Origin of the sequence: Streptomyces sp. NPDC101165, assembly GCF_044768135.1 — a bacterium.
Classification (GTDB): domain Bacteria; phylum Actinomycetota; class Actinomycetes; order Streptomycetales; family Streptomycetaceae; genus Streptomyces.
This window is the reverse complement of record NZ_JBIWPG010000011.1, coordinates 219,512-275,866: the sequence shown is the minus strand read 5'-3', so window position 1 is coordinate 275,866 and position 56,355 is coordinate 219,512. Positions and strand designations below refer to the sequence as shown.

Here is a 56,355-nt window from a genome sequence, read left to right as displayed (position 1 = left end):
ACGAGCCGCCCGCGCCGCGTCACCTGAACAAGATGATCGACCTCGCGGCGCGGATGCTGCCGGTGGCCCTGGCCGAGCGGCGCCGGGCGGGGTTGTCCGCGCCCGGCCAGACCCCGCATCTCGTTCCCGCGGGGGCGCCGGGGCGGAGCCTGCGGCTGGAGATCGAGGGGGCGGCCGGCGGCGAGTGGCTGATCCCGCTGGACTCGCCCGGGGCGGTGGGCTCCGCGGAGTTCGAGGTGGCCCATGTCGCCCTGGACGGCGTGGAGTTCTGCCGGCTGGCCGCGGGGCACGTGCCTCCGGAGGAGGCTGCGGCGGGGCAGGTCGGCGACCGGGAGGCGATCAGGGATGTGCTGTTCGCTGCGGCGGGGTTGAGCCGGATGTGAACGTGGCTGTGCAGCTTGCCGGTGCGAGGGCTGGGCGGGCGTGGGCTTCGCTTGCCCGCCCGCAGCCACGCACGGCAACTATGCGGCCAACGGGGCTCCAACTCGTCAGGGGCGCGGGGAACTGCGCGACCAGCCCCCACGCACCCGCAGCCGACCGAACTGCCGAACTGCCAGCGGCTCAGTGCACCGAGAACCCACCGTCCACGAAGATCGACTGCCCGGTGACATAAGCAGACGCACCGCTCGCCAGAAACACCACCGCCCCCGCAAAGTCCTCCGCCACCCCGTTCCGCCCGACCATCGTGCGCGCGGCCAGTGCCGCCACCCGCTCCGGGTCGGACGACAGCCGCGTGTTCAACGGGGTCATCACGAAGCCCGGCACGAGGGTGTTGGCGGTGACGCCGTGCGGGGACCACGCCTCGGCCTGGGAGCGGGCCAGTGACTCCAGCGCGCCCTTGGAGACGCCGTAGGCACCGCTCTGCACGAAGGCCCGGTGCGCCTGCTGGGAGGTGATGTGGATGATCCGGCCGTGGCCCCGCTCGGCCATGCCGGGTCCGAACCGCTGCCCCAGCAGGTAGGGCGCCTCCAGGTTCACGGCCATGGTGGTGTCCCACACCTCCTCGCCCAGCTCCCCCATCGGCGGCCGCAGGTTGATCCCGGCACAGTTGACGAGGATGTCGGGCTCCCCGAACTTCCCGGCCGCCTCCTCGGCCGCCGCGCGCACGCCCTCGCGGGTGCTCAGGTCGGCGCTGACCCAGGCGGCCCGGCACCCGTCGGCGGTCAGCTCGTCGACCGTGGCGGCCAGCTGTGCCTCCTTGCGCGCCACGACCACCACGCTCGCCCCGGCCCGCGCCAGTGCCCCGCTGATGGCCCGGCCGATGCCGGAGCTGCCGCCGGTGACCACGGCGACGCGGCCGTCCAGCGAGAACAGTTCGGAGAGGTACGCCTGTGAGGTCATGCCCGAAGCGTAGAGGGCACGGCTCAGGCGAAGATCACCGTGCGGCGCCCGTTGAGCAGGATCCTGCGCTCGGCGTGCCACTTCACCGCACGCGCCAGCGCCTGGCACTCCACGTCCCGCCCGACGGCGACCAGTTGGTCCGGCGTCACGCCGTGGCCCACCCGCTCGACCTCCTGCTCGATGATCGGGCCCTCGTCGAGGTCGGCGGTCACGTAGTGGGCGGTGGCGCCGATCAGCTTGACGCCCCGCGCGTGCGCCTGGTGGTACGGCTTGGCGCCCTTGAAGCTCGGCAGGAACGAGTGGTGGATGTTGATGATCCGGCCGCTGAGCTGCTTGCACAGGTCGTCCGAGAGGACCTGCATGTAGCGGGCGAGGACGACCAGTTCGACGTTCTGCTCGCGCACAATCTCCAGCAGCTGCGCCTCGGCCTGCGCCTTGTTCTCCTTCGTCACCGGGATGTGGCGGAAGGGGATGTTGTACGAGCCCACCAGCTCCTGGAAATCGGTGTGGTTGGAGACCACGGCCGCGATCTCCACCGGCAGGGCGCCGATACTGGCGCGGAAGAGCAGGTCGTTGAGGCAGTGGCCGAACTTGCTGACCATCAGGACGATGCGCATCTTCTCGTCGGCCCGGTTGAGCTGCCAGTCCATGTGGAAGGTGTCACCGATCGCCGCGAAGCTCGCCCGCAGCTTGTCCACGGTCAGCGGCGCGTCCGCGGAGAAGTGGACGCGCATGAAGAACAGTCCCGTGTCGTGGTCGCCGAACTGCTGGCTGTCCTCGATGTTGCAGCCGGTCATGAACAGGTAGCTCGACACGGCGTGCACGATGCCCTGCTTGTCCGGGCAGGAGAGGGTGAGGACGTACTGGTCGGCCGGGGCGGCGGCCGGGGCGGACTGCTCGTTCATGCACCACAGGGTCCCATACGGCCACGCGCCGTGGGCAATCGTCCCGCGGGTCGGGACGGGCCGGGACGGCCTGCCGCGCGCGGGCGCCGCCCCGGGAGGTTCCGGCCCCTGCCTACGCGACCCTCGTCATGATCCGCAGTACCTCCAGGGTCCGCGGAGGCGCGTCGGGATCGTCGCCGTCACTCGTCGCGAGGCGCATGTGCGCGTCCCGGGCCGCCCGCACCGCCTCCGGCCACCCGTGGTGGTCGACGTAGGCGGAGACCGGCGCGTCCGGGCCGACCTGGTGCACGATCCGCAGCACCCGCAGGACGGCGGTGTCGACGAGCGCCGCTTCCTGCGAGTCCCGGAATATCGTGCCGACGTACTTCTCGGCGGACCAGTTGTCCAGCCAGGTGTCCTCCACCAGGCGGTACACGGCGTCGGTGACGTCGCCGTACCCGTCGACGCCGGCCAGCCAGACGTCGCGTTGGAACTCCTGGTCGGAAAGCATGTGCAGCGCGGAGCGCACATTGCTGCGCCAGCGCCACCACGGCATGTCGTTCAGTGGCATGCCGCCCATGGTGGAGGAGCGACGGCCGCGACGGGAAGAGTTCTCCGAACCTTGCACGGTCATCGATCGTACGTTCCTCGCCACACAAGTCTCACCGGCCCCTGTAATTCACCTCAGTGTCACCTTTCGTTGACCATGGGTCACTCCCCGGTTAGTGATGTGACGGAATCGTGCTTGTCCATGACCGGCAGGCCACGTATCCGCAGCACCTTCCTCCCCTTCCTCTCCCGGCCCGTCAGAGCCACCGCCCTGTCGGCGGGCGCACTGGCCGCGTGTGCGTCGCTCACCGCCGGGTGCGGGGCCATCCCCGGTGCCACGGGGGGCTCCGGGGACGGCCCGATCAAGGTCATGACCTGGGCGCCGCAGAAGACCGACTCCACCAACAAGCCCGGCATGCCCGCGATGGCCCACGCCTACGGCAAGTGGATCAACGCCCACGGCGGCATCAACGGCCGCAAGCTCGAGGTCCTGACCTGCAACGACCACAACGACAGCGTGGGCGCGGCGAAGTGCGCCCGGCGCGCGGCGGCCGAGGACGTGGTCGCGGTGGTCGGCTCCTACAGCCAGTTCGGCGACTCCTTCCTCGCCCCGCTGGAGAGCGCCGGCATCCCCTACATAGGCGGCTACGGCGTCACCAGCGAGGAGTTCACCGGCCCCATGGTGTACCCGGTCAACGGGGGCCAGCCGGCCCTCCTGGCCGGTCTCGGCAGGGCGCTCGCCGCCTCCTGCGGCCCGGTCTCCCTGGTCCGCCCCGACAGCATCGCCGGCGACCAGCTGCCCGCGCTGCTCAACTCGGGCCTGAAGGCGGGCGGGCACACCCCGGCCGGCGACCAGCTCGCCGCCGAGAACGCCACCGAGTACGACGGCCAGGTCGACCAGGCGCTGCGCTACGCGACCAAGGACACGTTCAAGAAGGGGTGCGTGGTGCCCGCGCTCGGGGAGCGCACCGACATCTTCATGGACTCCTTCCGGCGGGCCCGCGCGGGCTACCCCGCGGTGCGGACGGCGAACGTGCTGGGCAGCGTCGACCAGACGGTGATCAACTCGACGGGCGGGGCGTCGGGGCCCTACGAGGGGTCGTACATCACCGGCTGGTACCCGGTGTCGTCCGACCCGCGCTGGGACCGGATGAAGAAGGTGATCAACGAGGAGGCCTTCGGCGACAACCGCATCGACCCCGCGGACGCCGGAGTGCAGACCACCTGGATCGCCTACACCGTGCTGAAGGCCGTCCTGGAGAAGATCGGCGGCGGCGAGGTGAGCTCCGACACCGTGCGGCGCACCCTCGACGACGGCCTGAAGGTGTCCACGGGCGGCCTCACCCCGACCCTGCACTGGCCCTACGAGAGCAAGCTCGCCGGGGTCGGCTTCCCACGGCTCGTCAACGCCGACGTGACCCTCCAGGTCGTCAAGGACGGCCGGCTCGTCGCGGCGAAGAAGACCGCGAGCTCGGGCTTCGACGGGATCACCGACATGACGGGCACGCTGGAGAACGCCGACCTCGGCTGACCCGGCCGCCGGGGTCCTGCCCCGGCGGCCGCCCGGCTCACAGCTGGGTCGGCTGGCGCTGGGTCAGGCCGTACTTCTGCGCGATGGTGTTCCACAGCGCCGCGGCCTTCACCTTCTCCGCGCTGGCGATACCGCTCTCCCGGTTGCCGGCCTGAGTCTGGGCGTTGCCGCGGGCCTGGCCCTTGTGGCAGCCCTTCCGGCCGCCGCCCACCTGGTCGGCCCAGGCCGCGTAGTGGTTGTCGGCGGCCGCGGACGCCTGCCAGGCCTTGGTGAGGGCGGCGGTCAGCTCGGTGTTGTTCGGCAGCTTGTCGACGGACAGCTTGCCGAGCCGGGTGACCAGGTCGGTGCGCTGCTTGGCCGCGTCGCGCAGATTGGAGGCGGACTGGCCGAGGTTGTTGCACTGCCTGACGTTCGCCACCGCCTGGATCACCGAGGCGCGGCTGCTGCCGCTGTCGGCGAGCAGCTTGTCCAGGGCGGCCGCCTGCTGCTGGGCGGGGTCGGCTCCGGCCGACGCGGAGTCCTGGGTGGCCGGGGAGGCGGCGGCGACGGTCTTCTTGTCGTTGCCCTTGTCCCCGCCGCCACCGCTGAACATCGCGCCGACACCGAAGCCGACGATGACGATGACGATGCCGATGGCGGCGATCAGCGGCACCCGCGAGCCGGTACCGCCGCCCTGGTGCCTGCCGTCGTCCTCGTTCAGGTCGATGGGCTGGATGTACGACGGCTGCGCCGGGCCCGGGTAGCCGTTCGGCTGGATCCGCGGCATCTGCTGCGTGGCGCCGGCCGGGCTCTCCCCGCCCCCCGGCCCACTGCGGAAGAGGTTGTCGAACTCGGCGGGCGGCTGCCGCTCCCCGCCCGGCGCCTGGCCGGTGAACGGCGGGATGTACTGGGTGGCATCGGCGTCGGAGGGGGCGGCCACCTGGGGCACGCGTCCCAGGAACCGCGTCTCCTCACCGGTGGACTCGGGCGGCAGCGCGCCGGACGCCACCGGCGGTATGTACTGCGTGGCGCCCTCGTCGACCGCGGCCGCCGGGACCGGCGGAATGTACTGGGTCGCGCCGTCGGCCGCCGGAGGCAGGGACGCGGCCGGGTACGCCTCCGGCACGGCGGGCGGCAGGGTCGCGCCCTGGGCGGCGGCACCGTGTGCCGCGTACCCGTCCGCGTCGGCGGGCGGCAGGGGCGCCGAGGCCTGGAACTGCTGCTGGTACGGGTCCTGGGCGCCGTAGGCGGCCGGCCGGCCCGCATCGTCCTGAGACGGCCGGCCGCCGCCGTACTGGGGCTGCAGGCCGGCGCCGTACTGCTGCTGACCGCCGCCGTACTGGGGCTGCTGATCACCGCCGTACGCCTGCGCCTGACCCGCGGAGCCGTAGGCCGGGTCCTGGCCGGCGGAGCCGTGGGCCTGGTCGCCGTACGCCGGAGCCGGTGCGCCCTCGGGAGGCAGCGGGCCGGGGCCGTTGCCCGCGGGCTGCTGCTGGTCCGGGGTGCCCCACTGCTGCGCGGCCGCAGGGGGCCAGCCCTGGTCCGGCTGGGGTGGCTGCTGTGCGCCGGGGCCCCACGAGCCGCCCCAGGCCTGGCCGCCGGTCGGGGCCGCGGGGGCGGGGGTGGGGGCGCTTGCCATCCCCGGCAGCAGGGGCTCGCCTCCGTCGGAGGGCAGCACGATGCCTTCGTGCGCGGCTCGCGCCGAGGGCTCCTCGCCCTGTCCACTCTGCGTCACCGGGACTCCTACGAATGGGGGACCTTCGGAATCGTCGGCTCACGCTACCGGGTCCCCCGAGCCGGGTGCCACGCAGCTCAGGGCGCGATCTTCTTCCTTGTGACACCAGTAACAAAACAGCCCCTCGATTCGCTGCATATGGCAACCATCCTGGGTCCTGGTGCCGTTTCCCGTGTGTTCACGCAACCGCGGAGCCGCTGTTCAGGCGGCCTGCTGGAGGTCGAGACGGGCCCCGAACTCCCGCACGACCGCCTCGTCCCGGAACGGCTCCAGGCGCTGCTGGAGGTCCTCCAGATAATCGGCGCCCCGGTTGGAACGGAGCGTCTCCAGCAGCTCCACCGCCTTCGTCCCGGTGCTGCAGGCCTGCTCGATCTCGCGCTGCTGCACCTGGGCCGTGGCGAGCAGCACATAACCGATGGCGCGGCGCCGGGCCCGGGTCTCGGGGTGTCCGGCCAGCGACTGCTCGGCGTACCGCGCCGCCGCCTCGGCCTGTCCCAGGTCGCGGTGGCAGTGCGCCAGCTCGTCCGCCAGATAGGCCTCGTCGAAGTGCGCGATCCACACCGGGTCGTCCCCGGAGGCCGCGTCCGCCTGGTCCATCGCCGAGACCGCCCGCCCGGAGGCGTCCTGCGCGGCCCGGACGTCACCGAGCAGGGCGTGCCCGCGGGCCTCGGCCGCGTGGAACATCGCCTCCGCGCGCGGGGTGACCCGCCCGCGCGCCCCTTCCTGCGCGGCCCGCGCCAGCTGGGCGATCTCGCGCGGGTTGCCGAGCTGCGCGGCGAGGTGGCTCATGGAGGCGGCCAGGATGTAACCGCCGTAGCCGCGGTCGCCGGCCGCCTGCGCCAGGCGCAGCGACTGGATGTAGTACCGCTGGGCCAGGCCCGGCTGCCCGGTGTCCACCGCCATGTAACCCGCCAGCTCGGTCAGCCGGGCCACGGTCGCGAAGAGGTCGCGGCCGACCGCCTCGCGGTAGGACCCCGCGAGCAGCCCGGAGACGACGCTGTTGAGGTAGTGCACGACGACCGGGCGCACATGACCGCTGCCGTACTGGTGGTCGAGGTCCACCAGCGCCTGGGTCATGGAACGTACGGCGGCCACGTCGGACTGGCCCACGCGCGGGCCCGCCTGCCGGGACACCTGGGCGTCCGGGGCGGAGATCAGCCAGTCGCGGCTGGGCTCGACCAGCGCGGAGGCGGCGACGGAGGAGCCGGACAGGAAGTCCCGCCGCCCCACGTCGCTGCGCCACAGCTCGCAGACCTGCTCGATGGCCCCCAGTACCGTCGGCGAGAACTGGAGGCCGACCCCCGAGGCGAGGTTCTTGCCGTTGGCCATGCCGATCTCGTCGATCGTGACCGTACGGCCGAGCTTGCGCCCGAGCGCCTCCGCGATGATCGCCGGGGCCCGGCCCCGCGGCTGCTGGCCGCGCAGCCAGCGGGCCACGGACGTCTTGTCGTAGCGCAGGTCGAGACCGTGCTCGGCGCCGCACATGTTGACCCGCCGGGCCAGCCCGGCGTTCGAGCACCCCGCTTCCTGGATGAGTGCCTGCAGCCGTTCGTTCGGCTGCCTCGCAACGAGAGGCCTTGCGGCCATGAGCTACCCCCTGCGAACCCCTGGAGCGTGAAGATCCGGCCGGAAGGATCCGGTCGGGAAGATCACTGCCCAGCTGACATACCGTCAATGCGTGACATGTGCGGTTTGCCGGGGTAAAGGCTGACGCCACCCCCACACCTGGCTACCCATCCCACGCCCCGCTTCCTCCCGCGCGCCCCCATTCGTGCACCCGTGCGCCCCGGCCGAGGAGCCGATGCTCCTCCCCTGCCCGGACACCGGCCGTAACTCCAGGTGAGTGCGGGAGTTGAGTGAAACGTGGAAGAGACGATCGCAGGCACGCAAGCCGCTCAGATTCCGCAGCAGCGCGGGGAATCGCTGCTGGAAACCGCCGTACGCTACGCCGAGGAGCGCCACTGGGACGTGTTCCCGGGCGCCTGGCTGGAAGCCGTCGACGGGGTGCAGCGCTGCGCGTGCGGCGATGCCTCCTGCCCCGCGCCGGGTGCGCACCCCACGCGCCCCGACTGGGCGACGCAGGCGACCGGCAGTGCGACCGTCGCGCGCCGGATGTGGCAGAAACAGCCGACGGCGTCGATCCTGCTGCCCACGGGACGTACGTTCGACGCGTTGTCCGTGCCGGAGAGTGCGGGGTTCCTCGCACTGGCCCGCATGGAGCGGATGGAGTTGAGCCTGGGCCCGGTGACGCTCACTCCTGACCGCCGTATGCAGTTCTTCGTGCTGCCGGGGGGTTCGGTGAAGGTTCCCGACCTGGTGCGGAAGTTGGGGTGGTCGCTGGCTTCGCTGGACCTCATGCCGTTGGGCGAGGGAAGCTACGTGGCCGCTCCGCCGACTCGTTTCGGCTCGCGTGGCGCTGTGCAGTGGGCCTGTCGGCCCACGCCGGCGAACCGATGGCTGCCGGACGCGGAGGAGTTGATCTCGCCGCTGGCCTATGCGTGCGGTCGCGATCGCTGACGTGCGCCCACACGTCCGAGCCGCACAGCAGGCACGGTCCCGCGCCCCTGAAGGCTTTTCCCCGCCGTAGGGTTCGGGCATGACAGAGGCTGCGGTTCGCGTGCGAGGGCTCTGGAAGCGGTTCGGGCAGCAGGTTGCCGTGGGCGGGATCGATCTCGATCTCCCCGCCGGGAAGTTCATCGGGCTGGTCGGACCCAACGGGGCCGGGAAGACCACCACGTTGTCCATGGTGACCGGGCTGCTTCGGCCCGATCACGGGTCCGTCGAGGTCGTCGGGCACGACGTGTGGCGGGACCCGGTGGCCGTGAAGGCGCGGATCGGGGTGCTGCCCGAGGGACTGCGGTTGTTCGAGCGGCTGTCGGGGCGCGAGCTGCTGGGGTACTCGGGGCGGCTGCGGGGGCTGCCCGGCGCCGAGGTCGACAAGCGGGCCACCCAGTTGCTGGACGTGCTCGACCTGGCCGGGGCGCAGCACAAGCTCGTCGTGGACTACTCGACCGGCATGCGCAAGAAGATCGGGCTCGCGGCCGCGCTCCTCCACAATCCCGACGTGCTGTTCCTCGACGAACCCTTCGAGGGCGTCGACCCGGTGTCCGCGCAGACGATCCGGGGGGTGCTGGAGCGCTACACCGCCTCCGGCGCCACCGTCGTCTTCTCCTCGCACGTGATGGAGCTGGTCGAGTCGCTGTGCGACTGGGTGGCCGTCATGGCGGCGGGCCGCATCCGCGCGACCGGCACGGCGGCCGAGGTCCGCGGGGAGCACCCCACCCTGCAGGCGGCCTTCCTGGAGCTGGTGGGCGCGCACGGCCGGGACACCGCCTCCGACCTGGACTGGCTGGGCGGCGGGGCGGCCCGATGACGAGCCTGACCTCCACCGTCGTACGACTGAAGCTGTCGCTGCTGCGAGGCGGACTGAGGCAGTCGGCGGGCCGACGGGCCGCGTTCGTCGCCTCGGCCGTCGTCGCCCTGCTGTTCGCACTGCTGCAACTGCTCGGCCTGGTCGCGCTGCGCGGACACGCGCACGCCGAGGCCGTCGCCGTCCCCGGTACAGCCGTGCTGGCGCTCGGCTGGGCGGTGATGCCGCTGTTCTTCCCCAGCGGTGACGAGACGCTGGACCCCACCCGGCTGGTGATGCTGCCGCTGCGCCCCCGACCGCTGGTCCGGGCCCTGCTGGCCGCCTCGCTGGTCGGCATCGGGCCGCTGTTCACCCTGCTGGTGCTGGTGGGATGCGTGCTGTCGGTGGCGCACGGGGCAGCGGGGTACGCCGTCTCCGTCGTCGCCGTGGTCCTCGCGCTGCTGGTCTGCGTGGCGCTCGCGCGGGCCGTCGCCGCAGCCAACGTACGGCTGCTGACCAGCCGGAAAGGGCGCGATCTGGCCGTGCTGAGCGGTCTGGTGATCGCCGTCGGGGCACAGCTGGTCAACTTCGGCGCGCAGCGACTGGGTTCGGCGGGGCTCGGCCGGCTGCAGCCGGCGGCGGACGTGCTGTCCTGGGTGCCGCCCGCCTCGGCCGTCGGGGCGGTGCGATCGGCGAGCGAGGGGGCGTACGGCACGGCCCTCGCCCAACTCGCCCTGTCGTTCGCCGGGCTGGCCCTGCTGATCGCCGCCTGGGCGCGCACTCTGACACGGCTGATGACCTCGCCATGGGGGTCCCCCCTGCTTGAGCGAAGCCGAAAGCTTGGGGGAGGGTCCACCCTCCAGGCTCTCAACGCCGGGGCGCCGGACCGTACCTCCTCCGCCGGGCTGCGGCGGCTGCTGCCCGACGGGCGCACGGGGACGGTCATGGAACGCACCCTGCGCTACATCTGGCGCGACCCGAAGACCAAGGCCGCATGGGTGACCTCGCTGGCCATCGGGCTGATCGTGCCGGTGTTCAACGCGGTGCAGGGCACCGGGTCGATCTACTTCGCGTGCTTCGCCGCCGGGATGCTCGGCATCCAGATGTACAACCAGTTCGGGCAGGACACCTCCGCGTTCTGGATGGTGGCCCTGACCATCTCGTCGACGCGGGACGCGCACGCCGAGCTGCGCGGGCGGGCGCTGGCCCTGCTGGTGATCACCCTGCCGTACGCCACCCTCGTGACCGTCCTGACGACCGCGCTGCTGGACGCCTGGGACCGGCTCCCCGAGGCGCTGGGGCTCTCCCTCGCGCTCCTCGGCACGATGCTGGCCACCGGCGCCTGGACCTCGGCCCGCTTCCCGTACTCCATCCCCCAGGAGGGCCACAAGAACGTGGCCCCGGGCCAGGCCGGCCTGGCCTGGATCTCGATCTTCGGCGGCATGGTCGCAGCGGCCCTGCTCTGCTCCCCCGTGATCGCCCTGACGATCTGGCTGAACGTGACTGCGGACGGGGAGGCATGGAGCTGGGTACTGCTGCCGACGGGGGCGGGCTACGGCGCGATGCTGACCCTGCTGGGCCTGCGCCTGGCGGCCCCCCGAACGGCGACCCGCCTACCGGAGATCCTGACGGCGGTGAGCCGGGGCTGACGGCGCCTTTCCACCACAGGGCGCCGACAACCAACCCAGGGGCGCGGGGAACTGCGCGACCAGCCACAACGAACCCGCACCCGCCAACGCGAAGAAGCCACGCAGACGAGAACGCGAACGGCGCTCAACCCGCCGGCACAGCCTCAAGAAACGGCTCCACAGCCAACCGCCAAGCCACCGGCTGGTCATAGTGGACAAGGTGCCCGGCATCAGCCACCTCCGCATACTCCCCGCGCGGAAGAACCCGCACCATCTCCTGCGCCTCGGCCCGCCCCAACTCACCGTCGAGGCCACGAACGACCAGCGCGGGACACTCGACCTGGGCCAGCTCCTCCCAGTGCGCGTCGTACACCCAGCTCTCCCGGGTCGCGAGCATCTGCTCCGGCTCGAAGACGGGCCGCCAGCCGTCGGCGGACTCCTGCATGACCTCGGCGTAGAAGGCGCCGCGGGCGGGCTGGGGACGCTCCACCCAGGGATCGTCCTCGCCGAACCACTTACGGACGTCGGCGAGGGTGGCGAAGGGGACGGGCCAGGACCGGAACCAGTCGGCCCACTCGCGCTGCGAGGCCGAGCCGAGCGCGGAGGCCCGCATGTCGCAGATGATCAGGCCGCACACCAGGTCGGGGCGTTTCGCGGCGAGCTGCCAGGCGGTCAGGGCGCCCATGGCGTGGCCGATGAGGACGGCGGGGGCGAGACCGAGCTGTTCGAGGGCGGCCTCGGCGTCCTCGACGTAGGCATCCCGGGTGTACGCGGCCTGCGGGAGCTTGTCGCTCCGGCCGTGGCCGCGCTGGTCGAGCGCGACGGCGCGACGGCGCTCGGCGAGCCAGCGGGCGGTGGACGCCCAGTGCGAGGCGCGGCCCATCAGGCCGTGGAGTAACAGCACGCCGGGAGCCCCGGGCTCCGCCCCCGGTTTGGGCGGGTCCGCGAACTCCCACGCGGCCAGGCGCACCCCGCCCGTTCCCGCCACATCGATACGCCGTGCCATCGGCCTGGCACCCCCCAGCTCCGCCTGCCTCGTACCGGTGTACTGCCGTTGTCGCAGTCGTACTGTCGCTCGTACTGCCGCCGCAGACTATCGAATGCCTATTCGAAAATACTGCCTCTGCGGACAACACCCCTCATTCGAGTGACACCCCGGGGTGAATGATCGCCGCCGCCGAGGGGATCTTTCTGGCGGGAGGCGGACCGCTCGGGGAAAACCGGTCCGAGGGGATGACCCTGAGAGCTCGGGGCTCCGGGTCAGCACAGGGGAGGACAGGCCCCGGCGCCACAAGGCGCCGGGGCCCTCTCATGCTCAGCGCTTGGCCACGAACACATGCGAGGCGACGTCCGCCTCCAGCTCGGCCGCCTCACCGCCGCTGCCCACCAGCACGCCGCCGGCCGACTCCGTCACGCTCACCACCGAACCGGGCTGCACGCCCGCGCGGCGCAGCGTGTACATCAGCTGGGCGTCGGTCTGGATCGGCTCACCGATACGGCGCACGACGACCGTCTTGCCGTCGCTGCCCGGGTCCAGATCGGCCAGCGACACCATGCCCTCGTCCAGGAACGGGTCGGCCCCGTCCTTCTCGCCCAGCTCCTCCAGGCCCGGGATCGGGTTGCCGTACGGCGACTCGGTCGGATGCCGCAGCAGCTCCAGCACCCGACGCTCCACGGCCTCGCTCATCACGTGCTCCCAGCGACACGCCTCCGCGTGCACCTGCTCCCACTCCAGGCCGATGACGTCGACCAGCAGACACTCCGCGAGGCGGTGCTTGCGCATCACCCGCGTGGCCAGTCTGCGGCCCTCGTCGGTCAGCTCCAGATGCCGGTCGCTGGCCACCGACACCAGACCGTCGCGCTCCATGCGCGCCACCGTCTGGCTCACCGTCGGCCCGCTCTGGTCCAGCCGCTCCGCAATGCGGGCGCGCATGGGGACGACGCCTTCCTCTTCGAGTTCGAGGATGGTGCGGAGATACATCTCCGTGGTGTCGATCAGTCCGGACATACGTGCCCCTCGATTACCTCTGCCGGAAGCTCGCCGCTCTCCGGCGCGTGCGCTGGCCCTGGATTCAATTCTGCCGGATACCACTGACAACCGTGCCGCACCGCGGAAACCACCCGGTGAAGACTGCACCGGCGCATGGCCCGTCCGCGCACCCCCGTATTGACACCGCACTGGTCCAGACCGCACGGTGATCCGCGACACAGACGCTTGCGAAGGGGCACCGCATGAGCGACGGCACGCCTGCCGACCTGTTCTTCGACGCCGCCATCGGCCTGCTGCAACGGGTCCGGGAGGAGGAGGCCGAGGCGATCGCCGCGGCCGGCACCCTGCTCGCCGACACCGTCGCCGCCGGCGGCCGCCTGTTCGCCTTCGGCGCCGGACACTCCTCGCTGGCCGCCCAGGACGTCGTATACCGCGCCGGCGGACTCGCCCTGATGAACCTGCTCGCCGTCCCCGGAGTCGTCGGCGTCGATGTCACCCCGGCCACCCTCGGCTCCGCCCTGGAACGCGTCGACGGACTCGCGAGCGCCGTCCTGGACTCCTCCCCGCTCCGCGCCGGCGACGCCCTCGTGATCATCTCCCTGTCCGGCCGCAACGCCCTGCCCGTCGAAATGGCGCTCAGCGCCCGCACCCTCGGCGTGCGGGTCATCGGCGTCACCTCCGTGGCCTACGCCACGCAGACCGAGTCCCGGCACAGCTCCGGCACCTTCCTCAAGGACCACTGCGACATCGTCCTGGACTCGAAGATCGCCGTCGGCGACGCCGAACTCACCCTCGACACCATCCCGGCCCCCTTCGCCCCGGCCTCCACCGTGGTCACCGCCGCCCTCATGCAGGCCGTGGTGGCCACCGCGGCCGCCACCCTCGCCGACCGCGGCATCGAACCCCCGCTGCTGCGCTCCGGCAACGTCGACGGCGGCCACGACTGGAACGCACGCGTCATGACGGAGTACGCCGACCGGATCTTCTACCGGCACTGAGCACGGGCCACCGCCCGCTACCGGTGGCGGCACAGGCTACTGCTCCGCCGGCTTCTCCCGCACCGCCTCGGCCAGGTCCAGCGCCGCCGCGATCCGTACGGCCACGTCCTCCGCGTAGGCCGCGTCCGCACGCTCGAAACGACTGCGGCCGGCCCCGCGCAGGAACGTGACCACGCCCAGCGTCCGCCCCCGGCTGCGCAGCACCACGCACAGCGCGTGCACCGCGTCCTCGGGCCACTGCCGGGCCAGCGCCCACTCGCGCGCCTGCTCGGCCGGAATCGACCCGGCATCCGCACGCACGGTCCCGGCCCGCTCGACACACGTCAACGCCGGATGCCCCTCCTCGTACCGGAGCGGCAGCCCGGCCGCCCCCGACAGCAGACTCGGCCCCGGCGCACCCGCGGGCGTCGCCGCGAGCCGCACCAGCCGGACCGGAACCGCCTCGTCCCCCTCCACGCGCAGGGCACCCGCCACACGGTCCAGCAGGGCATGGTCGGCGAAACCGGCAAGCGCGAAATCGAGATGGACGGTGGCCGCCTCCGCCGGGTCCTCGCACTCGGCGGCGGCCCGGGCCGCCCGGTGCAGCTGATTGCTGCGGAACCGCAGCAGCGCCGCCTCCTGCTCGCCCTGCTTGGCCTCCGTGACGTCCTGGAACAGCCAGCCGACCCCGAGCGGCACGGGCTCCTCCGCGAGCGGCGAGGCCAACCGCACGAACCCACTGCGCCAACAGCGCCGCTTCTCGCCCTCGGGCACCCGCACGGTCACCCACATCTCGGCGGGCGCGGGCGGCGCGCCTTCGGCCAGGACATGGGTCAGCGCACTCTCCAGCTCCTCCACACCCTGCGCCAGCAACTCGCCGAGCGGCCGCCCCAGCGCGGACGTACGCCCGATACCGAGCGCGCGAGCCGCATGCGCGTTGACCACAGCTGGCCGCAGATCGGCGTCGACGAGCACGACACCCCAGGAGGCGTCCTCGAACAGCGCCTCGCTCAACGCGATGGACCGCTCCAGATCGATCTGCGCATGCACCTCGCTGAACGCGCAGTACAGACCCGCCGGCTTCCCGTCCGGACCCCGGACGGCAGCCGACTGAGTCCGCACGAGAACCCGCCCACCGTCCTTCGTGACCAGGGCGAACTCATGAACCTGCCGACCCGGCGCATGCATGGCCGACATCAGACGCTCCTGCACGTCCTCGGCGTCCGCACTGCGCACCGCCCACCCGGCGAACCCGTGCCGCCCGACCGCCTCCGCCGCGGTCCAGCCCAGAATCCGCTCGGCCTCCCGGTTCCAGTGCGTGACGACCCCGTCCGCATCGAAGGCACACAGCGCCGCGTCCATGCCGTCCAGCAGCGCGGCGAGCAGGTCGGAGCCCCCGGAATCGTCCGGGCCGTCGGGCCCGTCATGGCTCTGCGGACCACCCCGCTCGGGCTCGTCCGGCCCCAGCTCGTCGGTGGTCCCACTCCGCCGGGAAGCACTCACCTGGACCCCCTGGAGGCTGCGTCGGCGCACATGTCGCGCTCGGTTCGCTCACTGGCCTTCATTCAACTGGAACGTGACACAGCCCACATCCTGTTCCCGCAGATTGAAGGAATCAATGCCCGGCACCGGGCTCCGGATCCAGCCGCAGATCGACCCACTCGTCGGTCTCCCCGTCCAGCACATACCGGTCGATCTCCACGAACCCGCGCCGCTCGGCGAACCGCAGCCCGTCCTCGTTCACGGCCAGCACACACGTCTCGACCGCCCCCGCACCCAGCACACGCGCGCGGGCGAGCCCGTTCTCGTACAGCGCCGTACCGAAGCCACGCCGCCGGAACTCGGGCAGCACGCGCGCGATGACCGTCGCGACACCCTCCTCCCCGACCGGTGGCCGCACGGTGGAACACCCGACGAGCACATCACCCAGATACGCGTTCTCCAGCCGGTACCGTTCACGGCGCACCCGGGCGTCGTCCAGGGACATGGCGGCGGGCGGCACGATGACGTTGTGGACGTGGCGCCATTGTTCGAGCTCATGGTCGTCGACCACGGGCTCGATCCGAAGATCACTCATGCGTGGAACCGTAGGAGGAGAAACAGGGCACCGTCCATCGCGAAAGAGTCCGACGCGAAAAAAACAGTTGAGTCCCGCCCGGCCGCTTCTTAGTGTGTGCGGTACACGAGAAGGGAGGTGGTTCGGCAGATGTATGAGAACCGGACGCGTGAGGTGGCTGCGGGCTAGCGGCCCGTCACCACACCGAGTGCGGTGCCGGACCAGCACGTGACAGACGCGTGCAGCCGGCCCAATCCCAGCAGTCACCCGACCCGCGAGCTCGCCGGTACGTCCGGCCGGCCCCCGCCGACAGGCGGAGGACCAGAGCTCGCGGGTCGTCTGCGTTCGGCGGGTTCGGACCCGCCTCAGTGGGCGATGTCCGCGTACCCCTCGATCTCCTGCGGGCTGCGCGCCGCGGGGCCGACGTACCGAGCGGACGGCCGTACGAGCCGGCCGGTCCGCTTCTGCTCCAGGATGTGTGCCGACCAGCCCGCGGTCCGCGCGCACGTGAACATCGACGTGAACATGTGGGCCGGCACCTCCGCGAAGTCCAGCATGATCGCGGCCCAGAATTCGACGTTGGTGGCCAGCACCCGGTCCGGCCGGCGGTTGTGCAGCTCCTCCAGGGCCGCCTTCTCCAGCGCCTCCGCGATCTCGAAGCGCGGCGCGCCCAGTTCCTTGGCGGTACGGCGCAGCACGCGCGCACGGGGGTCCTCGGCCCGGTACACCCGGTGGCCGAAGCCCATCAGCCGCTCTCCGCGGTCCAGGGCCTGCTTCACGTACGCCTCGGCGTCACCCGTCCGCTCGATCTCCTCGATCATGCCGAGCACTCGGGAGGGGGCGCCGCCGTGCAGCGGTCCGGACATGGCGCCGACCGCCCCCGAGAGGGCCGCGGCGACGTCCGCGCCGGTCGATGCGATGACGCGCGCGGTGAAGGTGGAGGCGTTCATGCCGTGTTCGGCGGCGGACGTCCAGTAGGCGTCGACGGCCGCGACGTGCTTGGGATCCGGCTCACCGCGCCAGCGGATCATGAAGCGCTCGACGACCGAGTGCGCCTTGTCGATCTCTCGCTGCGGCACCATCGGCAGGCCCTGCCCGCGCGCGGACTGGGCGACGTACGACAGCGCCATGACGGCGGCGCGCGCGAGGTCGTCGCGGGCCTGGTCGGCGTCGATGTCGAGGAGGGGTTTCAGGCCCCAGACCGGGGCGAGCATGGCCAGCGCGGACTGTACGTCCACACGGATGTCACCGGAGTGGACCGGGATCGGGAACGGCTCGGCGGGCGGCAGCCCCGGGTTGAAGGCGCCGTCGACCAGCAGCCCCCACACGTTCCCGAAGGAGACGTGTCCGACCAGGTCCTCGATGTCGACGCCGCGGTAGCGCAGGGCGCCGCCCTCCTTGTCGGGTTCGGCGATCTCCGTCTCGAACGCGACGACTCCTTCGAGCCCGGGCACGAAATCGGACATCAGGCGGCTCCTTGTGAAAGTGTCGGCGGCGGTCACCCCGGTGATGCCCCGATCAACCGGTGGTCACCCAAACCGCAAGGGGAACAAGCACGATAACCCCGAGTGCCATAGTTGGGGAGCCCACACGACACTGAGTGCCACGCGCGTTCGATACGGCAGGATGACCGCGTGACCGACAGCGACTTCAGCCCCGACCCCCTCGTCGATCCGGCCGCCATGCGCAAGCAGTACCAGGCCGCCGGCCTCGACGAGAAGGATCTCGCCGCGCACCCCATGGACCAGTTCTCCCGCTGGTTCGAGGACGCCGCCCGGGCCGCCCTGCACGGGACGCTGTACGAGCCCAACGCGATGGTCGTCTCCACGGCGGACGCAGCGGGCCGGCCCAGTTCCCGCACGGTCCTGATGAAGCAGTACGACACCGACGGCTTCGTCTTCTACACGAACTACGACTCCCGCAAGGCCCGGGAGCTGGCCGACAACCCGTACATCTCGTTGCTCTTTCCGTGGCATGCGATCGCTCGCCAGGTGATCGTCACGGGAGTCGCGCGCCGTACGGGCCGGGACGAGACCGCGGAGTACTTCCACACCCGCCCGCACGGCTCTCAGCTCGGTGCCTGGGCCAGTGCGCAGTCCTCGGTGATCTCCTCCCGCGACGAGCTGGACGCCACGTACGAGGAGCTGGGCGCGCGCTACCCGGAGGAGGGGGAGCAGGTGCCGGTTCCGCCGCACTGGGGCGGGTTCCGGATCGCACCGGAGACGGTCGAGTTCTGGCAGGGGCGCGAGAGCAGGCTGCACGACCGGCTGCGGTATGTGGCCCGGCCGGACGGGGCGTGGGACGTGGAGCGGCTCAGTCCCTGACGCTCCGGCGTACGGCGCGCTCGGGCGTCAGGGGAGTCGATCACGCCGGGGTCAGCAGGCTCGCGTGATGCCGTTCCGCCACCAGCGGGTGTGCCCGTAGCTTGCCCTTCAGTTCGTTGTAGCCGTACTCGGCGAACAGGGGGTTGGCCGGGTCGGTGGTGATGCCGGGGGCCGTCGACGCGTGGGGGAAGGGCAGGGGCTCGACCCTGGCGTCGAGGCGGGGGTTGTAGAAGAAGGGGACCGAGAAGCGTTCCGTTGCTCCGGGCGGGCTGATCACTCGGTGGTTGGTGGCGATCAGGTAGCCGTTGGTGGCCACTTCGAGGAGTTCGCCGAGGTTGACGACGAAGGCGCCCTCGAGCGGGGGTACGTCGTGGAAGAGGCCGTCCTCGCGATGGACCTGGAGGCCGCCGACCGTGTCCTGGAGGAGCAGGGTGAGGAAGCCGTAGTCCTTGTGGGCGCCGACGCCCTGGTCGGTGCCGTCGCCCGCGCTGCCGGGGTAGCGGACGAGCTTGAGGTGCGGGTGGGCGTGGTCGCCGAAGATCGGGTCGTAGAAGTCGGCGGGGGCGCCGATGGCGGTGAGGAGCTCGTGCAGGAGGCGCTGGGCCACTGCGCTCAGCTTGTCGATCCAGTTCAGGGCCGCCGTGCGCAGTGCGGGGAGGGCGGTCGGCCACTGGTTGGGGCCCTGCAGCCACCAGTACGGGGGCTCGCCGGGGCCGGGGACGTGGGCGGGGCGTTCGGCGCCTATGTCGAGCTGGTCGCGCCAGTCGCGGGCGCCGCCGGTGCGCTCGTCGCCGGTGCGGGTGTAGCCGCGGAAGTGCGGGGAGTTGACGTTGTCGAGGGCGAGCCGGTCGGCCTCGGGGAGGTCGAAGAACGCGCGCATGGCGGTGAGCAGGGCGTCGGTCTCGGCCCGGGTCACGCCGTGTCCGACGAGCTGGAAGAAGCCGACGTCGTGGGCGGCGCTGTGCAGCTGGGCGTGGAGCAGGGCGCGGGCCTGGGGGCCGCGGTCGGCGGCGGACAGGTCGATGATCGGGAGCTGGTCGTACGACGGGGTCGTCGCGGAATGCGTCGTCATGGGAGCGTCCACAGGGTGTGTGGGCCACGGGCGGGCCGCCGAGGGTGGGGCGGCGCCCGGAATGCCGTAAAAGGAAGAAAAGGGGCTGGGTCAGGCGGAAGGCCGACAGCCCATGCTCGTGACGCGCACGTAGTCCACGTGGCGACGGCGAACGAGCATCGGAGGCATGGGCCCAAGGGTAACGCGCTCCCGCGGTAACCCCTCGGCCCGGTGCTTCCTCAGCCCAGGGTTTCCTCGAGCAGCAGAGCCCACTGGGCGAGCACGCGCTCGCGGCGGGCGGTGTCGTCGGTGAGGAGGTTGGCGAGGCCCAGGCCGCGGGCCATGTCGAGCAGGCCCTGGACGGTCTCCCGGACGCCGGGGCGGGATTCGTCGGCGCCGAGCAGGTCGACGGCGATGCGGTGGGTCTCGCGGCCCACGCGGGCCTCCAGCTCGGTCACGCGCGGGCGCAGCTGTTCCTCGTCGGAGGCGGCGACCCAGAGGTGGAGGGCGGCGCGGAAGAGGGGGCCGGTGTAGAGGTCGACGAGGGCGAAGACGACGGCGCGGCGGTCTGCGGGGCCGTCCGGGAAGAGCGCGCGCAGGGCGGTGGAGCGTTCTTCGGCCACGTATTCGACGGCGGCCGTGAAGAGGTCCTCGCGGGTCGGGAAGTGGTGCTGGGCGGCGCCGCGGGAGACGCCGGCGCGTTCGGCGACGACGGAGACGGTGGAGCCTGCCCAGCCGTGCTCGGCCAGGCAGGCCACGGCGGCCTCCAGGAGCCGCTGCCGGGTGGCCCGGCTGCGGTCCTGCTTGGGTACCCGGTCGCGTTCCGCCGTACTCACACCACCCATGCCGCATCCCGTCTTTCCAGGAAGGCCGTCATCCCCTCCCGGGCGTGGGCGGTGGAGAACAGCCGGGCCGAGAGCGCGGTCAGCTGGGCCGCGTCCCGGTCGAACGTCTCCAGCACCCTAGCCGTGAGCAGCTGTTTCGTCTCGGCCAGGGCCTGCGGGTCGGAGCGGCGCAGGCCGTCCAGGACGGGGGCGAGGGCTTCGTCGACGTCGTCGGCGGTGGTGGTGAGCAGGCCCAGGCGTACGGCCTCGGCGGGGGCGAAGCGTTCGCCGGTGAGGTAGTAGCGGGCGAGGGCGCGGGGGTCGGTGCGCGGGATCACCGGGAGGGAGATCACCGCGGGGGCGACGCCGATGCGGACCTCGGTGAAGGCGAAGGTGGCCGCGGTGGAGGCGGCGGTGATGTCGCAGGCGGCGAGGAGGCCGAGGCCGCCCGCGCGGACGTGTCCGGTGATCCGGGCGAGCACGGGCCTGGGCAGTTCCACGATCTGCCGGAGCAGGCCCACCAGTGCGTCCGGGTCGGGTGGGTCGCGCAGGTCGGCGCCGGCGCAGAAGGTGGTGCCGGTGTGGGTGAGGACGACCGCGCGGACGTCCGGGTCCTTGCCGCAGTCGGTCAGGGCCTCGGCGAGTTGGGCGACGAGGGTGGCCGAGAGGGCGTTGCGGGTGTCGGTGGAGTCCAGGCTGAGGGTTTCGACGCCGCGCGTGCGCGTGCGTCCGATGAGTGCGCTCACGTGTGCTCCCTGAGCTGTCGGCGCAGGATCTTCCCGCTGGCCGCGCGGGGGACGGTGTCGATGAAGGTGATCCGGCGGACGCGTTTGTAGGGGGCGACGCGTTCGGCGACGTAGAGCATGATCTCGTTCTCGCCGAGGTCGGCGGCGGTGGGCTGGCGGACGACGAAGGCGTGCGGGATCTCGTTGCCGTCCTCGTTGTAGGCGCCGACGACGGCGGCGTCGGCGATGCCGGGGTGGGTGAGCAGGAGGGCCTCCAGTTCGGCGGGGGCCACCTGGAAGCCCTTGTACTTGATGAGTTCCTTGACGCGGTCGACGACGAAGAGCCAGCCGTCGTCGTCGACGTGCCCGACGTCCCCGGTGTGCAGCCAGCCGTCGACGTCGATCATGTCGGCGGTGGCGTCGGGGCGGCCGAGGTAGCCCTTCATCACCTGCGGGCCGCGGATGAGGATCTCGCCGGGCTCGCCGGGGGCGAGGTCCTTGCCGGGGTCGTCCAGGGAGACGATCCGCATCCCGGTGCCGGCGATGAGCTTGCCGACGGTGCCGGGGGGCGCGTGGTGCAGGGCGTCGAGCGGGACGACGTGGGTGCCGGGCGACAGCTCGGTCATGCCGTAGGCCTGGCCGATCGGGGGCAGGCCGAGGCGTTCGGCACAGGCGGCGGCGAGAGCGGCGTCCAGGGGGGCGGCGGCGCTGATGACGTACTTCAGCGAGGAGAGGTCGTAGCGGGCGACCGCTGGGTGCTTGGCGAGGGCGAGGACGATCGGCGGGGCCACGTACAGGCCGGTGATGCGGTGGTTCTCGATGGCGGCGAGGAAGGTCTCGAGGTCGAAGCGGGGCAGGACGACGACCGTGGCGCCCTTGCGCAGGGGCGCGTTCATCAGGGCGGTGAGGCCGTAGATGTGGAAGAACGGCAGTACGGCGAGGATGCGGTCGCCGGGTCCGGTCGGGACGGGGGGGTCCAGCTGGGCGAGGTTGGTGGCGATCTGCCGGTGGGTGAGCATCACGCCCTTGGGGACGCCGGTGGTGCCGGAGGAGTACGGCAGTGCGGCGACGTCCTCGGCCGGGTCGAAGTCGATCTCCGGTTCGGGTGCGGCGGAGGCGAGCATGTCGATCAGCGAGCGGTGTCCGGGTGCGTTGTCGCACACGAATATCTCCCGTATGCCGCCGGCGAGTTCGGCGGCCCGGCGGGCGGACTCCAGCAGCGGGGATACGGTGACGATCCAGTGGGCGCCGCTGTCGTCGAGCTGCTTGGCGAATTCCTCGGGTGTGGCGAGCGGGTGCACGGTGGTGACGGAGGCGCCTGCGCGCGTGGCCGCGTAGAAGGCGGTCGGGAAGGCGATCGTGTTGGGGCTGTGCAGGGCGAGGACGTCGCCCTTGCGTACGCCGGCGTCGGCGAGCGCGGCGGCCAGCCGCCGGTGGAACCGGTCCACTTGCTCGTACGTGAGGGTGGTGCCGTCCGTGCCGTCGACGAGGGCCGGCTGGTCGCCGAAGTCGGCGGCGTGGCCCAGGACGGCCTCGTGGATGGGGAGTTCTACGGGCGGGACGTCTGCGTACTCGCTGCGGAACACGGTTCCTCCAAGCGGCTGCTGCGGCTGCTGCCTAGTACGACTTGGGCAGGCCCAGGCTCTGGTGGGAGACGTAGTTGAGAATCATCTCCCGGCTCACCGGAGCAATACGAGCCACGCGCGCGGCTGTTATCAACGAGGCGAGCCCGAACTCGCGCGTGAGGCCGTTGCCGCCGAGGGTGTGCACGGCCTGGTCGACGGCCCTCACGCAGGCCTCCCCGGCCGCGTACTTGGCCATGTTGGCGGCCTCGCCCGCGCCGATGTCGTCGCCGGCGTCGTACAGATGGGCCGCCTTCTGCATCATCAGCCGGGCCAGTTCCAGGTCGATGTGCGCCTGCGCCAGGGGGTGGGCGATCGCCTGGTGGGCGCCGATGGGGGCCTTCCAGACGGTACGGTCGCGGGCGTACTCGATCGCCTTGGAGAGCGCGTAGCGGCCCATGCCGATCGCGAAGGCGGCGGTCATGATGCGCTCGGGGTTGAGGCCGGCGAACAGCTGGAGCAGGCCGGCGTCCTCGTCGCCGACGAGCGCGTCGGCGGGAAGCCGTACGTCGTCCAGGACCAGCTCGAACTGCTTCTCGGCGGCGTTGAGTTCCATGTCGATGGGGTTCTTCCGGAAGCCCTCGGCGTCCGTCGGGACGATGAACAGGCAGGGCTTGAGGCTTCCGGTGCGGGCGTCCTCGGTGCGGCCGACGATGAGGACGGCGTCCGCCATGTCGACACCGGAGATGAAGACCTTCCGGCCGGTGAGGAGCCAGTCGGTGCCGTCCCGGCGGGCTGTGGTGGTGATGCGGTGGGAGTTCGAGCCGGCGTCCGGCTCGGTGATGCCGAAGGCCATGAGACGGGTGCCGTCCGCTAGCGCGGGCAGCCAACGGCTCTTCTGGTCCTCGGTGCCGAAGCGGGAGATGATGGTGCCGCAGATGGCCGGGGATACGACGAGCATGAGCAGGGGGGAGCCTGCTGCACCCAGCTCTTCGAGGACGATGGAGAGTTCGGCTATACCGCCGCCTCCGCCTCCGTACTCCTCGGGGAGGTTGACGCCCAGGTAGCCGAGTTTTCCTGCCTCGGACCAGAGTTCGGTGAGGGGCTTTCCTTCGGCGATGGTGCGGGTGAGGTATTCGCGGCCGTAGCGCTTACCCAGAGCGGCCACTGCGGACCGTAGGTCCTTGTGCTCTTCGGATTCGATGTGGGTGGTCATGGGTCTCCTTCGGGCTGCAGGTGATCCGTGGCTGGTCGCGCTCACGCGGCGGTAGCCGCATGTCGATGCAGTCCCGCGCCCCTAGGTTGGCTGCACTACCGCCAGCAACATGCCTGGCTCCACCTGTTGTCCCGGCTTCACCTGCAAGGCCGTGAGCGTGCCTGCGACCGGCGCCGAGATCTGGTGCTGCATCTTCATCGCCTCCAGCCAGATCAGGGGCTGGCCCGCCTGTACGGCCGCGCCCTCCGACAGGCCCTCGGCGATGCGCACGACCGTGCCGGGCATCGGAGCGAGCAGGGAGCCCGGGGCGAGCTGGGCGGTGGGATCGGGGAAGCGGGGCAGGGCGGTGAGGCGGGACCCGTTGACGTACACCTGGTCGCCGTGGCGTGTGACGTCGAACTTGCGCTGTACGCCGTCCACTTCGAGTACGACTCGGCGCGCGTCGGCGTGTACGACCCGCACTCCCTCTGCCGTGAGGCCGTCCCTGGTGTGGCGGTAGTGGACCTCGTGCTCCTCGCCCGCCATCTCGTACCGCTTGACCTGTGGCTGGGACGCCACGTTGCGCCAGCCGCCGAAGCGGGAGCGGCCGTGGGCGTCCGCGAGGGCCGCGGCGAGGGGGGCGTACGGGGCGGGGGCGGGCTCGGTCAGGTCGGTGAGGTGGCGGTCGTAGAAGCCGGTGTCCATGCGGGCGCTCACGAACTCGGCGTGCCGCAGGGAGCGCACCAGCAGGTCCCTGTTGGTGACCGGGCCGTGAAGTTCCGCTCGCTCCAGCGCGCCCGCGAGCCTGCGGATCGCCTCCGCGCGTGTGGGGGCGTGTGCGACGACCTTGGCGAGCATCGGGTCGTAGTGGACGCCGATGGTGTCGCCGTCGGTGTAGCCCGTGTCGAGACGGACGCCGGCCGGTACGGCGAGGCGGTGCAGGGTGCCGGTCTGCGGGGCCCAGTCGCGGGCGGGGTCCTCGGCGTACAGGCGGGCTTCGACGGCGTGGCCCTGTGCGCGAGGCGGTTCGGCGGGGAGGGGGTGGCCCTCGGCGACGCGGAGCTGTTCGGCGACCAGGTCGAGGCCGAAGACCGCCTCCGTGACGGGGTGTTCGACCTGGAGGCGGGTGTTCATCTCCAGGAAGTGGGCCCTGCCGTCGGCGACCAGGAACTCGACCGTGCCGGCGCCCACGTAGGACACGGAACGGGCCGCGCGCACGGCCAGCGCGTACAGCTCCTCGGTGAGTCGGGGGGTCAGACCCGGTGCCGGGGCCTCCTCGATCACCTTCTGGTGGCGGCGCTGCAGGGAGCAGTCGCGGGTGCCGAGCGTCCAGACGGTGCCGTGGGTGTCGGCGAGGATCTGCACCTCGACGTGGCGGCCGTCCTCGACGTACGGCTCGACGAAGACCTCGCCGTCGCCGAAGGCGCTCGCGGCCTCGGCGCGCGCGGCCTCCAGCGCGGACGGCAATTCGTCCAGGCGGCGCACGATCCGCATCCCGCGCCCGCCGCCCCCGGCGGCGGCCTTCACGAGCACCGGCAGGTCGGCCTCGGTGACCTCGCCCAAGGGCGCGATCCCCATCAGCTCCTTGGCGCGCGTCTTGGACGCCATCGCCTCGATCGCCTCCGGCGGGGGCCCGATCCAGACCAGGCCGGCGTCGAGGACGGCACGGGCGAACTCGGGGTTCTCGGAGAGGAAGCCGTAGCCGGGGTGCACGGCGTCCGCGCCGGCGGCCAGCGCCGCCTTCACGATGAGGTCGCCGCGCAGATACGTCTCGGCGGGCGTCGCCCCCGGCAGCCGTACCACCGTATCGGCCACGCGCGCGTGGAGCGCGTTCTCGTCGGCGTCCGAGTGCACGGCGACCGTGCGGATTCCCAGCTCACCGCAGGTGCGGAAGATCCGGCAGGCGATCTCGCCCCGGTTGGCGACCAGCAGAGTCGAAATCATGAGCCTCACATCCGGAAGACGCCGAAGCCGCCGCGCGCGCCCTCGTAGGGGGCGGTGTGGATCGCGGACAGGCACAGGCCGAGGACGGTGCGGGTGTCGCGCGGGTCGATGACGCCGTCGTCGTACAACCGCCCGGACAGGAACATCGGCAGCGACTCGGACTCGATCTGCTGCTCCACCATGGCGCGCAGGGCCGCGTCCGCGTCCTCGTCGTAGGGCTGCCCCTTCGCCGCCGCCGACTGCCGGGCGACGATCGACAGCACGCCCGCGAGCTGCTGCGGGCCCATGACGGCCGACTTGGCGCTGGGCCAGGCGAACAGGAAGCGGGGGTCGTAGGCCCGCCCGCACATGCCGTAGTGGCCGGCGCCGTACGACGCGCCCATCAGCACCGACAGATGCGGGACCCTGCTGTTGCTCACCGCGTTGATCATCATCGCGCCGTGCTTGATGATCCCGCCCTGCTCGTACTCCCTGCCGACCATGTAGCCGGTGGTGTTGTGGAGGAACAGGAGCGGGATGTCGCGCTGGTTGGCGAGCTGGATGAACTGGGCGGCCTTCTGCGACTCCGCGCTGAACAGGACGCCCTGGGCGTTCGCCAGGATGCCGACCGGATAGCCGTGCAGGCTTGCCCAGCCGGTCGCGAGGCTCGTCCCGTACAGCGGCTTGAACTCGTCGAAGTCGGAGGCGTCGACCAGGCGGGCGATGACCTCGCGCGGGTCGAAGGGGATCTTCAGGTCGCCGGGGACGATGCCGAGCAGTTCGTCCTCGTCGTACTTGGGCGGGGCCGCCGGGCCCGGATCGACGTGCGCCTTGCGGTGGTTGAGGCGGGCGACGACCCGGCGGGCCTGGCGCAGGGCGTCCTGCTCGTCCACGGCGAAGTAGTCGGCGAGGCCCGACACGCGCGCGTGCATCTCGGCACCGCCGAGCGACTCGTCGTCGCTCTCCTCGCCGGTCGCCATCTTCACCAGCGGCGGCCCGCCGAGGAACACCTTCGCCCGTTCCTTGACCATGATCACGTGGTCGGACATGCCGGGGACGTACGCCCCGCCGGCGGTGGAGTTGCCGAAGACGACGGCGACGGTCGGGATGCCGGCGGCGGACAGCCGGGTCAGGTCCCGGAAGATGGCACCGCCCGGAATGAAGATCTCCTTCTGGGACGGCAGATCGGCACCGCCGGACTCCACCAGGCTGATGCAGGGCAGCCGGTTGGCGAGCGCTATGTCGTTGGCGCGCAGGGCCTTCTTCAGGCTCCAGGGGTTGCTGGCGCCGCCGCGCACGGTCGGGTCGTTGGCGGTGATCAGGCACTCCACGCCCTCGACCACGCCGATCCCGATGACCAGGGAGGCACCGACCGTGTAGTCACTCCCCCAGGCGGCCAGCGGGGACAGCTCCAGGAAGGGCGTGTCGGGGTCGAGGAGCAGCTCGATGCGTTCGCGGGCGAGCAGCTTGCCCCGCTTCCGGTGCCGCTGGACGTACTTCTCACCGCCGCCCGCGAGCGCCTTGGCGTGCTCGGCCTCCAGGCCGGCGAGCTTGGCGAGCATGGCCTCGCGGTTGGCCCGGTAGTCGGGGTGCTGGGTGTCCAGGGCCGTCTCGAGAACGGTCACAACAGGGCCTCCGGGATGTCCAGGTGGCGGGAGCGCAGCCATTCGCCGAGGGCCTTGGCCTGCGGGTCGAAGCGGTGCTGGGCGGCGACGCCGGCACCGAGGATGCCGGTCACGACGAAGTTGAGGGCGCGGAGGTTCGGGAGCGTGTGCCGGGTGACGGGCAGCTCCTCGCTCTCGGGGATCAGCTGCCGGAACCTGTCCACGGTCAGCTCGTGGACGAGCCACCGCCAGGCCTCCTCCGACCGCGCCCACACCCCCACGTTGGCGTTCCCGCCCTTGTCCCCGCTGCGGGCCCCGGCGACGAGGCCGAGCGGGGCGCGGCGGACGGGCCCGGGCGGGAGCTGCTCGGGAAGCGGCGGCTGGGCCGGGTCGTCGGTCATGAGCGTGTCCTGGGCCGGTGCCACGGCCACTCGGCGCCCGTCATGGAGGACCGCCACATGGTCGACGGCACCATGGGGGACGTACACATCCTCGAAGACCCCATACGGTGCGCCCTTTCCAGGTGGCGCCAGCACATGGAACCCGGGGTAGCTGGCCAGCGCCAGCTCGATGGCGGCTCCGCTCAGCGCACGCCCGACGACCTGCTGGTCCGGGTCCCGTACGACGAGCCGCAGCAGCGCGCTGGCCGTCTCCTCGGTGTCGGCGTCGGCCCGGTCGGTACGGACGAGGTCCCAACGGACCTCCTTGGGCGGCGACTTGGCGAGCGCGTCGCCCAGCTGCTCCCGCACCAGATCCGCTTTGACCTCGATGTCGAGCCCGGTGAGCACGAAGACGACCTCGTTGCGGAAGCCGCCGAGCCGGTTGAGCCCGGCCTTGAGCGTCGGCGGGGGCGCCTCCCCGTGCACGCCCTCGATCCGCACCCGGTCCGGCCCGTCCTGGCTCAGCCGTACGGTGTCCAGCCGGGTGGTGACGTCGGGGCCGAGGTACCGGGCGCCGCCGGTCTCGTAGAGCAGTTGCGCGGTGACCGTGCCGACGTCCACGAAGCCGCCGGTGCCGGGGTGCTTGGTGATGACACTGCTGCCGTCCGCGTGGATCTCGGCGAGCGGGAAGCCGGGACGGCGTACGTCACTCTCGCGGAAGAAGGAGTAGTTCCCGCCGGTCGCCTGCGTCCCGCACTCCAGCACATGCCCGGCGACGACGGCCCCGGCGAGGCGGTCGTACTCCCCCGGCTGCCAGCCGAAGTGGGCGGCGGCGGGCCCGGTGACGAGCGCCGCGTCGGTCACCCGCCCGGTGATCACGACGTCGGCACCGGCCCGCAGGCACTCGGCGATACCGAACCCGCCGAGATAGGCATGGGCGGCGAGGGCGCCGGAATACCCGGCGGTCAGGTCGTCACCCTCGACGTGGGCGACCTGCACCGGGATACCGAGCCGGTCGGCCAACTGACGTACAGCGGCGGCGAGTCCGGCCGGATTCAGACCGCCCGCGTTGGTGACGATCCGCACCCCGCGCTCGTGGGCGAGGCCGAGGCAGTCCTCCAGTTGCCGCAGGAAGGTACGGGCGTACCCGGCGGCCGGGTCCTTCAGCCGGTCCCGACCGAGGATCAGCATGGTCAGCTCGGCGAGATAGTCGCCGGTGAGGACGTCGACCTCGCCGCCGGTGAGCATCTCGCGCAGGGCGCCGGCGCGGTCGCCGTAGAAGCCGGAGAAGTTGCCGATGCGCAACGGGTTCACCGGCTGCCCTCCTTCGGGGGGCGCCCGGTGCCGGGCGGGCCCGCGAAGGCCTGCGCGATGTCGAGCCAGCGGTCGGCGTCCGGCCCCTCGGCACGGAGGGCGAGGTCGGCACGGTTCGCACGCTGGGTGACCAGGAGGCAGAAGTCGAGGGCGGGGCCGGTGACGCGTTGCGGGGCGTCTTCGGGGCCGTAGGTCCACAGGGCGCCGGAGGGCGCGGTCAGTTCGACACGGAACTCCTCGGCCGGCGGGGTCACTCCGTGCACCCCGAAGGCGAAGTCACGGGTCCGCACCCCGAGCCTGGCCACATGCCGGAGCCGGTCGGACGGTGGGAGCACCACACCCAGGGCGTCGGCGACGTCCAGTGCGTGGGCCCAGGTCTCCATGAGCCGGGCGGTGGCCATGGAGGCGGCGGACATGGGTGGGCCGTACCAGGGGAAACGGGCGCCGGGCGGTGCGGCGCGCAGGGCCCGGTCGAGGGCGGCGCGCCCCTCGCGCCACGTCGACAGCAGCTCTGCGGTCGGGAGCTGAGCGCCCTCCTCCGCCCCTTCGTCGACGAACGAGTCGGGACGGACGAGCGCCTTCTCGACCAGCGCCTGGAAGGCGTCGGCATCGGTGACGGCCAGCAGCGCCGAACGGTCGGTCCAGGCGAGGTGTGCGATCTGGTGGGCGACGGTCCAGCCGGGCGCGGGAGTGGAGAGACCCCAGCGGTCGGGGCTCAACTCGGCTACGAGCAAGTCGAGTTCATCGCTCTCGGCACGCAGGTCGTCGATGACGGGCGTCGGGTCGGCCATGGAGGGGAGCATGGCAGCGGGGGCAGAAACAATCAAGCGTGCTTGCATTAATTTGTGCCGGAGCCGTGGCCGGCTGCCTCAAGCCGACATACGGCGGCGGTGCCTACGAGTGGCACAGCACCCTGACCACCATCGTCTCGGGCGGCAGGGCGTCGAGGTAGGCGTTGAACCACCGGCGGCAGTCCGGTCCGCCGTACTCGACCCACCGGCCGTCCGGTGCGAGCAGGGCGGTGGTGGGCAGCACCTCAGCGACGCAGTCGGCCGCGAACGCCTCGCGGTCGGGGCCGAAGAAGGCGATCGGGTCGCAGGTGAACTGTTCCTCGAGCTCCGGATCCTCGATGACAGCCCGGATCAGCGGCTGGGCGGTGTACTCGGCCCGGGCGCGCCGCTCGGGGTAGCCGGCCGGGTCGAGGTACGCCCGGTCGAGGTAGTGGCCGGCGGGCAGCGCCGGGGGGGCGGCGGCGAACCGCGCCCAGTCGTTCCACCGCCGGGCGGAATCGTCGCATCCGCGTTCGCCCCACCCTGCAGGGGTCGAAGTTTCCCCGACCGCCATATCCATGCGTATGCATACCACTACCCTCAGTAAAGGGAGGTGGTCAGTGTGCGAAGCCGCGAACTCGACCCGGGTGCGTCACCGTTGGACTACTACGGCTACGAGCTGCGCCGGGCGAGAGAGGCAGCGGGGCTGACACTGGCGCAACTCGGCTCGATCGTCTTCTGCACGGGGTCTTTGATCGGGCAGATCGAGACGGCGGCGAGGGTTCCGCAACGGGAGTTTTCCGAGCGGGTGGATGCGGCGCTGGGGGCGGATGGGTTGTTCTCCAGGCTGGTCGGGCTGGTGTTACGGAGCCAGTTGCCCAGTTGGTTTCAGCCGTATGCGGAGATGGAGGCGAAGGCGAGCTACATCTCCTCGTTCCAGGCTCAGTTGGTCGACGGGCTTCTCCAGACGGAGGCGTATGCACGTGTGGTACTCGGCACCCGGGACAACGGCAATGTCGACGGCTTGGTGGCCGCCCGTCTGGACCGCCAGCGCATCCTGGACCGCGATCGACCACCGGTGGCGTGGGTGGTGCTGAGCGAGGCGGTGCTCCATCAGAAGATCGGTGGCCGAGAGGTCATGCGGGAACAACTTACGCACCTGCTGGACCTACAGAAGCGCAGGTGGCTGGACATCCAGGTGCTGCCGTTCGAGGCTGGGGCGCACACGGGGTTGATGGGCTCGTTCTACCTTCTGCGCTTCGAGAAGGACCCCGACATCGTCTACACCGAGGACTTCGTCCAGGGGCACATGACGGCCAATCCGGAAGCTCTCAAAGAGGGTTCGGCCCGTTACGATCATCTACAGGCGGCTGCCCTCTCCGTCAACGACTCGGCAGCCCTCATCACCCGTGTGATGGAGGAACGGTATGGGAACGACCCTGAACCTGGCGGGCACGGCGTGGCGTAAGTCGTCGTACAGCGGTGACAACGGCGGCGCTTGCGTCGAGTGCGCCCCTCTTGGCGGCGCCGCATGGCGTAAATCTTCGTACAGTGGCGACACAGGCGGCGAATGCGTCGAGGTCGCCGACCTCGCCCCCCACATAGCCGTCCGCGACTCCAAAACCCAGCAGCACGGCCCCGCCCTCCTCTTCCCCACCACGGCCTGGTCCGCCTTCGTGGAGTCGGTCAAGCCCTGACCGTTGGCGGGGAGACACCCGCTGGATAACCGCTCGCGTGGCGGGTAGCCGCCGCAGTACCGTCCGCCCGTGCTCGATGAAGACGGTTACTTCGGAGAAGCGGTCGCGGCGCGGTACGACGAGTCGTCCGGGGAGATGTTCGCCCCGGAGGTCGTGGACCCGGCCGTCGACTTCCTGGCGGAGCTGACGGGTGAGGGCGGCCGGGCCCTGGAACTCGGCATCGGCACCGGACGCATCGCGCTGCCGCTCGCGCGGCGCGGGGTCGAGGTGCACGGCATCGACCTGTCCCGGGCGATGGTGGAGCGGCTGCGGGACAAGCCGGGCGGTGCGGCGATCGGGGTGACGATCGGGGACTTCGCGACGACGCGGGTGGACGGGGGCTTCTCCGTCGCCTACCTGGTCTTCAACACGATCATGAACCTGACGTCACAGGACGCCCAGGTGGACTGCTTCCGCAACGCCGCGAACCATCTCGAGCCCGGCGGCTGCTTCGTCGTCGAGGTCACGGTGCCCGATCTGCGCCGGCTGCCGCCCGGGCAGAACGCGGTGCCGTTCCGCGTCGAGGACGGGCGGCTGGGCTTCGACCTGTACGACGTGGCGACGCAGTCGATGAGCTCGCACCATGTGCGGGTGGTGGACGGCCACGCCACATACCTGTCCGTTCCGTTCCGGTACGTGTGGCCGGAGGAGCTGGATCTGATGGCCCGGATCGCGGGGCTGCGGCTGCGCGAGCGCTGGGACGGCTGGAGCAGGGAGCCGTTCACGAGCGAGAGCCGGCAGCACGTGTCCGTGTGGGAGAAGGCGGACGGCTGAGCGCGGTGCGGGAGAAGCCGGGTGACTGAGCACGGTACGGAAGAAGCCAGGTGACCGAGCCCGGCAGGAGAGTGGCCAGGCGGCTCAACCCAGCCCGGGAGCACCCAGGCGGCTGAACCCGACCCGGGAGCGCCCAGGGCGCTGGACCCGACCCGGGAGCGGCCGGGCAACTGGGCCCGGCCGCGCAGCGTGTGTCAGGCCTCCGGCGTCTGCGCCCGGGCCTTCCCCCGGCCCACCTGGGTGCGTACCGCGCCGATGCTCGCCGCGATGACCAGGGCGATCGCGGCGGCCTCCGCCGCGGACAGGGCCTGGCCGAGGATCAGGAAGCCGGCCGTGGCCGCGATGGCCGGTTCCAGGCTCATCAGGATGGCGAAGGTGGAGGCGGGCAGGCGGCGCAGGGCCAGGAGTTCGAGGGTGTAGGGCAGCACCGAGGAGAGCAGGGCCACCGCCGAGCCGAGGGCGACGGTGGTGGGGTCGAGGAGGCGGGTGCCCGCCTCGGCGATGCCCAGGGGCAGGAAGAGCAGGGCCGCCACGGCCATCGCGAGGGCCAGTCCGTCCGCCTGCGGGAAGCGGCGGCCCGTACGGGCGCTGAAGACGATGTAGGCCGCCCACATGGCGCCGGCGCCCAGGGCGAAGGCGACACCGGTGGGGTCGAGGTCGCTGAAGCCTCCGCCGCCGAGCAGGAAGACGCCCGCGAGGGCGAGGCCCGCCCACACCGCGTTGATCGCACGGCGGGACGCCAGGACGGACAGGGCCAGCGGGCCGAGGACTTCGAGGGTGACCGCGGGGCCCAGCGGGATGCGGGCGACCGCCTCGTAGAAGAGGCCGTTCATCGCGCCCATGGTGATGCCGAAGACGACCACCGTGCCCCAGTCGGTGCGCGAGTGGCCGCGCAGCCGGGGCCGACAGACCACCAGGAGGACCACGGCCGCCGCGAGAAGCCGCAGGGTGACGACACCGAGCGCGCCCGCCCTCGGCATCAGGGTCACCGCGAGCGCCCCGCCGAACTGGACCGAGATCCCGCCGGCCAGCACCAGCCCGACGGGTCCGAGGGAGCCGAGACGGCCCGGGGCGCCACCCGAAGGTGCGGGCGCTTGCTGCGTCGTGGGTGCGGTGGCGCTGGGGGTGCTCACGGGCGGTCCTGGGTGCTGGCTCGGATCTGATCTTGTTCATCTCGATGTACTACCGAGTCCAGGGTAATAGACCCCGTCAGGAGTGTGAACCCTTTATGTAGCTGTCCTGGATGCTGAGATGCGTGGGGGTCAGATGCCGGACCAGGGGCCCTCGTGCGCAGGCTGGGACCACGGTGCGGTTTGGGCGGCGTACGGGTCGTAGCCGTAGCCGTACGAGTACTGCTGGACCGGCGCATACTCGTACACCGGCGCCGACGCGGGCGGCTGTGCCTCCTCGATCAGCGGCAGTCGCAGTTCGGCCGTGTCCATCACCGCGTTGTTCTGCGAGCGGTGCAGCCGTGCGTAGGCCCCGCCCCGTGCGAGCAGTTCCTCGTGGCGGCCCGTCTCGACGATGCGGCCGCGGTCCACGACGAGGATGCGGTCGGCGTCGGGGGCGAGGTTGAGGTCGTGGGTGATCATGATCGTCGTGCGGCCGGTCATCAGGCGGCGCAGCGGCTTGACCACCCGGCGGGCGGCCATCGCGTCCAGGCCGGTGGTCGGCTCGTCCAGGACCAGGACCGGGGCGTCGCGCAGGATCGCGCGGGCGATGGCCAGGCGCTGGAGCTGGCCGCCGGACAGCCGGGCCGAGTTGGGGTCGACCCTGGTGTCGTAGCCGTCGGGGAGCCGGACGATGAAGTCGTGCGCGTCGGCCGCCCGCGCCGCCTCCTGGATGGCCTGGTCACTGGCGCCGGGCCGGCCGCAGGCGATGTTGGCGCGGACCGTGTCGTGCAGCACCAGGGTCTCCTGCGGGAGGAGGGTGACGTACTCACGCAGCCGGGCCAGCGGGAAGTCGCGCAGGGGGACGCCGTCCAGCAGGACCTCGCCGGCGTCCGGGTCGTAGAAGCGGAGCAGGAGCTTGGAGACCGTGGACTTTCCGGCGCCGCTCGGGCCGGTGACGATCACCAGTTCGCCGGGGCTGACCGCGAAGGACAGGCCGTCGAGGGCCGTGCGGTCGGCGCCCGGGTAGCGGAAGGAGACGTCGTGGACCTCGATCGTGCCGTCCGGACGGCCGCTCTCCGTACCCCGCCGGGGGTCGGTGACCGAGGGCCGCACGTCCAGGATCTCGATCAGCCGCTCGGCGCCCGCCGTGGCCGCGGTGACCGTGAGACCGAGCTGGGCCAGGCCCCGCACGGGCGGGTACAGGTAACCGAGGAACGCGGCGAAGGCGAGGAGCTGGCCGAGGGTCATCCGGCCCGTGGAGATCTCCCAGGCGCCGATGCCGATCACGGCGAGCACGCAGACCGTCTCGATGACCTGGACGAGTTGTTCGTAGGCCTCGTTGAGGCGGGTGGAGCGGACCGAGGCGCGGAACCAGGCGTTCGCCTCCTCGCCCAGCCGCCGGCGCTCGGCGTCCCGGCGGCCGTAGGCCTGGGTCAGCACGATGTTGCCGAGGGATTCCTCGACGACGGAGGTGATCGCGCCGTCGGCGACCCGGCCCTCGCGGGAAACGTCCTTGATGGAGCCGGAGAAGCGGCGGGCGGCCAGCCAGAACAGGGGCGCGAGGACGAAGGTGGCGGCGGCCAGGTCCCAGCGCAGCCAGAACGCGGCGGCCGCGTAGAAGAGGGCGGAGAAGGCGGCCGAGGCGGCGCCGACCAGGCCGGAGACGACCATCGTCTCGATCGCCTCGACGTCACTGGTCAGGCGGGAGAGCAGGTCGCCCTGGCGGTGGCGCTGGAAGAAGTGCGGGGGCAGCTGCTGCACATGGTCGAAGACGTGCTCGCGCAGCCGCATCACGAAGCGCTCGGTCGCCCACGCGGCAAGGGAGTTGCCCGCGTACGCGACCAGCGCGCCGACCACGGCGACGCCCAGCCACTTGACGGCCGGACTCCAGAACGCGGCCAGCGAGCCCTTCTGCAAGGCGTGGTCGGTGAGGTCGCCGAAGAGCAGGATGGCCTCGGTCTCGGCGAGCGCGGCGAGCACCGTGCACACCCAGACGAGAAGCAGCCATTTCCTCAGCCCCTTTGTCAGCGGCCAGAAACGACGGAATGCCGTCCGGGCGGGAATGTCAGGCGTCTCGTACTCGAATTCTTCGTTCTCTTCAGTCACCGGAATCCCTTTCCGAATCACCTTCCATAATGAAGACGAAAAGGGGTCGACGGTGCACCATCGACCCCTTTCGGCTCAGCGTCGGATCACTGGTCCCGGCCGGGCAGCGGCTTGGGCAGCGGCTTGGGGGCGTGCTTCCGGGGCTTCGGCTTCGGCGGCGGCGGGAGCTGCTTCGACTTGGGCTTCGGGGGCAGCGGGGCAAGCTTCTTGAAGCTCATTCCGACTCCTAGTGTTTCGCAGTTCTATGGTCCGGGAATTCCGCGTCCGGAACCCGATGTCGAAGAACCTACACGCAGCCCGCGCCACCGAACGGCAAAAATGGCAAAGGGGCGCTGTGAGTACCTGGGAGTACCTAGGTGATTCCTGAGGAGCGCCCCCGAACCTGAGAATTCTCTTATGAACCCGCCACGAACCTGAGAGCAGCCTTGAGGGCCGGGGCTCAACGCCGGGACATGTAGACGCCGAGCGCCTTGTGCAGCAGCCGGTTGAGCGGGAAGTCCCATTCCCCCACGTACTCCACCGCCTCGCCGCCCGCGCCCACCTCGAAACGGAGCAGCCCGAGCAGGAGACGTGACCGCCGACGATCAGCATGGTGGCCGCTGCGAGCACCTCACCCTCGCGTCAGCCTATGAACCCGCAGCTACGAAACCTCTGAGGCTTCCCTGCCGTCCCTCGGCCCGAACGCCGTCAGCGCCTCCGTGTCCGTCACACGGGAGTTCAGGTAGAAGTCGGCCCACTCGGCGATCTCCGGGTACGCGCACTCGCCGGTGAGCCGGGCCACCGCCCCCGGTATGTCGTACGACGTCACACGCAGGTCGGCTCCGGGGCCCAGGAGGCACCAGTGGGCGCCGGGACGCCCGTACGGCATGCCGATGCTGCCCGGGTTGACCACCAGACGACCGTGGGCCAGGCGGACGTACGGCATGTGGGTGTGCCCGCAGACGACCGTGCCGATGTCGGGGTCGAGGCCGGTGAAGACCTCGGCCCAGCGCTCAGGGCGGGAGTCCACCAGCACCACCTCCTCGTCGTCGCGCGGGGTGGCATGGCAGAACAGCACCTTGCCCAGGCCGCGGACGCGCAGGGTGAGGGTTCCGGGCAGCGTGGCGAGGAGGTCCACCTGATCCTCACGGAGCGCCTGCGCCGCGAACGGGCCGATGGGGTCCGGGATTTCCGTGCGCTCGCCCCGCCGGTACTCCACCAGCTCCCGGTCCGCGTTCCCGCCGACCCACAGCACCCGGTCACCGAGCGACCGCAGCAGGTCCAGCACCTCGGCCGGCTGGGGGCCCGCCGTGATGTCCCCGGTGAGGACGATGCGGTCGGCGGCGGCCACTTCGGGCTCTGCCAGAACCGCCTCCAGGGCGGGGAGTACCCCGTGGATGTCGGAGAGGACGGCCAGCCGGCCGTGTTCCTCGGTCACTTCTCGCCCCCCGTTTCCTTCTCCTGCTTCTCCAGGCCCTCCGCCAGCACCTCCGCCAGATGGCGCCCCCGCACCCCCGCCAGCTGCTCCAGCTGGGTGCGGCACGAGAAGCCGTCCGCCAGGATCACCGTGCCCTGCGGTGCTTCCCGTACCGAGGGCAGCAGTTGCTCCTCCGCGCATGCCTTCGACACCTCGAAGTGTCCTTTCTCGAAGCCGAAGTTGCCCGCCAGTCCGCAGCAGCCGCCACTCAGGTCGCCGGTCAGGCCCGCCGACTCGCGCAGACGGCGGTCGGCGGTGTCGCCGAGGACCGCGTGCTGGTGGCAGTGGGTCTGGCCGGCGACCGGGCGGTCGACGGCGGGCGGCGTCCAGTCGGGGGCGTGGCGTTCGAGCGCCTCGGCGAAGGTGAGGACCGACGACGCGAGCCGGGCTGCTCGGGGGTCGCCGTGCAGGAGTTCCGGGAGGTCGCCGCGGAGGGCCGCCGCACAGCTCGGCTCCAGGACGACGACCGGGGCGCCGCGGCGCAGCACCGGTTCCATCAGGTCGAGGGTGCGGCGCAGCACCGCGCGGGCCCGGTCGAGCTGGCCGGTGGAGACATAGGTCAGGCCGCAGCAGACCCCGCCGCCGAGCGGGCGGGACGGCGGCAGGACCACCCTGAGGCCGGCAGCCTCCAGCACCCGGACGGCCGCCTGTCCGACCGAGGGCGAGAGATGCTCGGTGAAGGTGTCCGGCCACAGGACGACCAGGTCTCCCCCGGTGCGCTGCTTCCGCCGTCGCCACCAGTGGGTGAACGGCTCCTTCGCGATCCTCGGGATCTGCCGTTCCGGTGCGATTCCGCCCAGGCGTTTGCCTGTCCGGGCCGACAGGCGCACGGACGCGAGCTTGTTCAGCAGCGGGGCCGTGCGGGTCCGTGCCACCCAGCGCAGCCACACCGGCAGCCGTCCCATCGTGTAGTGGGCGGCGGGACGGCGTCGGCCCTCGTAGTGGTGGTGCAGGAACTCGGCCTTGTAGGTGGCCATGTCGACACCCACCGGGCAGTCCGAGCGGCAGCCCTTGCAGGACAGGCACAGGTCCAGGGCGTCCCGGACCTCGGTGGAGCGCCAGCCCGTCGTGACCAGTTCGCCCGCGAGCATCTCGTGCAGCAGCCGGGCCCGCCCGCGGGTGGAGTGCTCCTCCTCGCCGGTCACCCGGAAGGAGGGGCACATCACGGCGGACCCGGCGGCCGTGGTCGTACGGCACTTGGCGACGCCTACGCAGCGGCGGACGGCCGCGCCGAAGTCACCGCCGTCGGCCGGGTAGCCGAAGGCCACGTCCACCGGGCGGCGGGGCAGGACGGAGAAGCGGAGGTTGGTGTCGAGCGGGGCCGGGCGGACCAGCATGCCGGGGTTGAGGAGGTCGTCGGGGTCCCAGACCGCCTTGGCCCGCTCGAAGAGCCGTACCGTCTCCTCGCCGTACATCCGCGGCAGCAGCTCCGCGCGGGCCTGGCCGTCGCCGTGCTCCCCGGACAGTGAGCCGCCGTGCGTGACGACCAGGTCGGCCAGCTCCTCGGAGAAGCGCCGGAAGCGGCCGACGCCCGCCTCGGTGAGCAGGTCGAAGTCTATGCGGACGTGGATGCAGCCGTCGCCGAAGTGGCCGTACGGAGTGCCGCGCAGGCCGTGGTCGGCGAGCAGGGCCCGGAAGTCCCTGAGGTAGGGGCCGAGCCGGGCGGGCGGTACCGCGCAGTCCTCCCAGCCGGGCCAGGCCTCTCCCCCAAGTCCTCGGCTTCGCTCGGACAGGGAGGTACCCCCACCGTCGGGCATGCGGGTCGCGGTGCCCGAAGCGTCCTCGCGGATGCGCCACAGGGTCCGCTGGGCCGCCGGGTCCGTCACCACCAGGGAGTCGACGACGTCGGCCGCGCGGACGATCGCCTCCGCATGCGCGCGTGCCTCGGCCGGTGTCTCCCCGCCGGTCTCCACGAAGAGCCAGGCGCCGCCCTTGGGCAGCCCGGCCGGCGAGCGCACCAGGTCGGCGGCCATGCCCTCCACGGTGAGCGGACCGAGAGGCAGGAGTCCGGCGGCGGCCTCGGCGGCGCCGGACTCGTCGCCGTACGCCAGCACCGCGAGGGCCCGTGCGCGGGGGGCCTCCACCAGCCCCACGACCGCCTCGGTGAGGATGCCGAGGGTGCCCTCGGAGCCGCAGAAGGAGCGGGCGACGTCGGCGCCCTTCTCGGGGAGCAGGGCGTCCAGGGCGTATCCGGAGATGCGGCGGGGCAGGTCGGGGAAGCCGGTGCGCAGGCGGGCCAGGTCGCCCTCCACCAGGGCGCGCAGTCCGTCCGGCGCTCCGGCCCAGTCCCGGCCCAGCCGCAGCCGCCCACCGCGCGCGGTGAGGACGGACAGCTCCCGGACGCTGTCCGCGGTCGTCCCCCAGGCGACCGAGTGGGAGCCGCAGGAGTTGTTGCCGATCATTCCGCCGAGCGTGCAGCGGCTGTGGGTGGACGGGTCGGGGCCGAAGCGCAGGCCGTGCGGGGCGGCGGCCTCCTGGAGCCGGTCGAGGACCAGACCCGGCTGGACGACGGCCGTGCGGGTGACCGGGTCCAGCTCCAGCAGGCCGTTCATGTGCCGGGTGAAGTCCAGCACCACTCCCGTGCCGGTCGCCTGCCCCGCGATCGACGTGCCCCCGCCGCGCGCCACCACCGGCACTCCGCGTGCCCGGCACACCTCCAGCACCGCCGCCACGTCCTCGGCGTCCCGTGGGGCCACCACGCCCGCCGGGACCCGCCGGTAGTTGGACGCGTCCATGGTCACGAGCGCCCGGGCGGTGACATCGAAGCCGACCTCGCCCCGGACGACCCCACGCAGCTCCGCCTCGAGGCCCGAGAGATCCGTCATGCGTCCAGGATGCCTCCGATCACGCACAGTCACCGTAACTTTTCCACAGCCCCGCTGATTTCGTCGTACAACCTCACAAGTCCACGGTTCAGTGATCTTGTCTCATCGGACGGACACGGTTCCGTCCCGTTTCGCGTGGGCGATACCCTCCGACTCGTGGCCGACATCCAGATTCCCGCTGACATCAAGCCCGCCGACGGACGCTTCGGCGCGGGCCCCTCCAAGGTGCGTACCGAGGCCCTCGAGGCGCTCGCCGCCACCGGAAGCTCTCTGCTCGGCACCTCCCACCGCCAGGCCCCGGTCAAGAACCTGGTGGGCCAGGTCCGCGACGGCATCAGCTCCCTGTTCTCCCTCCCCGACGGCTACGAGGTCGTCCTGGGCAACGGCGGGTCCACCGCCTTCTGGGACATCGCCACCCACGGACTGATCGAGAACAAGTCCCAGCACCTCAGCTTCGGTGAGTTCTCCTCCAAGTTCGCCAAGGCCGCCAAGCTCGCCCCCTGGCTGGCCGACCCCACCGTCATCGCCACCGACCCGGGCACCCACCCCGAGGCGCAGGCCGAGGCGGGCGTCGACGTGTACGCCTACACCCACAACGAGACCTCCACCGGTGTCGCCATGCCGATCAAGCGCGTGGCCGGCGGCGACGAGGGCTCGCTCGTCCTCGTGGACGCCACCTCCGGCGCGGGCGGCCTCCCGGTCGACATCGCCGAGACGGACGTCTACTACTTCGCCCCGCAGAAGTCCTTCGCCTCCGACGGCGGCCTGTGGATCGGCGTGTTCTCCCCGGCCGCGATCGAGCGCGCCGAGCGCGTCCACGCCTCCGGCCGCCACGTCCCGGAGTTCTTCTCGCTCCCCACGGCGATCGACAACTCCCGCAAGAACCAGACGTACAACACCCCGGCCCTCGCCACCCTCTTCCTGCTGGGCCAGCAGCTGGAGTGGCTCAACGGCCAGGGCGGCCTGGCCTTCTCCACGGCCCGCACGAAGGACTCCTCGACCCGCCTCTACACCTGGGCGGAGGAGTCCAAGTACGCCACCCCGTTCGTCTCGGACCCGGCCAAGCGCTCGCAGGTCATCGGCACGATCGACTTCTCCGACGAGATCGACGCGGCCGCCGTCGCCAAGGTGCTGCGCGCCAACGGCATCGTGGACACCGAGCCGTACCGCAAGCTCGGCCGCAACCAGCTGCGCATCGCGATGTTCCCGGCGATCGACCCGGCGGACGTCGAGGCGCTGACGAAGTGCATCGACTACGTGATCGAGAAGATCTGACCTCCTTCCTGCGTACGTCCACGAGGGGCGCCCCGGGTCTGCCGGGGCGCCCCTCGTCGTACGACGAGGGGCGCCGCCGCCTACGCCTTCACAGCCCGGTCCGTCATGGGTGCGGCCGCTCGATGGACAGGCGGCCGGAGTCGCAGATGGTGAACAGGTGTGCCGTGGCCGTGGGCGACTGACCGCCCTCATGGTCGAGGTGGCCGCCGTACGGCTGCTCCGGAACGAACTCCCTGGCGTCGACGGGCAGCATGACCAGCGCGGTCGTACCACCGGTGTCGGACGGGCGCAGCTGGACCCGGATGCCGTGCCGCTGGGACAGAGCCCCGACCACGAACAGACCCATGCGGCGGCCGACCGACATGTCCAGGACCGGCGGCGCGGCGAGCAGTTCGTTGACCTCGGCGAGGTCCTCGGTGAAGAGGCCGACACCGGTGTCGTGGATCTCGATCAGCACACGGCCCTCGGGCAGCGCGTTGCCGGTGACCTTGACCCTGGTCTGCGGCGAGGAGAAGGACGTCGCGTTCTCCAGCAGCTCGGCGAGCAGGTGGACGAGGTCGTTGACCACACGGCCGGCGATCTCGATGCCGGGCACGTCGGCCAGCTCGACGCGCTCGTACTGCTCCACCTCGGACGCGGCCGCGCGGAGCACGTCGACCACCGGGACCGGCCGGGTCCAGCTGCGGCCGGGCTCCTCACCGGCGAGCACGAGGAGGTTCTCGCAGTTGCGGCGCATCCGGGTGGCGAGGTGGTCCAGTTTGAACAACGACGACAGCCGGTCCGGGTCCGTCTCGGACTCCTCCAGGTCGGAGATCAGGGACAACTGGCGCATGACCAGGCCCTGGGAGCGACGCGAGAGGTTGATGAACATCGCGTTGACGTTGCTCCGCAGGAGGGCCTGGTCAACGGCCAGTTGTACGTATGCGCGGTGGACGGTGTCGAGTGCCTGGGCTGTCTGCCCGATGTCGTCCAGGCTGTGGATGCCGATGGGTCGCACCACGATGTCCACATCCTCCGGGTGCGCCTGGGACAGATGCTTGGCCAGCTCGGGCAACCGGACCTCGGCCATCTGCTGCGCGGCCTCCTTCAACTGGCGCAGCGCGGCCGATCTCCTGAGCACCGGAGGCCGGACCTTCGTGGCCCTGAGTGTTGCCTCCTGCAGCAACTCGTCGGCCTTGGTCTTGGCTTCCTCCAACTGGGTCGCGGCCTCCCGGGCGGCCGCCAGGCGTACCTGTTCGGCTTCCAGATGAACGCGTTCCAGGTCCGCCAGACGGTGCTCGGCCACCTCGGCGGCCTTGGCCAGGCGCAGCCGCTCCTCCCTCGCCTGCCGCTCCAGCTCGGCCCGCTCGGCGGCCTCCTGCGCCACGGCCAGTTCGGCTTCCAGCTCCCGGCAACGCGTCCGCGCGGCCTCCCGTTCCCGCTCCGCCTCCTCGAGCGCCCTCTCCAAACGAGCGACCTTGTCCCGCAGACGCGCGCACGCCTCCTCCAGCTCCTCCTTGCGCATCCGGTGTCGTTCCAGGTCCGCCCGTAACGCGCCCCGCTCCTGCTGCTCCGCCGCCGCCAGCTGAAGGAGCTGGGACTCCAGCGCCCACAACTGCTGCTTCTGCCCCTTCGCGGTCTTCCTCAGCTCCCGGATCTCCAGCTGCGCCTCCTCCTCACGCAGAACGGCGTCCTCCAGCCGGTCGCTGGCCATCTGCTCCCGGTACCGGGCCGGGTCCTCGGCCAGCAACGCGTCTCGATGCAGCCGGTACATCAGGCCCTGCAGCCCCTCGCTGACCTCCTTGCCGTGAGCCTTGCAGGCCGATTTCATCAACCCGTCGAGAAAGTGCTTGTCCGGGATGCGCTCACCGCTCAGATAGCGCGAGACCGTGGAGACGCCGATGTGGTGATAGACCGCGAACTGCCGCTGCGACTTCCCCGAGCCCTTCAGCAGGCGGCGCAACGCCTCGGCCAGCTCCCGCACTTCAGGACGCAGCTCTCCCGACAGCGGCTTGAACCCCTCCGCGTCACCGAAGGCCGCGTCGCCGAACGCCGCGTCATCGAAGGCCGCTTCATCGCGGTCATCGTCCCCCACCACCGTCTCCTCTCCCCGGATGCATCCGGGATGTATCTACCGGAAAACGACAGGCCATCTGGCCCTCATGTCCTGTTCAACGACGGCAACCGGTCTCGGTCAGTGCGTCTGACCGGCCAATACGCCTAATCGATGATGGAGTTGAAGAAAGCCACGGCGGCTGCGAAAGCGGTCGCGCCCACCATGACCGACCTCGCGTCGCCGCGACCGTCGGCACAGGCGGTCAGCACTCCTGCCCCCACGCCGACGAGAACACCCAGCAGCAGAATCAGCGCCGAGCGCATGGTCAGCAGTGATCGGTTCACTTGAGCCCTCCTGGATACGGCGGCACTCCGTAGCGGGACGAAACGAGAGCACCGGAGCCGGCGTACGGCCCTCTCAGTGTGCCGAGACGGGAGGGTGTTCCCGGCCGGGAACAGGGTGTTCCCATGCAGGTGGGAACACATATGGAGGGGCGCCCGGTGCGGGCACCGGGCGCCCCTCGGTCATGCGGCCGCCAGGCCGCCGTACAGGTCCCGGAACAGCATGGGAGCGCTCCTATGCGCCGCGCACCTCCCAGAGAACTGACACCCCACACGCGTCAAGACATCCGGCGCCGGCCGCTTCAACTCCTGCGCCGCAGCCGCCGCAACCCGAACAGCGCGGCCGCGCCCACGGCCACCACGACGGCGCCGACCTTGATGCTCCCGCTGTTGCCGGCGCCGGTCCCGCCGACGCCGTCGGAGGCGGAACTCCCGCTGCCGGACGGCTTCTTGCTCGCCGCCCCGGCCGGCGCGTCCTGCGCCTCCACCGAACTGTCGGCCCCCTCGCTGCCGTACATCAGCTTGGTGCCGTCGGCGGAGTACGAGACGGACTCCCCCTGCCCCTGCAGGGGCACGTCGAGCCGCCCCGCCCGCTTGATCTTCCCGCCGTTCCAGTCGTAGTAGACGCCGCCGAAGTACCCCCGGACCGCGAGCTGTCGGCCGTTCGGCGAGAAGGCGGCGTCGGTGGCCCACAGGTCGACGGCGGCGACAGGCTTGAAGATGTTCGCGCCGGCGGTGGAGAGCTGCGCGGGCCCCTCGTAGAGATGGCCGCCGTCCTCCTTCTTGTCGATGATGTAGACCCGCCCGGTCTTGGGGTGCACGACCAGCGACTCGGCGTTCCTCGCCCCGTCGGAGTACTTCACGACGTACTGCGTGGCCCGGACCGTCTGGTCCTTGAGCACCTTCGGCTCGGGCAGCCGGTAGATCCAGATGTACGGCCACGTGCCGTCGAGGTTGTCGCCGATGTCACCGACGTAGATCTGGTTGTCCGGCCCGATGGAGATGGCCTCGACATCGCGCGGGGAGCCGACGCCGCGCAGGGTCACCGTGGCGACGGTCTTCCCGGTCGCGCTGTCCACGGCGTAGATGTACGGCCCGTCGTCGCTGTCGTTGTGCGTCCAGTAGATGCCGGGGTGCAGGTGGGAGGCGGCCAGGCCGCTGGACTCGGTGATCCGGGGGTCCTTGATGGTGAACCCCTGATCACCGGTGGTGTCAGCGGCGGCGGGCAGCGCGCAGGCACCCGCGAGCAGGACCCCGGCGAGCAGGGCGAACGGTCGGCGCATGACACCAAGCCTGCCATCCCGTCCGGGGGTTCAGGGGCGTGGTGGGCCTCACACCCCACACGCTGCTGCGATCGTCCATCATGAGCGGATGCTTAGGTTCATGCCCGTGGGCGACTCCATGACGATCGGGAGCGCGGGCGAGCACACGTGGCGTTACCGGCTGTGGCGACACCTGTGCGAGTCGTACGGCGGACCGTTCACCTTCGTCGGCCCGCGCGAGGAGCTGTACGACAAGACGGCCGAGGCACCGACGTCGTGCGCCTACGCCGAACCCGGCTTCCCCCGCACCCACCTGGCCGGCTGGGGCGAGGGCTGGCTGCACATGGCTCCGCTGATCGGGGAGGCGGTACGGGAGCACCGGCCCGATGTGCTGCTGGTCTCCCTCGGCCTGATCGACCTGGGCTTCTACACGAACGCCGAGCAGACGGCGGAGAACGTACGGGCCTTCGTCACCGGCGCCCGTGCGGCCCGCCCGCGCATCCGCATGGTCCTGCTCCCGGTGATCCCGAACATCCGCGCCCAGGCGGACGCGTCCTTCGCCGAGCAGGTGGACCGGTTCAACGTCCTGCTCGCCAAGGCGGTCGCCGACCTGGACGAGCCCCGGTCGCCGATCCTGCTGGCCTCGCCGCCGGAGTCGTACGACATCCACACCGACACCTACGACGGGACGCACCCCAACGCGAGCGGGGAGCACCGGATCGCGGAGGCGTTCGCGGGGGCGATGTGGGAGGCGTGGGGAATCGGACAGGCGTACGCGGCCGGAACAGATTGACCTGATTCCGGTGTCTCCCGGCCACCGTGCGTATCGTTGAACTGCGCGGCTGCACCTGTCCGTGGGGCAGCCGTGGCGGAGCGCCACGATGACCGTCCTTGAAGACAGGATCTAGATGGCCGAGGAGAGCGGCGTGCCGACTCTGGACTACCTGTTCGAGTCGCTCGAGCGGACCACCCCCGAGGGATACAAGGTCGACATCGTCGAAGGGGCCATTTTCATGTCGCCCCAGCGGGACACCCACTGGGAGATCACCCTGGACGTCATCGAGCAGTTGCGCACCAAGTACCCGCGCAAGCGCCTCAAGTCGGACGTCCGCATCGACCACCCCGGTCACCTCAACGGCTTCTGCTCCGACGTCACCCTCGTGGCCGAGGGCGCCGAGAAGACGCCCGGGGGGCTCTGGCTCTGTGACGACGTCGAGTTCGTCGCAGAGGTCATCTCGAAGGGCACCGGACACAACGACTACGGCCCCAAGAAGACGGCCTACGCCACTGCCGAGGTTCCCGTCTACCTCGTCGCCGATCCCTACCAGGGCAAGTGCCACCTCTACAGCCAGCCGAAGGACGGTGAGTACATCAGCGAACTGACGGTCGCCTTCGGAGCAGACATCGACATGACCACCACCGACCTGGGCCTCACCCTCAAGACCGACGACTTCCCCCGCGACTAGACCCCCAGTCGCTTGCATAGAGCGCACTCCAAGCCGTTGGCTGGTTGCCCATGAAGTACACGCAGCTAGGACGCACGGGACTCAAGGTCAGCCGACTCGTCCTCGGCACCATGAACTTCGGCCCGCAGACCGACGAAGCCGACAGTCACGCGATCATGGACGCGGCGCTCGACGCGGGCATCAACTTCTTCGACACCGCCAACGTGTACGGCTGGGGCGAGAACAAGGGCCGTACCGAGGAGATCATCGGCAACTGGTTCGCCAAGGCCGGGGACCGGCGCGACAAGGTCGTGCTGGCCACCAAGGTGTACGGCAACATGGCCGCCGACGGGGACGCCTGGCCCAACCACGACAAGCTGTCCGCCCTCAACATCCGGCGGGCCGTGGACGCGAGTCTGAAGCGGCTGCAGACGGACCACATCGACGTCTACCAGTTCCACCACATCGACCGCCGGACCCCCTTCGAGGAGATCTGGCAGGCGATCGACGTGCTCGTGCAGCAGGGCAAGATCCTGTACGTCGGCTCCTCCAACTTCCCCGGCTACAAGATCGCCCAGGCCAACGAGATCGCCGCCCGGCGCGGCGGCACCATCGGGCTGGTCAGCGAGCAGTGCCTGTACAACCTCGCCGAGCGGCGCGCCGAGATGGAGGTCATCCCGGCCGCGCAGGAGTACGGCCTCGGGGTCATCCCGTGGTCGCCGCTGCACGGCGGTCTGCTCGGCGGTGTGATCAAGAAGGAGGCGCAGGGCGGACGCCGTGCCTCCGGCCGGGCCGCCGACTCGCTCGCCAACACCGGCATCCGCGCGCAGATCCAGTCGTACGAGGACCTGCTCGAGAAGCACGGTGTGGAGCCCGGCGAGGCCGCCCTGGCCTGGCTGCTCACCCGGCCCGGCGTGACCGGCCCGATCGTCGGCCCGCGCACGCCGGAACAGCTGGAGTCGGCCCTGAGGGCCGTGGAGCTGGAGCTGGGCGAGGAACTGCTGGCGGGGCTGGACGAGATCTTCCCGGGTCCGGGTGCGTCCCCGGAGGCCTTCGCCTGGTAGCCGTGGCCGTACGCCGCAGCCGGCGGTACGGCCGAGCGGCGGCGGTCTACTTCCCGACCGCCGCCGACACGGCAACCACCACGAACATCAGCACAAGCACACCGGCCATGATCCGGTTCCGGGTTTTCGGGTCCACGTACCCGAGCCTAACCGGCCCCGCCGAGCGCCCAGCGGGCGACCGCCTCGTAGCGGGGCTGCTCCCCGGGCACCCCGGACCTCGGCAGGTTGCTGCGCACCAGGGCCAGCTCGGCCACGGTCCAGGTGCGGCTCGTGAAGTCGCGGAGGCTCTCGACGTACGGCCGTACGTCCACCGCGTCCCGGCTGCGGGCCACCGTCAGGTGAGCCTTGTAGCGGCGGTGCTCCCCCATCGGCACCCCGGCCTTCCGCGCCGCCGCCTCCGCGCGGTCGGCCAGCAGGCGCAGGGTCTCCAGATCGCCGGAGGCACCCGCCCACAGGGCCCGTCCATGGCCGAACTGGCCGCCGCCGGCCAGCGCCAGCGGGAAGGGCTCGGTGCGGTGGGCCGCGCGCTCCAGCCGGTCCGAGAGGTCCGGTACGAGTTCGTCGTCGACCTCGCCGAAGAAGGCGAGGGTGAAGTGCCAGCCGGGGCGGCCGGTCCAGCGCAGTCCGTCGGCGCCGGGCAGCGCACGCAACACGGCGACCTCGGCGGCGAGTTCGTGCGTCACGTCCTCCGGGGGCAGCACGGCGGCGAAGAGTCTCATGACGTCACCCTCCCAGGGAACGGATCACCGGGCCAGGCGGCTGACCCGGCACCCCTGGGACGGGCATGATCAGGTGCATGGAGAAGAACGGGAAGATCAGCATCAGAGAAGGCGGGCCCGACGACATCCCCGTGATCCTCGGCATGTTCGACAGTGCCGTGGAGTGGCTGGTGGCCCAGGGGCGCACCGAGCAGTGGGGCACGACACCCTGGTCGAAGAACCCGAGGGCGGTGGCCATGATCGCCCGGTACGTCACCGAGGGCGCCCCGTACATCGCCGAGTACGACGGTGTCCCGGCGGCCACGCTCACCCTCACCGACGCGCCCGGCGAGTATCTGCGGCCCGCCGACGAGCCCGAGCGCTACATCCACACCTTCGCCTCGGACCGCCGCTTCAGGGGCCGGGGCGTCGGTGCCGCCCTGCTCGCCCACGCGGCCGAGGAGACCCGCCGGGCCGGGGTCTCGCTGCTGCGGGTGGACTGCTACGCGGGCGGCGACCGCAAGCTGGTCTCCTTCTACGAGCGCAACGGCTTCGTGCCGACCGAGTCCTTCAGCGTCACCATGCTCGACGCGGACGACTGGCCGGGGCAGGTGCTGGCCCGGAGGGTCTTGTAGGGACCCTCCGGGGCGGGGAGCCCTCCGGGGGCGGCAATTCCTCAGGCCGCGGTCGCCAGTTGCTCGCGTTCTCTCGGCACGAACCGCACCCGCGGGTGGCCGTGGTGCCAGCCCACGGCCAGGCGCAGACCGCCGATGCGGGCGAGGACCAGGCCGACGGTGGCGGCCGCGGCGGCGGAGATGATGCCGCCGAGGGCGAAGCCGATGCGGGGGCCGTAGGTGTCGGTGATCCAGCCGACGACCGGCGCGCCCAGCGGCGTACCGCCCATGAACACCATCATGAACAGGGCCATCACCCGGCCGCGCATGGCCGGGTCGGTGCCCATCTGGACCGCGGTGTTCGCGGTGACGTTGACCGTCAGGCCGAAGACGCCGATCGGGACCATGAGCAGCGCGAAGAGCCAGTACGACGGGGCCAGCGCGGCCACGATCTCCAGCGTGCCGAAGGCCACCGCGGCGGCGATCAGGACGCGCAGCCGGGCCGTGCCGCGGCGGGCCGCCAGCAGGGCGCCGCCCAGCGAGCCGACGGCCATCAGCGTGTTGAAGAGGCTGTAGGCGCCGGCACCGGCGTGGAAGACGTCGTCGGCGTAGGCCGACAGCCACACCGGGAAGTTGAAGCCGAAGGTGCCGATGAAGCCGACGAGGACGATCGGCCAGATCAGCTCGGGGCGCTTCGCCACGTAGTTCAGGCCCTCGCGCAGCTGGCCCTTGCCTCTCGGCGCCCGCTCGACCACGTGCAGCTCACGGGCGCGCATCAGCAGCAGACCGGCGAGGGGGGCGACGAAGGACAGGCCGTTGAAGAGGAACGCCCAGCCGGTGCCCACACCGGTGATCATCAGGCCGGCGACGGCCGGGCCGACCAGGCGGGCGGACTGGAAGTTCGCGGAGTTCAGGCTGACCGCGTTCTGCAGCTGCTCGGGGCCGACCATCTCGGAGACGAAGGACTGCCGGGCCGGGTTGTCGAGCACTGTGGCGAGGCCGACGGCGAAGGCGGCGACGTAGACGTGCCAGACCTGGACGTGGCCGGTGAGGGTGAGCGCGGCGAGCGCGAGACCCGTGACGGCCATGGCGGTCTGGGTGACGAGCAGCGTGGGGCGCTTGGGCAGGCGGTCGACCAGGACGCCACCGTAGAGGCCGAACAGCAGCATCGGCAGGAACTGCAGAGCCGTCGTGATGCCGACGGCCGCGGAGGAACCGGTGAGGCTGAGCACGAGCCAGTCCTGGGCGATGCGCTGCATCCAGGTGCCCGTGTTGGAGACGACCTGGCCGATGAAGAACAGGCGGTAGTTCCTGATCCTCAGCGAGCTGAACATCGAGGACCCACCGGGGCCAGGGGTAGTAGGGGTGGTCGGTGCGGGGGCGGAAGGTGCTCCGGATCCCGAACTCAAAAGGGTTCGCCTCCTTTGTGACTGCTCACTCGCTGAGCGATACGTCCTTACAGATGTGCGAGCTTCTCCAGCACGGGGGCGGCGGTGCGCAGTTTGGCCCACTCGTCCTCGTCGAGGCCCTCGACCAGGCCGGCCAGGAACGCGTTGCGTTTGCGGCGGCTCTCCTCGAGCATCGCCTCGGCCTGCTCGGTCTGGGTGACGACCTTCTGGCGCCGGTCCTCGGGGTGCGGCTCCAGCCGGACCAGGCCCTTGGCTTCGAGCAGCGCGACGATGCGGGTCATCGACGGCGGCTGGACATGCTCCTTGCGGGCCAGCTCGCCCGGCGTGGCCGAGCCGCAGCGGGCCAGGGTGCCGAGCACCGACATCTCGGTGGGGCTCAGCGACTCGTCGACCCGCTGGTGCTTGAGCCGACGGGACAGCCGCATCACGGCGGAACGGAGAGCGTTCACGGCGGCAGCGTCGTCGCCATGGGTAAGGTCCGGCATGTTCTTTAGCGTAACTCATTACTCTCGCTAAAGACCACCGCGACACGCCCAAATGCCCGTGACGCCCGCCACTGAACCATCCGATCACTCATATGAGTGAGCCAGTTCCGGAAAGTGACGCACCGGGCCGCCCGATGTGGCGACCCTCGTACCCATGGGGACCAGTGTGCTCAGCCTGCGCATAGACGGGGAGCTGCTCGAAAGGCTCCGGCATCACGCGGCCAGAAGAGGAATGAGCGTGCAGGACTATGTGATCCGCACGCTCATCCGGGACGACTTCGACGAGCGGTTCCAGGCCGCCGTCGAGGAGACGGAGAAGTTCTACGCGGGGTCACCCGACCCCGGGTGATCAGGTCAGGCCCAGGGCCGGCATCAGGTAGTAGAAGAGGAAGACGGCCGAGACGACGTACATCGGCACCGGGACGTCCTTCGGGCGGCCGGCCGCCAGGCGCAGCACCACGAAGCTGATGAAGCCCATGCCGATGCCGTTGGTGATCGAGTAGGTGAACGGCATCATCAGCATGGTCACGAAGGCCGGGATCGCGATCGTGTAGTCGGCCCAGTCGATCTCCTTGACGGAGTTCGACAGGATCAGGAAGCCCACCGCGATCAGCGCCGGCGTGGCGGCCTGGGACGGGACCATCGTGGCGATCGGGGTGAGGAACAGGGCCACCGCGAAGAGGCCGCCCGTGACGACGTTCGCGAGACCCGTGCGCGCACCCTCGCCGACACCCGCGGTGGACTCCACGAACGCGGTGGTCGCCGAGGAGGAGCTGGCACCGCCCGCCGCGACCGCCAGGCCGTCGACAAAGAGGACCTTGTTGATGCCCGGCATGTAGCCCTGGGCGTCGGTCAGCTTGGCCTCGTCGCTGACGCCCATGATCGTGCCCATGGCGTCGAAGAAGCAGGACAGCAGGACCGTGAAGACGAAGAGGACGCCGGTCAGCACGCCGACCTTGGAGAAGCCGCCGAACAGGCTGAACTGGCCGATCAGGCCGAAGTCGGGGGTGGACACCGGGTTGCCCGGCCACTTCGGGACCGTCAGACCCCAGGTCGTCACATGCGCGACCGAGTTGATGATCAGCGCGAGGACGGTCATGCCGACGATGGAGATCAGGATCGCGCCCGGCACCTTGCGCACGATGAGGGCGAAGGTGAGCAGCGCGCCCAGGATGAAGACGAGCACCGGCCAGCCGTTGAGGTGACCGTTGCTGCCGAGCTGGAGCGGCACGGTGGTCTGGGCGATGTCCGGGATACGGCTGACGAAACCGGCGTCGACCAGGCCGATCAGCATGATGAACAGGCCGATACCGATGGAGATCGCCTTGCGCAGGCCGAACGGCACGGCGTTCATCACGCGCTCGCGCAGACCCGTGGCGACCAGCAGCATGACCACGAAGCCGGCCAGCACGACCATGCCCATGGCGTCCGGCCAGGACATCCGGGGCGCCAGTTGGAGCGCGACGACCGAGTTCACACCGAGACCGGCGGCGAGCGCGATCGGGACGTTGCCGATGACCCCCATGAGGAGGGTGGAGAACGCCGCCGTCAGGGCCGTTGCCGTGACCAGCTGGCCGTTGTTCAGGTGGTGCCCGTACATGTCCTTCGCGCTGCCGAGAATGATCGGGTTCAGCACGATGATGTACGCCATCGCGAAGAAGGTGGCGAGACCGCCGCGAATCTCACGGGCGACGGAGCTGCCGCGCTCGGAGATGCGGAAGTAGCGGTCGAGGGCGCCGAAGGCGGGGGTGCCACCCGGCTGTTCGGGGGCGGGGACCTTGGCGGGTGCCGAGGTGGACATGCGGGACCTCATCACCTACGGGGTTCCCCCGAGCCCCGTTGGAGTTTCATACGAGCAGAAATGGACAAAGTCAAACGGTTTCAGTATGAACGTATGAGTCTCACATCGCCATCTCCGCGCGTAGACAGTTCAGTCTCGGCATCGCCTCGTAAGCTGTGCCCCATGGCTAAGTGGACCCCCAAGCACGAGGCGCCGGAGCCCCTGGAGGGCCCCGTGGTCGCCACCATCACCGGCGGCACGATCGTGTGGTTCGTCCTCTTCCTGGTCCAGCTCCCCTTCTACGGCTGGTTCGCCGACCACGACCACACCTGGTGGCTGTGGACCTGCCTGGCCGGCGGCGGGCTGGGCCTGATCGGCATCTGGTACGTCCGCAGGCGCGACGCGGCGATCAAGCGGGACGCGGCGCTGAAGGCGACGGCCGCGACGGAGTAGCCGGCGACCCGGCTCTACAACCTGCGCACGACTCGGGTCCTCCCCAGGTCGGAACTTCCCCCCACTCGGCAGGTGAAGGCGCAAAACCGCACGTACCGTCGAATGCATGACCCACATCGACGCGGGCGCCGAAGTCGAACCCGTGCACCCGGTGTCCCCGCCGGGCGCGCCCTCGGCCGGTCTGACCGGCGCCCAGGTCGCCGAGCGCGTCGCGCGCGGGCAGGTCAACGACGTTCCGGTGCGCAGCAGCCGCTCCCTGGGCGAGATCGTCCGGGCGAACGTCTTCACCCGGTTCAACGCGATCATCGGCGTGCTGTGGCTGATCATGCTGGTCGTCGCGCCGATCCAGGACAGCCTCTTCGGCTTCGTCATCCTCGCCAACACCGGGATCGGCATCGTCCAGGAGTGGCGGGCCAAGCAGACCCTGGACTCGCTCGCCGTGATCGGCGAGGCCCGGCCGACCGTGCGCCGCGACGGGACCGCCACCGAGGTGGCCACGAACGAGATCGTCCTGGACGACCTCATGGAGATAGGTCCGGGCGACAAGATCGTCGTGGACGGGGTGTGCGCGGAGGCCGACGGCCTGGAGATCGACGAGTCGCTGCTCACCGGTGAGGCCGACCCGGTCGTCAAACACCCCGGCGACCAGGTGATGTCCGGCAGTTTCGTGGTCGCGGGCGGCGGCGCCTTCACCGCGACCAAGGTGGGCCGGGAGGCTTACGCGGCCCAGCTCGCCGAGGAGGCCTCCCGCTTCACCCTCGTCCACTCCGAGCTGCGCTCCGGCATCTCCACGATCCTCAAGTACGTGACGTGGATGATGGTCCCGGCCGCGATCGGGCTCGTCGTCACCCAGCTGGTCGTCAAGAACAACGATCTGAAGGACGCGATCGCCCGCACGGTCGGCGGCATCGTCCCGATGGTCCCGGAGGGGCTGGTGCTGCTCACCTCCGTGGCCTTCGCCATCGGAGTCATCCGGCTCGGCCGGAAACAGTGCCTGGTGCAGGAGCTGCCCGCCATCGAGGGCCTCGCCCGCGTCGACACCGTCTGCCTGGACAAGACCGGCACCCTCACCGAGGGCGGCATGGACGTCACCGAGCTGAGGACCCTCGACGGCTACGACGAGACATACGTACGCAAAGTCCTCGGCGCCCTCGGCGAGTCCGACCCGCGCCCCAACGCCTCCCTCCAGGCGATCATCGACGCCTATCCGGACAGCGAGGAGTGGCGCTGCATCGAGTCGCTCCCGTTCTCCTCCGCCCGCAAGTACAGCGGAGCCGCCTTCAGTGAGGGCGACGGCGAGGCCAGCACCTGGCTGCTGGGCGCCCCGGACGTACTGCTCGCCCAGGACGACCCGGCCCTGGGCGAGACCGAGCGCCTCAACGAGCAGGGCCTACGGGTCCTGCTGCTCGCCCGCGCCACCCGCGACCTGGACGACCCCGAGCCGGCCCGCGGTGCCCGCCCCACCGCCCTCGTGGTGCTGGAGCAGCGGCTGCGGCCCGACGCCGCCGACACCCTGCGCTACTTCGCGGAACAGAATGTCCGCGCCAAGGTCATCTCCGGCGACAACGCGGTGTCGGTCGGGGCGGTCGCCGCCAAGCTCGGCCTGTCCGGGTCGACGGTGGACGCGCGCCGGATGCCGGCCGACCCGAAGGGCATGTCCCGGGCGCTGGACGAGGGCACCGTGTTCGGCCGGGTCACCCCGCAGCAGAAGCGGGACATGGTCGGCGCGCTCCAGTCGCACGGGCACGCGGTCGCGATGACCGGCGACGGCGTGAACGACGTGCTCGCGCTCAAGGACGCCGACATCGGCGTGTCGATGGGCTCGGGTTCGGAGGCGACCCGGGCGGTCGCGCAGATCGTCCTGCTGAACAACAGCTTCTCGACGCTGCCGTCGGTGGTGGCCGAGGGCCGCCGCGTCATCGGCAACATCACGCGGGTGGCGACCCTGTTCCTGGTCAAGACGGTCTACTCGGTGCTGCTCGCGGTGCTGGTGGTGTGCTGGCAGGTCGAGTACCCCTTCCTGCCCCGCCACCTGACCCTGCTCTCCACCCTCACCATCGGCATCCCGGCCTTCTTCCTGGCCCTGGCCCCCAACAAGGAACGGGCCCGCCCCCACTTCGTCCGCAGAGTCATGCGGTACTCGGTTCCCGGCGGGGTGGTGGCCGGAGCGGCGACCTTCGTGACGTACCTGCTCGCCCGCCACTACTACACCGGTCCGGGCTCCCTGGACGCCGAGACCAGCGCGGCGACCCTGACCCTGTTCCTGATCTCCATGTGGGTTCTGGCGATCATCGCCCGCCCCTACACCTGGTGGCGGGTCGCCCTGGTGGCGTCGATGGGCGTGGCGTTCGTGTTCGTCCTCGTCGTCCCGGCCCTGCAGAGCTTCTTCGCGCTGAAACTGGTGGGCATGGCGATGCCGTGGACGGCTGTCGCGGTGGCGGTGGTGGCGGCGGCCACCCTGGAGTTCCTGTGGAAGTGGGTCGACCGCCGCTTTCCCGTGTGACCGTCAGACCGTGGGCCACATGCTCTTGCCGGGGGCCAGTCCGCCCTTGCCGTTGCCGGCGAACCAGCTCAGCTGGCCGTTGACCTCCATGAAGGCGATGTCGTCCCGGCCGTCGCCGTTGAAGTCACCGGTCGCCCTTCTTCCAGGTCTTGTCCGGCCACATCGGCTTCTTCTGGTTGACCAGGTTGCCGTCGGCGTCCCTCTTGTAGGTGTAGAGGGAGCCGTCGGCCCACTGGAAGATCGGGGTGTCGTGGCCCGGGGTGGCGCCGTGCAGGACGGCGGCCGGCAACGGCTCCTTCCAGGTCTTCGTCCAGCGCCTGTACGAGCTGTACAGCGCGGGTTCCAACGAGGTACTGCGGGAACTCGGCCACGGCCTGCTCGTCACCTCGCTCGTCCTGCTGGACCGGGCGGGCGGACGGATCGCCGTACGGCCTCAGGACGCGGCGGCCCTCGATGAGGCGAAGGCGGCTCTCGCCCGGACCATGGCGTCGTAGGAGCCGAACGACCACCACGGGACCGGGGGCCGCCATGTCGGGCGGCCCCCGGTCTCATGCGTGTGGCGGAGGGTTACTTCACGTCGACGTAGTCGCCCGTGGCGCTGACCGCCGGGGTCGTCGAGGTGCCCGCGAAGCTGAAGCGCCAGTAGCCGTCGTAGTTCGCGGTGGTGGTGGTCTTCAGGTTGCCGGAGGAGTCCGTGTACACCGTCTTGACGGTGGTGTACGTGCTCGTGCCCGCCTTGCGGAACTGCAGCTTGACCGGCTGGCCGGTGTAGCCGTGGTACAGGTTGTCGTCCCAGTTGGCGCGGGACAGCTTGCCCGTCACCGTGAGGGTCTTGCCCTTGGCGATCGGCTCCGGGCCGGCGTCGGCCGTGAGCTTGGAGTAGCGCTGCACCAGGGTGCTGCCGAGACCCCCCTTGTCGTTGTAGCCGACCTTGCTCAGGTCGGGGTTGCTCTGGTCCTGCCCGTTGAAGGCGACCGCCTCGGCGGCCACGCCCCAGGTGCCGGCGTCCGCGCTCTTCGGGTCGGGGTCGGTCGGGTAGATGTCGACCGTTCCGGTGCAGGTGGCGGTGGTCGACGAGGTGGGGGTGCAGGTCGCCGGGTTGTCGCCGTACAGCTCGCTGGTCTCGGTGTCGTAGGAGCCCTTGTAGAGGAAGGCGTCCGTGTAGAAGTCACTCTTGGTGATGTCCACGTCCGCGCCGTGCGTCAGCGTGTACGAGTACGTCGTGCTGACCTTGTTGGTGGTACCGACCTTGATCGCCTTGGCGATCGTGACGTTCGAGAAGCTCACGTTC

General features: G+C 71.0%; 53 protein-coding genes and 1 pseudogene (2 of these 54 only partly in view). 19 read left to right on the top strand and 35 right to left on the bottom strand.

What is annotated here, in order from left to right:
* On the top strand, positions 1-383 hold the 3' portion of the coding sequence (locus ACIRVH_RS25055; RefSeq protein WP_403956859.1) for a maleylpyruvate isomerase N-terminal domain-containing protein. It extends 1,012 nt beyond the left edge of the window; the window shows 383 of its 1,395 coding nt (coding positions 1,013-1,395); the start codon falls outside the window, past its left edge; the stop codon is at positions 381-383.
* Positions 384-561: 178 nt separating this feature from the next.
* Here the strand turns inward: ACIRVH_RS25055 and ACIRVH_RS25050 are convergent, their stop codons facing one another.
* The 3 genes from ACIRVH_RS25050 to ACIRVH_RS25040 form a co-directional block, all read right to left on the bottom strand.
* Positions 562-1,341 carry an SDR family NAD(P)-dependent oxidoreductase gene (locus ACIRVH_RS25050; RefSeq protein ID WP_403956856.1) on the bottom strand — a complete coding sequence of 260 codons (780 nt, stop codon included), beginning with the start codon at positions 1,339-1,341 and terminating at the stop codon, positions 562-564.
* A 23-nt stretch (positions 1,342-1,364) separates the two neighbouring features.
* Positions 1,365-2,246 (bottom strand): formyltetrahydrofolate deformylase, encoded by an 882-nt coding sequence (gene purU, locus ACIRVH_RS25045; RefSeq protein WP_403956853.1) that lies wholly within the window; start codon positions 2,244-2,246, stop codon positions 1,365-1,367.
* Between the two features lie 112 nt (positions 2,247-2,358).
* Positions 2,359-2,859 carry a hypothetical protein gene (locus ACIRVH_RS25040; protein ID WP_403956850.1) on the bottom strand — a complete coding sequence of 167 codons (501 nt, stop codon included), beginning with the start codon at positions 2,857-2,859 and terminating at the stop codon, positions 2,359-2,361.
* 117 nt (positions 2,860-2,976) lie between these two features.
* Here ACIRVH_RS25040 and ACIRVH_RS25035 point away from each other — a divergent pair, with 117 nt between their 5' ends.
* Positions 2,977-4,305, top strand: coding sequence for an ABC transporter substrate-binding protein (locus ACIRVH_RS25035; RefSeq protein WP_403956848.1), 1,329 nt, complete (start codon positions 2,977-2,979; stop codon positions 4,303-4,305).
* 37 nt (positions 4,306-4,342) lie between these two features.
* Here the strand turns inward: ACIRVH_RS25035 and ACIRVH_RS25030 are convergent, their stop codons facing one another.
* Entirely contained in the window at positions 4,343-6,019 is a 1,677-nt protein-coding gene (locus ACIRVH_RS25030) for a hypothetical protein (protein WP_403956845.1), read from the bottom strand.
* A 201-nt stretch (positions 6,020-6,220) separates the two neighbouring features.
* On the bottom strand, positions 6,221-7,606 hold the full coding sequence (locus ACIRVH_RS25025) for a transcriptional regulator (protein WP_403956843.1): 1,386 nt from the start codon (positions 7,604-7,606) through the stop codon (positions 6,221-6,223).
* A 276-nt stretch (positions 7,607-7,882) separates the two neighbouring features.
* Between ACIRVH_RS25025 and ACIRVH_RS25020 the strand changes: the two genes are divergently transcribed.
* The 3 genes from ACIRVH_RS25020 (at position 7,883) to ACIRVH_RS25010 (ending at position 11,017) form a co-directional block, all read left to right on the top strand.
* The gene (locus tag ACIRVH_RS25020) at positions 7,883-8,536 is read left to right on the top strand and encodes a bifunctional DNA primase/polymerase (RefSeq protein ID WP_403956841.1); all 654 of its coding nucleotides are present in this window, start codon (positions 7,883-7,885) and stop codon (positions 8,534-8,536) included.
* A 79-nt stretch (positions 8,537-8,615) separates the two neighbouring features.
* Positions 8,616-9,392, top strand: a complete 777-nt coding sequence (locus ACIRVH_RS25015) for an ABC transporter ATP-binding protein (RefSeq protein WP_403956838.1) — start codon at positions 8,616-8,618, stop codon at positions 9,390-9,392.
* On the top strand, positions 9,389-11,017 hold the full coding sequence (locus ACIRVH_RS25010; RefSeq protein WP_403956836.1) for a transporter: 1,629 nt from the start codon (positions 9,389-9,391) through the stop codon (positions 11,015-11,017). Before ACIRVH_RS25015 ends, ACIRVH_RS25010 begins: the two co-directional genes overlap by 4 nt.
* Positions 11,018-11,141: 124 nt before the next feature.
* Here ACIRVH_RS25010 and ACIRVH_RS25005 read toward each other — a convergent pair whose 3' ends face one another.
* Together ACIRVH_RS25005 and ACIRVH_RS25000 are read right to left on the bottom strand one after the other, a co-directional pair.
* The gene (locus ACIRVH_RS25005; RefSeq protein WP_403956833.1) at positions 11,142-12,002 is read right to left on the bottom strand and encodes an alpha/beta fold hydrolase; all 861 of its coding nucleotides are present in this window, start codon (positions 12,000-12,002) and stop codon (positions 11,142-11,144) included.
* 309 nt (positions 12,003-12,311) lie between these two features.
* Positions 12,312-13,004, bottom strand: coding sequence for a metal-dependent transcriptional regulator (locus tag ACIRVH_RS25000; RefSeq protein WP_067120881.1), 693 nt, complete (start codon positions 13,002-13,004; stop codon positions 12,312-12,314).
* Positions 13,005-13,228: 224 nt separating this feature from the next.
* Here ACIRVH_RS25000 and ACIRVH_RS24995 point away from each other — a divergent pair, with 224 nt between their 5' ends.
* The gene (locus ACIRVH_RS24995) at positions 13,229-13,984 is read left to right on the top strand and encodes an SIS domain-containing protein (RefSeq protein ID WP_403956830.1); all 756 of its coding nucleotides are present in this window, start codon (positions 13,229-13,231) and stop codon (positions 13,982-13,984) included.
* A gap of 36 nt (positions 13,985-14,020) precedes the next feature.
* On the opposite strand, the gene ACIRVH_RS24990 is transcribed toward ACIRVH_RS24995, so the two are convergent.
* From ACIRVH_RS24990 to ACIRVH_RS24980, 3 genes are all read right to left on the bottom strand, one after another.
* Positions 14,021-15,466, bottom strand: a complete 1,446-nt coding sequence (locus ACIRVH_RS24990; RefSeq protein WP_403956827.1) for a PAS domain-containing protein — start codon at positions 15,464-15,466, stop codon at positions 14,021-14,023.
* Between the two features lie 112 nt (positions 15,467-15,578).
* On the bottom strand, positions 15,579-16,040 hold the full coding sequence (locus ACIRVH_RS24985; protein WP_403956824.1) for a GNAT family N-acetyltransferase: 462 nt from the start codon (positions 16,038-16,040) through the stop codon (positions 15,579-15,581).
* 344 nt (positions 16,041-16,384) lie between these two features.
* The gene (locus ACIRVH_RS24980; protein ID WP_403956821.1) at positions 16,385-17,485 is read right to left on the bottom strand and encodes a citrate synthase 2; all 1,101 of its coding nucleotides are present in this window, start codon (positions 17,483-17,485) and stop codon (positions 16,385-16,387) included.
* Positions 17,486-17,653: 168 nt separating this feature from the next.
* Here ACIRVH_RS24980 and pdxH point away from each other — a divergent pair, with 168 nt between their 5' ends.
* Entirely contained in the window at positions 17,654-18,343 is a 690-nt protein-coding gene (pdxH, locus tag ACIRVH_RS24975) for a pyridoxamine 5'-phosphate oxidase (RefSeq protein WP_403956819.1), read from the top strand.
* A gap of 40 nt (positions 18,344-18,383) precedes the next feature.
* On the opposite strand, the gene ACIRVH_RS24970 is transcribed toward pdxH, so the two are convergent.
* The 10 genes from ACIRVH_RS24970 to ACIRVH_RS24925 all read right to left on the bottom strand — a co-directional run bounded on the left by ACIRVH_RS24970 (position 18,384) and on the right by ACIRVH_RS24925 (position 30,271).
* Entirely contained in the window at positions 18,384-19,415 is a 1,032-nt protein-coding gene (locus tag ACIRVH_RS24970) for an isopenicillin N synthase family dioxygenase (protein WP_403956817.1), read from the bottom strand.
* 218 nt (positions 19,416-19,633) lie between these two features.
* Complete coding sequence (locus ACIRVH_RS24965) at positions 19,634-20,239, bottom strand: TetR/AcrR family transcriptional regulator (protein ID WP_403956815.1); 606 nt, start codon at positions 20,237-20,239, stop codon at positions 19,634-19,636.
* Positions 20,227-20,964 (bottom strand): enoyl-CoA hydratase family protein, encoded by a 738-nt coding sequence (locus ACIRVH_RS24960; RefSeq protein ID WP_403956813.1) that lies wholly within the window; start codon positions 20,962-20,964, stop codon positions 20,227-20,229. The genes ACIRVH_RS24965 and ACIRVH_RS24960 overlap by 13 nt, the downstream gene beginning before the upstream one ends.
* The gene (locus ACIRVH_RS24955) at positions 20,961-22,529 is read right to left on the bottom strand and encodes a 4-coumarate--CoA ligase family protein (protein ID WP_403956811.1); all 1,569 of its coding nucleotides are present in this window, start codon (positions 22,527-22,529) and stop codon (positions 20,961-20,963) included. Before ACIRVH_RS24955 ends, ACIRVH_RS24960 begins: the two co-directional genes overlap by 4 nt.
* A gap of 31 nt (positions 22,530-22,560) precedes the next feature.
* Positions 22,561-23,721 (bottom strand): acyl-CoA dehydrogenase family protein, encoded by a 1,161-nt coding sequence (locus ACIRVH_RS24950; protein ID WP_403956809.1) that lies wholly within the window; start codon positions 23,719-23,721, stop codon positions 22,561-22,563.
* An 81-nt stretch (positions 23,722-23,802) separates the two neighbouring features.
* Positions 23,803-25,644, bottom strand: coding sequence for a biotin carboxylase N-terminal domain-containing protein (locus ACIRVH_RS24945; RefSeq protein WP_403956807.1), 1,842 nt, complete (start codon positions 25,642-25,644; stop codon positions 23,803-23,805).
* Between the two features lie 5 nt (positions 25,645-25,649).
* On the bottom strand, positions 25,650-27,248 hold the full coding sequence (locus ACIRVH_RS24940; protein WP_403956806.1) for an acyl-CoA carboxylase subunit beta: 1,599 nt from the start codon (positions 27,246-27,248) through the stop codon (positions 25,650-25,652).
* Positions 27,245-28,921, bottom strand: coding sequence for an acyclic terpene utilization AtuA family protein (locus tag ACIRVH_RS24935; RefSeq protein WP_403956804.1), 1,677 nt, complete (start codon positions 28,919-28,921; stop codon positions 27,245-27,247). Before ACIRVH_RS24935 ends, ACIRVH_RS24940 begins: the two co-directional genes overlap by 4 nt.
* Positions 28,918-29,712, bottom strand: coding sequence for a TIGR03084 family metal-binding protein (locus tag ACIRVH_RS24930; protein WP_403956803.1), 795 nt, complete (start codon positions 29,710-29,712; stop codon positions 28,918-28,920). The genes ACIRVH_RS24935 and ACIRVH_RS24930 overlap by 4 nt, the downstream gene beginning before the upstream one ends.
* A gap of 103 nt (positions 29,713-29,815) precedes the next feature.
* On the bottom strand, positions 29,816-30,271 hold the full coding sequence (locus ACIRVH_RS24925; protein ID WP_403956801.1) for a hypothetical protein: 456 nt from the start codon (positions 30,269-30,271) through the stop codon (positions 29,816-29,818).
* Between the two features lie 78 nt (positions 30,272-30,349).
* Here ACIRVH_RS24925 and ACIRVH_RS24920 point away from each other — a divergent pair, with 78 nt between their 5' ends.
* From ACIRVH_RS24920 to ACIRVH_RS24910, 3 genes are all read left to right on the top strand, one after another.
* Positions 30,350-31,159, top strand: a complete 810-nt coding sequence (locus tag ACIRVH_RS24920) for a helix-turn-helix domain-containing protein (protein WP_403956799.1) — start codon at positions 30,350-30,352, stop codon at positions 31,157-31,159.
* The gene (locus ACIRVH_RS24915) at positions 31,119-31,388 is read left to right on the top strand and encodes a DUF397 domain-containing protein (RefSeq protein ID WP_403956797.1); all 270 of its coding nucleotides are present in this window, start codon (positions 31,119-31,121) and stop codon (positions 31,386-31,388) included. Before ACIRVH_RS24920 ends, ACIRVH_RS24915 begins: the two co-directional genes overlap by 41 nt.
* A gap of 69 nt (positions 31,389-31,457) precedes the next feature.
* The gene (locus ACIRVH_RS24910) at positions 31,458-32,201 is read left to right on the top strand and encodes a class I SAM-dependent DNA methyltransferase (protein WP_403956796.1); all 744 of its coding nucleotides are present in this window, start codon (positions 31,458-31,460) and stop codon (positions 32,199-32,201) included.
* 194 nt (positions 32,202-32,395) lie between these two features.
* Here the strand turns inward: ACIRVH_RS24910 and ACIRVH_RS24905 are convergent, their stop codons facing one another.
* From ACIRVH_RS24905 to ACIRVH_RS24880, 6 genes and pseudogenes are all read right to left on the bottom strand, one after another.
* Positions 32,396-33,334 (bottom strand): EamA family transporter, encoded by a 939-nt coding sequence (locus ACIRVH_RS24905; protein ID WP_403956794.1) that lies wholly within the window; start codon positions 33,332-33,334, stop codon positions 32,396-32,398.
* A gap of 129 nt (positions 33,335-33,463) precedes the next feature.
* A complete protein-coding gene (locus ACIRVH_RS24900) occupies positions 33,464-35,419 on the bottom strand; it encodes an ABC transporter ATP-binding protein (protein WP_403956792.1) in 1,956 nt (651 codons plus the stop codon).
* An 86-nt stretch (positions 35,420-35,505) separates the two neighbouring features.
* Positions 35,506-35,637, bottom strand: a complete 132-nt coding sequence (locus tag ACIRVH_RS24895; RefSeq protein ID WP_403956791.1) for a hypothetical protein — start codon at positions 35,635-35,637, stop codon at positions 35,506-35,508.
* A gap of 221 nt (positions 35,638-35,858) precedes the next feature.
* Positions 35,859-35,984 (bottom strand): annotated as a pseudogene (locus ACIRVH_RS24890) (peptidoglycan bridge formation protein FemAB); the annotation flags it as partial.
* Positions 35,985-36,059: 75 nt separating this feature from the next.
* A complete protein-coding gene (locus ACIRVH_RS24885; protein WP_403956789.1) occupies positions 36,060-36,836 on the bottom strand; it encodes a metallophosphoesterase family protein in 777 nt (258 codons plus the stop codon).
* Positions 36,833-39,700: an FAD-binding and (Fe-S)-binding domain-containing protein gene (locus ACIRVH_RS24880; RefSeq protein WP_403956787.1), complete on the bottom strand. Its 2,868-nt coding sequence runs from the start codon at positions 39,698-39,700 to the stop codon at positions 36,833-36,835. Before ACIRVH_RS24880 ends, ACIRVH_RS24885 begins: the two co-directional genes overlap by 4 nt.
* A gap of 156 nt (positions 39,701-39,856) precedes the next feature.
* Here ACIRVH_RS24880 and serC point away from each other — a divergent pair, with 156 nt between their 5' ends.
* Complete coding sequence (serC, locus tag ACIRVH_RS24875; protein WP_403956785.1) at positions 39,857-40,975, top strand: phosphoserine transaminase; 1,119 nt, start codon at positions 39,857-39,859, stop codon at positions 40,973-40,975.
* Between the two features lie 103 nt (positions 40,976-41,078).
* Here serC and ACIRVH_RS24870 read toward each other — a convergent pair whose 3' ends face one another.
* From ACIRVH_RS24870 to ACIRVH_RS24860, 3 genes are all read right to left on the bottom strand, one after another.
* On the bottom strand, positions 41,079-43,049 hold the full coding sequence (locus ACIRVH_RS24870) for an ATP-binding protein (RefSeq protein ID WP_403956783.1): 1,971 nt from the start codon (positions 43,047-43,049) through the stop codon (positions 41,079-41,081).
* 125 nt (positions 43,050-43,174) lie between these two features.
* Positions 43,175-43,354: a hypothetical protein gene (locus ACIRVH_RS24865; protein WP_403956781.1), complete on the bottom strand. Its 180-nt coding sequence runs from the start codon at positions 43,352-43,354 to the stop codon at positions 43,175-43,177.
* 299 nt (positions 43,355-43,653) lie between these two features.
* On the bottom strand, positions 43,654-44,634 hold the full coding sequence (locus ACIRVH_RS24860; protein ID WP_403956779.1) for a WD40 repeat domain-containing protein: 981 nt from the start codon (positions 44,632-44,634) through the stop codon (positions 43,654-43,656).
* A gap of 88 nt (positions 44,635-44,722) precedes the next feature.
* Here ACIRVH_RS24860 and ACIRVH_RS24855 point away from each other — a divergent pair, with 88 nt between their 5' ends.
* The 3 genes from ACIRVH_RS24855 to ACIRVH_RS24845 all read left to right on the top strand — a co-directional run bounded on the left by ACIRVH_RS24855 (position 44,723) and on the right by ACIRVH_RS24845 (position 47,122).
* Positions 44,723-45,406, top strand: coding sequence for an SGNH/GDSL hydrolase family protein (locus ACIRVH_RS24855; RefSeq protein ID WP_403956777.1), 684 nt, complete (start codon positions 44,723-44,725; stop codon positions 45,404-45,406).
* A 133-nt stretch (positions 45,407-45,539) separates the two neighbouring features.
* Entirely contained in the window at positions 45,540-46,079 is a 540-nt protein-coding gene (locus ACIRVH_RS24850) for a Uma2 family endonuclease (RefSeq protein ID WP_403956776.1), read from the top strand.
* Between the two features lie 50 nt (positions 46,080-46,129).
* Complete coding sequence (locus ACIRVH_RS24845) at positions 46,130-47,122, top strand: aldo/keto reductase (protein ID WP_403956774.1); 993 nt, start codon at positions 46,130-46,132, stop codon at positions 47,120-47,122.
* Positions 47,123-47,268: 146 nt separating this feature from the next.
* Here the strand turns inward: ACIRVH_RS24845 and thpR are convergent, their stop codons facing one another.
* Entirely contained in the window at positions 47,269-47,841 is a 573-nt protein-coding gene (thpR, locus tag ACIRVH_RS24840) for an RNA 2',3'-cyclic phosphodiesterase (protein ID WP_403956772.1), read from the bottom strand.
* Between the two features lie 77 nt (positions 47,842-47,918).
* Between thpR and ACIRVH_RS24835 the strand changes: the two genes are divergently transcribed.
* Positions 47,919-48,455, top strand: a complete 537-nt coding sequence (locus ACIRVH_RS24835) for a GNAT family N-acetyltransferase (protein ID WP_403956770.1) — start codon at positions 47,919-47,921, stop codon at positions 48,453-48,455.
* A gap of 41 nt (positions 48,456-48,496) precedes the next feature.
* On the opposite strand, the gene ACIRVH_RS24830 is transcribed toward ACIRVH_RS24835, so the two are convergent.
* Together ACIRVH_RS24830 and ACIRVH_RS24825 are read right to left on the bottom strand one after the other, a co-directional pair.
* Positions 48,497-49,768: an MFS transporter gene (locus ACIRVH_RS24830; protein ID WP_403956768.1), complete on the bottom strand. Its 1,272-nt coding sequence runs from the start codon at positions 49,766-49,768 to the stop codon at positions 48,497-48,499.
* 122 nt (positions 49,769-49,890) lie between these two features.
* Positions 49,891-50,328 carry a MarR family winged helix-turn-helix transcriptional regulator gene (locus ACIRVH_RS24825; RefSeq protein ID WP_403956766.1) on the bottom strand — a complete coding sequence of 146 codons (438 nt, stop codon included), beginning with the start codon at positions 50,326-50,328 and terminating at the stop codon, positions 49,891-49,893.
* 154 nt (positions 50,329-50,482) lie between these two features.
* Here ACIRVH_RS24825 and ACIRVH_RS24820 point away from each other — a divergent pair, with 154 nt between their 5' ends.
* Positions 50,483-50,677 (top strand): ribbon-helix-helix protein, CopG family, encoded by a 195-nt coding sequence (locus ACIRVH_RS24820; protein WP_403956764.1) that lies wholly within the window; start codon positions 50,483-50,485, stop codon positions 50,675-50,677.
* On the opposite strand, the gene ACIRVH_RS24815 is transcribed toward ACIRVH_RS24820, so the two are convergent.
* Positions 50,678-52,129, bottom strand: coding sequence for an NCS2 family permease (locus ACIRVH_RS24815; RefSeq protein WP_403956763.1), 1,452 nt, complete (start codon positions 52,127-52,129; stop codon positions 50,678-50,680). It lies immediately after the preceding gene.
* Positions 52,130-52,291: 162 nt separating this feature from the next.
* Between ACIRVH_RS24815 and ACIRVH_RS24810 the strand changes: the two genes are divergently transcribed.
* Positions 52,292-52,561 carry a DUF2530 domain-containing protein gene (locus tag ACIRVH_RS24810; protein WP_403956762.1) on the top strand — a complete coding sequence of 90 codons (270 nt, stop codon included), beginning with the start codon at positions 52,292-52,294 and terminating at the stop codon, positions 52,559-52,561.
* A 106-nt stretch (positions 52,562-52,667) separates the two neighbouring features.
* Entirely contained in the window at positions 52,668-55,064 is a 2,397-nt protein-coding gene (locus tag ACIRVH_RS24805; RefSeq protein ID WP_403956761.1) for an HAD-IC family P-type ATPase, read from the top strand.
* 124 nt (positions 55,065-55,188) lie between these two features.
* Here ACIRVH_RS24805 and ACIRVH_RS24800 read toward each other — a convergent pair whose 3' ends face one another.
* On the bottom strand, positions 55,189-55,353 hold the full coding sequence (locus tag ACIRVH_RS24800; protein ID WP_403956760.1) for a hypothetical protein: 165 nt from the start codon (positions 55,351-55,353) through the stop codon (positions 55,189-55,191).
* Between ACIRVH_RS24800 and ACIRVH_RS24795 the strand changes: the two genes are divergently transcribed.
* Positions 55,325-55,558, top strand: a complete 234-nt coding sequence (locus ACIRVH_RS24795; RefSeq protein ID WP_403956759.1) for a DUF6086 family protein — start codon at positions 55,325-55,327, stop codon at positions 55,556-55,558. The genes ACIRVH_RS24800 and ACIRVH_RS24795 overlap by 29 nt on opposite strands.
* Before the next feature lie 73 nt (positions 55,559-55,631).
* Here ACIRVH_RS24795 and ACIRVH_RS24790 read toward each other — a convergent pair whose 3' ends face one another.
* Positions 55,632-56,355: the 3' portion of a hypothetical protein gene (locus ACIRVH_RS24790; RefSeq protein WP_403956757.1), read on the bottom strand. Its footprint extends 107 nt past the window's final position; 724 of the gene's 831 nt are visible here — the last part of the coding sequence; its start codon lies beyond the right edge, outside the window — the gene reads right to left on this strand; the stop codon is at positions 55,632-55,634.

Coding starts and splice junctions, on each gene's coding strand:
- ACIRVH_RS24835 (WP_403956770.1), top strand. CDS start 47,919: ATGGAGAAGAACGGGAAGATCAGCATCAGAGAAGGCGGGCCCGACGAC.
- ACIRVH_RS24985 (WP_403956824.1), bottom strand. CDS start 16,040: ATGAGTGATCTTCGGATCGAGCCCGTGGTCGACGACCATGAGCTCGAA.
- ACIRVH_RS24970 (WP_403956817.1), bottom strand. CDS start 19,415: ATGACGACGCATTCCGCGACGACCCCGTCGTACGACCAGCTCCCGATC.
- ACIRVH_RS24995 (WP_403956830.1), top strand. CDS start 13,229: ATGAGCGACGGCACGCCTGCCGACCTGTTCTTCGACGCCGCCATCGGC.
- ACIRVH_RS24820 (WP_403956764.1), top strand. CDS start 50,483: ATGGGGACCAGTGTGCTCAGCCTGCGCATAGACGGGGAGCTGCTCGAA.
- ACIRVH_RS24860 (WP_403956779.1), bottom strand. CDS start 44,634: ATGCGCCGACCGTTCGCCCTGCTCGCCGGGGTCCTGCTCGCGGGTGCC.
- ACIRVH_RS24950 (WP_403956809.1), bottom strand. CDS start 23,721: ATGACCACCCACATCGAATCCGAAGAGCACAAGGACCTACGGTCCGCA.
- ACIRVH_RS24855 (WP_403956777.1), top strand. CDS start 44,723: ATGCTTAGGTTCATGCCCGTGGGCGACTCCATGACGATCGGGAGCGCG.
- ACIRVH_RS25015 (WP_403956838.1), top strand. CDS start 8,616: ATGACAGAGGCTGCGGTTCGCGTGCGAGGGCTCTGGAAGCGGTTCGGG.
- ACIRVH_RS24830 (WP_403956768.1), bottom strand. CDS start 49,768: ATGTTCAGCTCGCTGAGGATCAGGAACTACCGCCTGTTCTTCATCGGC.
- ACIRVH_RS24880 (WP_403956787.1), bottom strand. CDS start 39,700: ATGACGGATCTCTCGGGCCTCGAGGCGGAGCTGCGTGGGGTCGTCCGG.
- ACIRVH_RS24965 (WP_403956815.1), bottom strand. CDS start 20,239: ATGGGTGGTGTGAGTACGGCGGAACGCGACCGGGTACCCAAGCAGGAC.
- ACIRVH_RS24915 (WP_403956797.1), top strand. CDS start 31,119: ATGGGAACGACCCTGAACCTGGCGGGCACGGCGTGGCGTAAGTCGTCG.
- ACIRVH_RS25010 (WP_403956836.1), top strand. CDS start 9,389: ATGACGAGCCTGACCTCCACCGTCGTACGACTGAAGCTGTCGCTGCTG.
- ACIRVH_RS25050 (WP_403956856.1), bottom strand. CDS start 1,341: ATGACCTCACAGGCGTACCTCTCCGAACTGTTCTCGCTGGACGGCCGC.
- thpR (WP_403956772.1), bottom strand. CDS start 47,841: ATGAGACTCTTCGCCGCCGTGCTGCCCCCGGAGGACGTGACGCACGAA.
- ACIRVH_RS24825 (WP_403956766.1), bottom strand. CDS start 50,328: ATGCCGGACCTTACCCATGGCGACGACGCTGCCGCCGTGAACGCTCTC.
- ACIRVH_RS24930 (WP_403956803.1), bottom strand. CDS start 29,712: ATGGCCGACCCGACGCCCGTCATCGACGACCTGCGTGCCGAGAGCGAT.
- ACIRVH_RS24980 (WP_403956821.1), bottom strand. CDS start 17,485: ATGTCCGATTTCGTGCCCGGGCTCGAAGGAGTCGTCGCGTTCGAGACG.
- ACIRVH_RS25035 (WP_403956848.1), top strand. CDS start 2,977: ATGACCGGCAGGCCACGTATCCGCAGCACCTTCCTCCCCTTCCTCTCC.
- ACIRVH_RS25025 (WP_403956843.1), bottom strand. CDS start 7,606: ATGGCCGCAAGGCCTCTCGTTGCGAGGCAGCCGAACGAACGGCTGCAG.
- ACIRVH_RS24845 (WP_403956774.1), top strand. CDS start 46,130: ATGAAGTACACGCAGCTAGGACGCACGGGACTCAAGGTCAGCCGACTC.
- purU (WP_403956853.1), bottom strand. CDS start 2,246: ATGAACGAGCAGTCCGCCCCGGCCGCCGCCCCGGCCGACCAGTACGTC.
- ACIRVH_RS24805 (WP_403956761.1), top strand. CDS start 52,668: ATGACCCACATCGACGCGGGCGCCGAAGTCGAACCCGTGCACCCGGTG.
- ACIRVH_RS24925 (WP_403956801.1), bottom strand. CDS start 30,271: ATGGATATGGCGGTCGGGGAAACTTCGACCCCTGCAGGGTGGGGCGAA.
- ACIRVH_RS24895 (WP_403956791.1), bottom strand. CDS start 35,637: ATGAGCTTCAAGAAGCTTGCCCCGCTGCCCCCGAAGCCCAAGTCGAAG.
- ACIRVH_RS25000 (WP_067120881.1), bottom strand. CDS start 13,004: ATGTCCGGACTGATCGACACCACGGAGATGTATCTCCGCACCATCCTC.
- ACIRVH_RS24945 (WP_403956807.1), bottom strand. CDS start 25,644: ATGATTTCGACTCTGCTGGTCGCCAACCGGGGCGAGATCGCCTGCCGG.
- ACIRVH_RS25005 (WP_403956833.1), bottom strand. CDS start 12,002: ATGGCACGGCGTATCGATGTGGCGGGAACGGGCGGGGTGCGCCTGGCC.
- ACIRVH_RS25040 (WP_403956850.1), bottom strand. CDS start 2,859: ATGACCGTGCAAGGTTCGGAGAACTCTTCCCGTCGCGGCCGTCGCTCC.
- ACIRVH_RS24810 (WP_403956762.1), top strand. CDS start 52,292: ATGGCTAAGTGGACCCCCAAGCACGAGGCGCCGGAGCCCCTGGAGGGC.
- ACIRVH_RS24815 (WP_403956763.1), bottom strand. CDS start 52,129: ATGTCCACCTCGGCACCCGCCAAGGTCCCCGCCCCCGAACAGCCGGGT.